The organism is Eudoraea algarum (assembly GCF_050589645.1).
Lineage (GTDB): Bacteria > Bacteroidota > Bacteroidia > Flavobacteriales > Flavobacteriaceae > JBNGOQ01.
In genome coordinates, this window is record NZ_JBNGOQ010000002.1 from 910,842 (window position 1) to 968,512 (window position 57,671).

Annotated in this window: 55 protein-coding genes and 1 tRNA gene (1 of these 56 only partly in view); 39 read left to right on the forward strand and 17 right to left on the reverse strand. The window is 40.7% G+C overall.

What is annotated here, in order from left to right; genetic code table 11:
- Positions 1-72: 72 nt before the first annotated feature.
- The gene (locus tag ACRD67_RS10455; protein ID WP_430967086.1) at positions 73-633 is read left to right on the forward strand and encodes a YqgE/AlgH family protein; all 561 of its coding nucleotides are present in this window, start codon (positions 73-75) and stop codon (positions 631-633) included.
- On the opposite strand, the gene ACRD67_RS10460 is transcribed toward ACRD67_RS10455, so the two are convergent.
- Both ACRD67_RS10460 and ACRD67_RS10465 read right to left on the reverse strand, forming a co-directional pair.
- Positions 630-1,475 carry an aminotransferase class IV gene (locus tag ACRD67_RS10460; protein WP_430967087.1) on the reverse strand — a complete coding sequence of 282 codons (846 nt, stop codon included), beginning with the start codon at positions 1,473-1,475 and terminating at the stop codon, positions 630-632. The two genes, ACRD67_RS10455 and ACRD67_RS10460, sit on opposite strands and share 4 nt — an antisense overlap.
- A 54-nt stretch (positions 1,476-1,529) precedes the next feature.
- Entirely contained in the window at positions 1,530-1,913 is a 384-nt protein-coding gene (locus ACRD67_RS10465; protein ID WP_430967088.1) for an START-like domain-containing protein, read from the reverse strand.
- A gap of 137 nt (positions 1,914-2,050) precedes the next feature.
- On the opposite strand from ACRD67_RS10465, the gene ACRD67_RS10470 reads away from it, so the two are divergent.
- From ACRD67_RS10470 to ACRD67_RS10510, 9 genes are all read left to right on the forward strand, one after another.
- A tRNA-Met gene (locus tag ACRD67_RS10470) sits at positions 2,051-2,127 on the forward strand.
- A gap of 549 nt (positions 2,128-2,676) precedes the next feature.
- Positions 2,677-3,237 (forward strand): helix-turn-helix domain-containing protein, encoded by a 561-nt coding sequence (locus ACRD67_RS10475; protein ID WP_411028796.1) that lies wholly within the window; start codon positions 2,677-2,679, stop codon positions 3,235-3,237.
- A 107-nt stretch (positions 3,238-3,344) separates the two neighbouring features.
- Positions 3,345-3,500, forward strand: a complete 156-nt coding sequence (locus ACRD67_RS10480) for a hypothetical protein (protein ID WP_430967089.1) — start codon at positions 3,345-3,347, stop codon at positions 3,498-3,500.
- Positions 3,501-3,725: 225 nt separating this feature from the next.
- Positions 3,726-3,923: a hypothetical protein gene (locus ACRD67_RS10485; protein WP_430967090.1), complete on the forward strand. Its 198-nt coding sequence runs from the start codon at positions 3,726-3,728 to the stop codon at positions 3,921-3,923.
- Positions 3,924-4,096: 173 nt separating this feature from the next.
- Entirely contained in the window at positions 4,097-4,288 is a 192-nt protein-coding gene (locus ACRD67_RS10490; protein WP_430967162.1) for a cupin domain-containing protein, read from the forward strand.
- A 234-nt stretch (positions 4,289-4,522) separates the two neighbouring features.
- Positions 4,523-5,602, forward strand: a complete 1,080-nt coding sequence (locus tag ACRD67_RS10495) for an N-acetyltransferase DgcN family protein (RefSeq protein WP_430967091.1) — start codon at positions 4,523-4,525, stop codon at positions 5,600-5,602.
- The gene (locus ACRD67_RS10500) at positions 5,599-6,684 is read left to right on the forward strand and encodes an alanine/ornithine racemase family PLP-dependent enzyme (RefSeq protein ID WP_430967092.1); all 1,086 of its coding nucleotides are present in this window, start codon (positions 5,599-5,601) and stop codon (positions 6,682-6,684) included. The genes ACRD67_RS10495 and ACRD67_RS10500 overlap by 4 nt, the downstream gene beginning before the upstream one ends.
- Positions 6,662-7,336: a M15 family metallopeptidase gene (locus ACRD67_RS10505; protein WP_430967093.1), complete on the forward strand. Its 675-nt coding sequence runs from the start codon at positions 6,662-6,664 to the stop codon at positions 7,334-7,336. The genes ACRD67_RS10500 and ACRD67_RS10505 overlap by 23 nt, the downstream gene beginning before the upstream one ends.
- Before the next feature lie 771 nt (positions 7,337-8,107).
- Positions 8,108-8,959: a prohibitin family protein gene (locus ACRD67_RS10510; RefSeq protein ID WP_411028790.1), complete on the forward strand. Its 852-nt coding sequence runs from the start codon at positions 8,108-8,110 to the stop codon at positions 8,957-8,959.
- A 484-nt stretch (positions 8,960-9,443) separates the two neighbouring features.
- On the opposite strand, the gene ACRD67_RS10515 is transcribed toward ACRD67_RS10510, so the two are convergent.
- Positions 9,444-9,779 carry a hypothetical protein gene (locus ACRD67_RS10515; protein WP_430967094.1) on the reverse strand — a complete coding sequence of 112 codons (336 nt, stop codon included), beginning with the start codon at positions 9,777-9,779 and terminating at the stop codon, positions 9,444-9,446.
- Positions 9,780-9,877: 98 nt separating this feature from the next.
- Positions 9,878-10,783: a class I SAM-dependent methyltransferase gene (locus ACRD67_RS10520; protein WP_430967095.1), complete on the reverse strand. Its 906-nt coding sequence runs from the start codon at positions 10,781-10,783 to the stop codon at positions 9,878-9,880.
- An 848-nt stretch (positions 10,784-11,631) separates the two neighbouring features.
- Here ACRD67_RS10520 and ACRD67_RS10525 point away from each other — a divergent pair.
- Complete coding sequence (locus tag ACRD67_RS10525) at positions 11,632-12,591, forward strand: fatty acid desaturase family protein (RefSeq protein ID WP_430967096.1); 960 nt, start codon at positions 11,632-11,634, stop codon at positions 12,589-12,591.
- A 413-nt stretch (positions 12,592-13,004) separates the two neighbouring features.
- On the opposite strand, the gene ACRD67_RS10530 is transcribed toward ACRD67_RS10525, so the two are convergent.
- Together ACRD67_RS10530 and ACRD67_RS10535 are read right to left on the reverse strand one after the other, a co-directional pair.
- On the reverse strand, positions 13,005-13,202 hold the full coding sequence (locus ACRD67_RS10530; RefSeq protein ID WP_430967097.1) for a cold-shock protein: 198 nt from the start codon (positions 13,200-13,202) through the stop codon (positions 13,005-13,007).
- 660 nt (positions 13,203-13,862) lie between these two features.
- The gene (locus ACRD67_RS10535) at positions 13,863-13,985 is read right to left on the reverse strand and encodes a helix-turn-helix domain-containing protein (protein ID WP_430967098.1); all 123 of its coding nucleotides are present in this window, start codon (positions 13,983-13,985) and stop codon (positions 13,863-13,865) included.
- A gap of 133 nt (positions 13,986-14,118) precedes the next feature.
- Here ACRD67_RS10535 and ACRD67_RS10540 point away from each other — a divergent pair, with 133 nt between their 5' ends.
- Complete coding sequence (locus ACRD67_RS10540; RefSeq protein WP_430967099.1) at positions 14,119-15,213, forward strand: heparan-alpha-glucosaminide N-acetyltransferase domain-containing protein; 1,095 nt, start codon at positions 14,119-14,121, stop codon at positions 15,211-15,213.
- A gap of 278 nt (positions 15,214-15,491) precedes the next feature.
- Here ACRD67_RS10540 and ACRD67_RS10545 read toward each other — a convergent pair whose 3' ends face one another.
- The 3 genes from ACRD67_RS10545 to ACRD67_RS10555 form a co-directional block, all read right to left on the reverse strand.
- A complete protein-coding gene (locus tag ACRD67_RS10545) occupies positions 15,492-15,923 on the reverse strand; it encodes a hypothetical protein (RefSeq protein WP_430967100.1) in 432 nt (143 codons plus the stop codon).
- Between the two features lie 51 nt (positions 15,924-15,974).
- Entirely contained in the window at positions 15,975-16,508 is a 534-nt protein-coding gene (locus ACRD67_RS10550) for a hypothetical protein (protein ID WP_430967101.1), read from the reverse strand.
- 173 nt (positions 16,509-16,681) lie between these two features.
- A complete protein-coding gene (locus tag ACRD67_RS10555) occupies positions 16,682-17,152 on the reverse strand; it encodes a YybH family protein (RefSeq protein ID WP_430967102.1) in 471 nt (156 codons plus the stop codon).
- A gap of 404 nt (positions 17,153-17,556) precedes the next feature.
- Here ACRD67_RS10555 and ACRD67_RS10560 point away from each other — a divergent pair, with 404 nt between their 5' ends.
- Together ACRD67_RS10560 and ACRD67_RS10565 are read left to right on the forward strand one after the other, a co-directional pair.
- The gene (locus tag ACRD67_RS10560) at positions 17,557-19,479 is read left to right on the forward strand and encodes a DUF294 nucleotidyltransferase-like domain-containing protein (RefSeq protein WP_430967103.1); all 1,923 of its coding nucleotides are present in this window, start codon (positions 17,557-17,559) and stop codon (positions 19,477-19,479) included.
- Positions 19,479-20,138: a 3'-5' exonuclease gene (locus ACRD67_RS10565; protein WP_430967104.1), complete on the forward strand. Its 660-nt coding sequence runs from the start codon at positions 19,479-19,481 to the stop codon at positions 20,136-20,138. The genes ACRD67_RS10560 and ACRD67_RS10565 overlap by 1 nt, the downstream gene beginning before the upstream one ends.
- Positions 20,139-20,143: 5 nt before the next feature.
- On the opposite strand, the gene ACRD67_RS10570 is transcribed toward ACRD67_RS10565, so the two are convergent.
- Both ACRD67_RS10570 and ACRD67_RS10575 read right to left on the reverse strand, forming a co-directional pair.
- The gene (locus ACRD67_RS10570; protein WP_430967105.1) at positions 20,144-21,103 is read right to left on the reverse strand and encodes a phosphoribosylaminoimidazolesuccinocarboxamide synthase; all 960 of its coding nucleotides are present in this window, start codon (positions 21,101-21,103) and stop codon (positions 20,144-20,146) included.
- Between the two features lie 9 nt (positions 21,104-21,112).
- Complete coding sequence (locus tag ACRD67_RS10575; protein WP_430967106.1) at positions 21,113-22,066, reverse strand: PhoH family protein; 954 nt, start codon at positions 22,064-22,066, stop codon at positions 21,113-21,115.
- A 126-nt stretch (positions 22,067-22,192) separates the two neighbouring features.
- Between ACRD67_RS10575 and ACRD67_RS10580 the strand changes: the two genes are divergently transcribed.
- The 5 genes from ACRD67_RS10580 (at position 22,193) to dnaN (ending at position 26,991) form a co-directional block, all read left to right on the forward strand.
- Complete coding sequence (locus ACRD67_RS10580; protein ID WP_430967107.1) at positions 22,193-23,023, forward strand: SAM hydrolase/SAM-dependent halogenase family protein; 831 nt, start codon at positions 22,193-22,195, stop codon at positions 23,021-23,023.
- A complete protein-coding gene (locus tag ACRD67_RS10585) occupies positions 23,024-23,320 on the forward strand; it encodes a putative quinol monooxygenase (RefSeq protein ID WP_430967108.1) in 297 nt (98 codons plus the stop codon).
- Positions 23,321-23,326: 6 nt separating this feature from the next.
- Positions 23,327-24,058 carry a gliding motility-associated ABC transporter permease subunit GldF gene (gene gldF / locus ACRD67_RS10590; RefSeq protein WP_430967109.1) on the forward strand — a complete coding sequence of 244 codons (732 nt, stop codon included), beginning with the start codon at positions 23,327-23,329 and terminating at the stop codon, positions 24,056-24,058.
- Positions 24,058-25,722 carry a gliding motility-associated ABC transporter substrate-binding protein GldG gene (gldG, locus tag ACRD67_RS10595; RefSeq protein ID WP_430967110.1) on the forward strand — a complete coding sequence of 555 codons (1,665 nt, stop codon included), beginning with the start codon at positions 24,058-24,060 and terminating at the stop codon, positions 25,720-25,722. The genes gldF and gldG overlap by 1 nt, the downstream gene beginning before the upstream one ends.
- A gap of 150 nt (positions 25,723-25,872) precedes the next feature.
- On the forward strand, positions 25,873-26,991 hold the full coding sequence (dnaN, locus tag ACRD67_RS10600; RefSeq protein ID WP_430967111.1) for a DNA polymerase III subunit beta: 1,119 nt from the start codon (positions 25,873-25,875) through the stop codon (positions 26,989-26,991).
- Between the two features lie 36 nt (positions 26,992-27,027).
- Here dnaN and ACRD67_RS10605 read toward each other — a convergent pair whose 3' ends face one another.
- Complete coding sequence (locus ACRD67_RS10605; RefSeq protein WP_430967112.1) at positions 27,028-27,384, reverse strand: DUF4870 domain-containing protein; 357 nt, start codon at positions 27,382-27,384, stop codon at positions 27,028-27,030.
- Positions 27,385-27,472: 88 nt separating this feature from the next.
- On the opposite strand from ACRD67_RS10605, the gene mnmE reads away from it, so the two are divergent.
- From mnmE to ACRD67_RS10620, 3 genes are all read left to right on the forward strand, one after another.
- Positions 27,473-28,903, forward strand: a complete 1,431-nt coding sequence (gene mnmE / locus ACRD67_RS10610; RefSeq protein WP_430967113.1) for a tRNA uridine-5-carboxymethylaminomethyl(34) synthesis GTPase MnmE — start codon at positions 27,473-27,475, stop codon at positions 28,901-28,903.
- A 248-nt stretch (positions 28,904-29,151) separates the two neighbouring features.
- On the forward strand, positions 29,152-30,744 hold the full coding sequence (locus ACRD67_RS10615; RefSeq protein WP_430967114.1) for a cysteine peptidase family C39 domain-containing protein: 1,593 nt from the start codon (positions 29,152-29,154) through the stop codon (positions 30,742-30,744).
- A 115-nt stretch (positions 30,745-30,859) separates the two neighbouring features.
- A complete protein-coding gene (locus ACRD67_RS10620; RefSeq protein ID WP_430967115.1) occupies positions 30,860-31,063 on the forward strand; it encodes a hypothetical protein in 204 nt (67 codons plus the stop codon).
- 248 nt (positions 31,064-31,311) lie between these two features.
- On the opposite strand, the gene ACRD67_RS10625 is transcribed toward ACRD67_RS10620, so the two are convergent.
- A complete protein-coding gene (locus ACRD67_RS10625) occupies positions 31,312-32,334 on the reverse strand; it encodes a glycosyltransferase family 2 protein (RefSeq protein ID WP_430967116.1) in 1,023 nt (340 codons plus the stop codon).
- 258 nt (positions 32,335-32,592) lie between these two features.
- Here ACRD67_RS10625 and ACRD67_RS10630 point away from each other — a divergent pair, with 258 nt between their 5' ends.
- Positions 32,593-33,333 carry a tyrosine-protein phosphatase gene (locus tag ACRD67_RS10630; RefSeq protein ID WP_430967117.1) on the forward strand — a complete coding sequence of 247 codons (741 nt, stop codon included), beginning with the start codon at positions 32,593-32,595 and terminating at the stop codon, positions 33,331-33,333.
- A gap of 2 nt (positions 33,334-33,335) precedes the next feature.
- Here the strand turns inward: ACRD67_RS10630 and ACRD67_RS10635 are convergent, their stop codons facing one another.
- From ACRD67_RS10635 to ACRD67_RS10650, 4 genes are read right to left on the reverse strand one after another with little or no spacing between them, the layout of a single operon-like run.
- On the reverse strand, positions 33,336-35,732 hold the full coding sequence (locus ACRD67_RS10635; RefSeq protein WP_430967118.1) for a GumC family protein: 2,397 nt from the start codon (positions 35,730-35,732) through the stop codon (positions 33,336-33,338).
- 15 nt (positions 35,733-35,747) lie between these two features.
- Positions 35,748-36,542 (reverse strand): polysaccharide biosynthesis/export family protein, encoded by a 795-nt coding sequence (locus ACRD67_RS10640; RefSeq protein WP_430967119.1) that lies wholly within the window; start codon positions 36,540-36,542, stop codon positions 35,748-35,750.
- A 33-nt stretch (positions 36,543-36,575) separates the two neighbouring features.
- On the reverse strand, positions 36,576-38,510 hold the full coding sequence (locus tag ACRD67_RS10645) for a polysaccharide biosynthesis protein (RefSeq protein WP_430967120.1): 1,935 nt from the start codon (positions 38,508-38,510) through the stop codon (positions 36,576-36,578).
- Positions 38,507-39,595 (reverse strand): DegT/DnrJ/EryC1/StrS family aminotransferase, encoded by a 1,089-nt coding sequence (locus ACRD67_RS10650; RefSeq protein WP_430967163.1) that lies wholly within the window; start codon positions 39,593-39,595, stop codon positions 38,507-38,509. The genes ACRD67_RS10645 and ACRD67_RS10650 overlap by 4 nt, the downstream gene beginning before the upstream one ends.
- Positions 39,596-40,119: 524 nt before the next feature.
- Here ACRD67_RS10650 and ACRD67_RS10655 point away from each other — a divergent pair.
- From ACRD67_RS10655 to ACRD67_RS10730, 16 genes are all read left to right on the forward strand, one after another.
- Positions 40,120-41,157, forward strand: a complete 1,038-nt coding sequence (locus ACRD67_RS10655; RefSeq protein WP_430967121.1) for an NAD-dependent epimerase — start codon at positions 40,120-40,122, stop codon at positions 41,155-41,157.
- 25 nt (positions 41,158-41,182) lie between these two features.
- The gene (locus ACRD67_RS10660) at positions 41,183-42,583 is read left to right on the forward strand and encodes a nucleotide sugar dehydrogenase (RefSeq protein WP_430967122.1); all 1,401 of its coding nucleotides are present in this window, start codon (positions 41,183-41,185) and stop codon (positions 42,581-42,583) included.
- 363 nt (positions 42,584-42,946) lie between these two features.
- Positions 42,947-43,924, forward strand: a complete 978-nt coding sequence (locus tag ACRD67_RS10665; RefSeq protein WP_430967123.1) for an SDR family oxidoreductase — start codon at positions 42,947-42,949, stop codon at positions 43,922-43,924.
- Between the two features lie 15 nt (positions 43,925-43,939).
- Positions 43,940-45,220, forward strand: a complete 1,281-nt coding sequence (locus ACRD67_RS10670; RefSeq protein WP_430967124.1) for a nucleotide sugar dehydrogenase — start codon at positions 43,940-43,942, stop codon at positions 45,218-45,220.
- A gap of 46 nt (positions 45,221-45,266) precedes the next feature.
- Positions 45,267-46,787, forward strand: coding sequence for a lipopolysaccharide biosynthesis protein (locus tag ACRD67_RS10675; RefSeq protein ID WP_430967125.1), 1,521 nt, complete (start codon positions 45,267-45,269; stop codon positions 46,785-46,787).
- Positions 46,784-48,061, forward strand: a complete 1,278-nt coding sequence (locus ACRD67_RS10680; protein WP_430967126.1) for a hypothetical protein — start codon at positions 46,784-46,786, stop codon at positions 48,059-48,061. The genes ACRD67_RS10675 and ACRD67_RS10680 overlap by 4 nt, the downstream gene beginning before the upstream one ends.
- A 10-nt stretch (positions 48,062-48,071) precedes the next feature.
- On the forward strand, positions 48,072-49,040 hold the full coding sequence (locus ACRD67_RS10685; protein ID WP_430967127.1) for a polysaccharide pyruvyl transferase family protein: 969 nt from the start codon (positions 48,072-48,074) through the stop codon (positions 49,038-49,040).
- 11 nt (positions 49,041-49,051) lie between these two features.
- A complete protein-coding gene (locus ACRD67_RS10690) occupies positions 49,052-49,840 on the forward strand; it encodes a glycosyltransferase family 32 protein (RefSeq protein WP_430967128.1) in 789 nt (262 codons plus the stop codon).
- An 11-nt stretch (positions 49,841-49,851) separates the two neighbouring features.
- On the forward strand, positions 49,852-51,282 hold the full coding sequence (locus ACRD67_RS10695) for an MBOAT family O-acyltransferase (protein ID WP_430967129.1): 1,431 nt from the start codon (positions 49,852-49,854) through the stop codon (positions 51,280-51,282).
- 1 nt (position 51,283) lies between these two features.
- Positions 51,284-52,258 (forward strand): hypothetical protein, encoded by a 975-nt coding sequence (locus ACRD67_RS10700; RefSeq protein ID WP_430967130.1) that lies wholly within the window; start codon positions 51,284-51,286, stop codon positions 52,256-52,258.
- Positions 52,251-53,465, forward strand: coding sequence for a glycosyltransferase (locus tag ACRD67_RS10705; protein WP_430967131.1), 1,215 nt, complete (start codon positions 52,251-52,253; stop codon positions 53,463-53,465). The genes ACRD67_RS10700 and ACRD67_RS10705 overlap by 8 nt, the downstream gene beginning before the upstream one ends.
- 44 nt (positions 53,466-53,509) lie before the next feature.
- On the forward strand, positions 53,510-54,586 hold the full coding sequence (locus ACRD67_RS10710) for an EpsG family protein (RefSeq protein ID WP_430967132.1): 1,077 nt from the start codon (positions 53,510-53,512) through the stop codon (positions 54,584-54,586).
- Positions 54,587-54,604: 18 nt separating this feature from the next.
- Positions 54,605-55,516 (forward strand): glycosyltransferase family 2 protein, encoded by a 912-nt coding sequence (locus ACRD67_RS10715; RefSeq protein WP_430967133.1) that lies wholly within the window; start codon positions 54,605-54,607, stop codon positions 55,514-55,516.
- Positions 55,517-56,626, forward strand: coding sequence for a glycosyltransferase (locus ACRD67_RS10720; protein ID WP_430967134.1), 1,110 nt, complete (start codon positions 55,517-55,519; stop codon positions 56,624-56,626).
- A gap of 7 nt (positions 56,627-56,633) precedes the next feature.
- Positions 56,634-57,608, forward strand: a complete 975-nt coding sequence (locus tag ACRD67_RS10725) for an acyltransferase family protein (RefSeq protein ID WP_430967135.1) — start codon at positions 56,634-56,636, stop codon at positions 57,606-57,608.
- Positions 57,609-57,626: 18 nt separating this feature from the next.
- A protein-coding gene (locus tag ACRD67_RS10730; protein WP_430967136.1) for a thiol-disulfide oxidoreductase DCC family protein crosses the window boundary here: on the forward strand, positions 57,627-57,671 show its 5' end (the start). The gene runs 393 nt beyond the window's last position; the window shows 45 of its 438 coding nt (coding positions 1-45); its start codon is at positions 57,627-57,629; the stop codon falls past the right edge of the window.

The following is a 57,671-nucleotide window of genomic DNA, read 5'->3' on the forward strand; positions in this document are numbered from 1 at the left end:
GGTTTTTTGTTTTTGTTCTTTTTTTGGTTTTCATAAGAATTATCTTATTTTTAAGAATACGTATATCATATCATGGTCGGTCTAAAGCCAAAAAAAGGTAAATTATTAATTGCAGAACCTACCCTCACCGGGGACGTTTCCTTCAACAGGTCGGTCGTGCTATTGGCCGAACACAATCAGGAAGGTTCCGTAGGCTTCATTTTGAACAAACCCTTGGAATATGACATTAGCGACCTTATCACGGAGATAAACATTCCCTTCCAAGTATACAATGGCGGCCCCGTGGAGCAAGACAACCTCTACTTCATACATAAGGTGCCGCATTTGATAGACAATAGTATAGAGATATCCGATGGTATCTATTGGGGGGGCGACTTTGAGAGTACCATTGACCTGATCAATAATAAAATTATCACCAACGACGATATTCGATTCTTTTTGGGCTATTCCGGATGGGATTCCCTGCAATTGGACCAAGAACTGTCCTCCAAATCCTGGATCGTGGTGCGGAACAAGTACGAAAGCGATATCATCCAAAAATCCACAAGTGCGTTCTGGAAGGAAAAAATGATGGAACTGGGAGGAAATTATCTGCTGTGGTCCAATTCGCCCGAAAATCCCAGCCTCAACTAATCCAATCGCGCCATAGCGTTCAATTTACCCACTAGATCTCTAGCCACCCTTGTATCAAATTCCTTTTTGCGATACTTGCTAACGGGTTGAATACCTACAATCGCATTGGTGATGAATAGTTCATCGGCCTGTTGAAGTTCAAAGGGTGAAATGGAGGCTTCCTCCAAGGAATACGCATCCAATTTGCCGATTAGCTGGATCATTCTCTTTCTTAGAACCCCATTTAAGCAACCGTCCTTGGTAGGCGGGGTCTTTATTCTGCTTCCCTTTACGAGAAAAATGTTCCCGTTGAGCGCTTCCACCACCTGTTTGGCATGGTTCAATAACAGGCAGTTTTGATATCCATTTTCTTCGGCAAAAACACTTCCCACTACGTTAATGATCTTGTTGTTCGTTTTAAGGGTGGAGAGCATATCGGGGTTTACGTAAAAATCCTTGAAGAGCTCTACCTCATAGGGAGCGTCCTGCAGCACATAGAAGGGAGTTTCCAATGGAGTTGCCTCGGAGACAAAGGAAATCTCGTTGGTAAGGGGTAGGTACAGTCCTCCTTCGTTCCTAAAGACGGTAAGGCGTACACGTGCCGGTGCTTTCGCCAGATTATTGGCCCGAACCACGTGTAAAATTTGCTCCTCCAAAAATTCCATGGTGAAACTCATGGGGATTTCCATACGAAGTATGCGCATAGAGGCCATTAATCTAAGATAATGGTCCTCCCAAAAAAAGATTTTTTCGTTGACCACGCGCAGCGTCTCAAAAAGTGAATCGCCATAACGAAATCCCCTGTTCCCAAAGGCCAGGGAAAAAGTGTCCTTTGGACCGAGATTACCATTGAAATTGACCATAAAAAAAGCCTTGAAATTTTCAAGGCCAAATATACGTTATATTCCCCAAGCACCTTAGGAAGATCCCAAAACCTGTTTGAGGTCCGAGACCTGGTTTTCCCAGAGCATCTTAGCTTCATCCATTTCGTCCTCTTCGGCAAAATCGGTAATGAAGAGGGAGACATCCTTGGTAATCTCATCTACGATAATCTTCATTTCGAAAAAGCTTTCATCTTCCTGATCTGTCCAGGAGAACTTGACAAACTCGTCGCTTTTCCTTTTGAGCAATTTGGCTTCCTCCTCCGAGCCGTCCCAAATAAAACTGAACATTTCTCCCCGGGAATTTACGTTGTCCGCGAACCACTCGGAAAGTCCGGATGGGGTAGACAAGTATTGATACAACAACTGAGGTGAAGATTGTATAACAAATTCTAATTCGAATCTAATTTTATCGCTCATTCCAATTCTTAAATTTTCTTCGGACAATATAGATATTTCTAAATGATAAAAAAATAAAACTAGTAGAATAATTTGGCGGGCTAATTTTGACGGACAGGAAATTAAACTTTATATTTGCAGCCGTTTAAAAAACCTATGGCGAGGTAGCTCAGCTGGTTAGAGCGTCGGATTCATAACCCGGAGGCCGAGGGTTCAAGTCCCTCTCTCGCTACCATAAAACAAAGCAAAACCCAAGAAATTATTCTTGGGTTTTTTGTTTCTGTACAACATATGTACAACATTATATGTAGCTTTATGGCCTAATATACGATGTCTCAAAAAACGTTCGTTTTTTGAAGCTTTCTTAGAAACAGAGTTATTATTAGGATAACTTTTGTACTCTTAAAGATTTCTGAAGTGCGATTGTTAAGGTTATTATTTGCATTTAGATAGTGCTTTAAACCAAATATATTCCCACTTGGATTCAACAGGATTAAATCTAAACAGCGAAGTTTCTGCAAATAAGATGCTAAAACATTAAAAATAAACACTTTAACATCTAAAAGATTTTTATGTTCATACATCAAAACACCATTTATTAACTACCTTTAAAATAAACAATTTCAACTGCGAATTACTGGTTTCAAAAGACAGCAGAATAATCTACTCAAAGTAGAAAAGCTTTTTTAACGATCTAGGAGTTAAGATGTAAAAGTTCATTGCTTTTTGTGCGCACTAGCTAGATGATCACCTTTACTTTTTACTTGACCATTAAACTAAAAACATGAAATTATATATTAAATATATGGTTAGTCAACGTTGCAAAATGTTGGTAAGGGAAGAATTGAAAAAGTTAGACTTGGACCACGCAACATTGGATCTCGGAATGGTCGAAATCCTGGAAGACATTCCGAAAGATAAACAAATTCTTTTTGGGCAAAACCTTCTTAAATCGGGACTTGAATTGCTTGATGATACTAGGAGTATCCTAATTGAGCGAATAAAGACTGCGATTATAGAAATGATTCATTATACGGATGAAATTCCAAAAACCAATTATTCTGGTTATTTAAGCGAAAAATTAGGATACGACTACACATATTTGTCGAACATGTTTTCTGAAGTGAAAGGAATCACCATACAGCATTATATCATCAAACATAAAATTGAAAAGGTAAAGGAATTACTGTTATATGATGAGCTCAACCTCACAGAGATTGCCCATAAACTTCACTATAGTAGCCCATCCCATCTGTCGAATCAATTTAAAAAAGTAACCGGTCTCACACCATCTTTTTATAAAAAGCTAAAGGAAAAAAGACAGCAAAATCTCGAAAACCTGTGATATATGCAAGGTTTACAAACATTTATATAGTATACTTCCCATGATTCTGTCGCACCTTTGACTTTTGCAATGATTTTAATGAACCGTATTCAAAATACACAACATTTATGGGAATATTTGAAAAGAACATTTTAGTTTACGGTAATCTCAAAAAATTAAGAGATGTCTTTAAATCGATATTTGACAGTGGAAACCCAAAAGCCGCAATGGAAAATGAATTGCAGGGTAATTTAAAACCCACTTTGATCAGAATTAAAAAATGACTTAGGGCAAATATATGGCCTGCACCATACTAAGGGAGAGAGAATTTAATTTTGTTTATTGATAAGTACTTTTAAATTTTAGAAGTCCAAAAAAGAGCAGGAACTAAAAAACACTGCTCTTTTTTCGTGAAAAAATCGAATAGATTAGGCTTCTTATTACCGAAGATTTTGCCAAACAAATTTATATAGGTAGATAGTAAATGTAAAGACATATGCCATGAGGAAATGTGCTTACTGTTTTATTCTATTGTTAATGATGTTGATGCTCGCCGTTTCGCTTCCATAAATCAATTAAAAATTAAAATTATGTCGAGAGAAAAAGAAGGTAGACAAAAATCTGGGAAAACAGCGCCATCAAGCACTCCTAAAGAGAAAAAGGCCGCCAAAAGGGCAAAACGGAATGCCAAGAATAGAGCGGAATAAAAGGAAAACATCATAAACCTTATTGCTTAACCGTGGAAAATGGTGAATTTGAAGAATCCAAGAAGTTTAACTTGGCAGATGCACTAGAGTATATTTCTAATACGATAGTGGTAAAAAACATAATAGTCGAAAACAACTGTGTCATACAGGTATTTGTATTCGATTATGGCAAAGTGCAATCTTATGAGACATCTCCTTTTCCCCGATTTATTTACATCATCGAGGGTAAAGCGGAAGTTGTTATCAATGATAACTCCACCTTCATGCAAAAGGGAGACTCGATTCTTGTACCAGGGCATTCCACCAGCTCAATTGAAGCAAATCATAAGTTCAAGATGACCTGTACTACCATTAAGGGCGAATAGGAATTAACTATGAAGCATAAATGCGTAATCAGGAATTGGTACAATGGCAAAACGGTTTGAAATGGGAGATATTGTCTGCGCCAAGGTAAGGCCCTAGACGAAACTCTGAATACGATTATACGTATTTCTGTACCGTTCCAAATAATCTTTCCGCCAATGAACCTGTCCATTTCGACAGTAAGTTAGAACCTTATAAAGGTAGCCTATCGATTATTAAAACTTAAAACAAACACTATGAGAGCAAACGCATTGGTTTATTGCGAAAATGAATTTGGGAGTATAGACGGTAAAGTGGCCAATGGACTTATTCGGCAATCGGAGACCTACAATATCGTTGGGGTCATTGATAGCTCGACGGCTGGTCAGGATGCAGGCGAATATCTTGATGGTGTAAAAAATGCCATTCCCATTTTCGAAAGTATAGCACTTGCCTTAGAAGAATTAAGCACTATCCCGGAATACTTTATCTATGGTATCGCCCCACTCGCTTCCTTTTTAAACGATGAACAAAAGGAAATTATTTTTACCGCTATGAAGAGTGGGATGAACATCGTTAACGGTCTTCCTGAATTTTTTAACGAGAATACTCAATTTACCCGTATGGCCCGTAATTATGGAGTAACTATACAGGATGTTAGAAAACCACCAAAACGTGAAAACCTCCATAATTTTTCAGGACGTATTCAAGAGGTAAAGGTTCCGATAATTACGGTAATGGGAACCGACTGTGCTGTAGGCAAAAGAACTACTGCATTAGTATTAGTGGAAGCATTACGGGATGAAGGTCTGAACGCTGTCTTTGTGACCACCGGTCAGACAGGCCTGCTCCAAGGCTCCAAATACGGAGTGGCCATAGATGTTTTAACATCAGGGTTCGCCACCGGTGAAGTTGAAAACGCCATCCTAAATGCCTATGAGCAAGAACAACCGGATATCATTGTTGTTGAAGGCCAGGGAGCTTTAAGCCATCCTGCATTTACTTCTTCAAGTGCTATTATTCGAGGGGCAATGCCAGATGCGATCATTATACAGCATCCTCCAAAACGAAAAAGTTATTGTGACTATCCCGAAATTCCGATGTTGGACTTGGTAGACGAGATTGAAATGATAGAGATATTCTCCAAATCAACGGTCATAGCAATTACCATTAACCATGAAAACATGACCCATGCTGAAGTGAACCATGTAATAGGTCAGTATGAATCAGAATATAATCTACCTGTTACAGATGTCCTAATGCATGGATGCGATAAACTGGTAAAGGAGTTGATCAAAACATTTCCAGAGTTAAAAAGAGAGTCGGTGTTGGTTTGAATCTTCCTAGGATAGATATAGATTTAGGGAAGATTGCCCATAATATACAACAGTTGAAAACACTGTATGGCTCCAAAGGCATAAATATAATAGGGGTTACCAAAGTGATTGGGGGCAATCCAATAATTGCTGATGTCTTGGTAAAAAATGGTATTGAAATTCTGGCAGACTCTAGAATTTCGAATATTATAAAAATGCGCAAAGCGGGTATACGAGCACAATACCTGTTACTCAGAACACCTGCGCTCAGCCAAGCGGAAGAAGTGGTTATTCATGCTCACATAAGCCTAAATTCCGAATTAATAGTTCTAAAAAAACTTTCGGAATGCGCCTTAAGAAACCATATTACACATAAGGTTGTTCTTATGGTGGAACTTGGAGACTTGCGAGAAGGAATCATGCCATCGGAAATGAATGCCCTTGTAAAGGAGGTGCTAAACTTGGAAGGTCTGGTCTTGGTAGGTATAGGAACAAATCTCGCATGCTTTGGCGGAATAAGTCCTGATGCAGACAAAATGAACGAGTTGTCTTCAATAGCAATCCGTTTGGAAGAAAAATTCAAAATCACCCTAACAATGGTGTCCGGCGGAAACTCTGCAAATCACAACTGGTTTACGTCTTCAAAGGATATAGGCAGAATAAATAGCTTACGATTGGGCGAATCTATTTTTTTAGGCAGGGAAGCACTTTGTAGAAAACCTATACCAGGACTTTTTACCGATATTTTTACCTTAAGAGCAGAGGTTATCGAAGCAAAACGAAAACCATCACAACCCTATGGGGAAGTATATCAAAATACGAACGGTGATATCCCTAGGTTTAAGAATAAGAGCTTAATGGATAGGGCCGTTCTCGCGATTGGAATGCAGGACGTCATTGTTTCAGGAATCACTCCAAAACAAAAAATAACCGTGTTAGGTGCTAGCAGTGATCACATGTTGATAGACAATACCAAAACAAGTTTAAGAGTGGGAGATACGGTAGCGTTCGACCTGAATTATAGCGCATTGTTAAGAGTATTCAGCACCCCCTACATTACAAAAAACACAATCGATTTATATGAATGTGCAAACATACTGTGAAGCGGTCGAGACAAAAGACCTTCAGCATAAACTTTTGGCCCCCTCCATTTGGGTTCGGGAAAATCATTCACCACTAGTGAGTTTGTTAGATACTAGTTTTAATTTGATTTTTGAACCTTCAATATCAAAAGACTATCAGTACCTCGTCAGAGAAGATATATTCATAAAAATAGGCCGAATCAGCAAACAATTGGATAGGCAAAATAAAATTTTGATTGTTCGTTCTGCTTGGAGATCTTCTGAACATCAACAACTTTTATGGGATTCCAAATTTGCCTACTACCGGAAAGAACATCCCGAAAAATCGAATACTGAAATCAGAGAAATCATAAGCTATTTTATCGCTTCCCCAACAATGTCCATGCACGGTACAGGCGGAGCAGTAGATGCTTTGATTTATGACAAACTTGAAGATCGTGTGATGGATTTTGGCACCAACAACGGATTGGAGATTAATCTTTCAAAAAAATGCTATCCCTACTATCCAGATATTAGTCCTGAGGCGAAAAAAAATAGGGCACTTCTAATCGGTCTATTTGAAGACGAAGATTTTGTATGTGATTTGAAGGAATATTGGCATTTTGATTACGGCAATGTTGTTTGGGCCATTGAAAAAGAAAAGGAATATGCCATTTATGGACCCATAACTTAGCTATGTCAACCCACTGAATGAAAAGTAAGGGTTTTATTACTATCTTCGAAACCCTTGAATTGACTTCCCTGTTAAAACAAAAAAACGTTTGCAAGATAATTATTATCGTTTACTATAAAGAAAAAAAGAGGGCTTTTGCCCTCTTTAAATAGTACTGGTCCTTAAGAAAAACGTATTAGTTTTAAGGCATTATGCCTCCGGTGATTTTTCCAGCTCTCATGGCGGGTCAATGGCCTGTCAATACTATTATTGTTGTCTTTAGGTTCTTTCTTCGTATGCTTCATAATTCCTTCTCTATTTGCTTACTTGTGATAGGCGTAATACACACCTTTATCTACACATCTTACAAGATGCAAAGATAGTTGAAACATAACACTATTAGATCAGGTTTAACACGACACTAAGACAGATAAAATGCGGGATACAAGCTATTTGAACACCTAGAATTTTGACTCAGTCCGCCTGCCGATAGCACCCTTCCAAAGCCAATTAACCCCATACAACTGTTATCCACTCTTAAAACGCCTTACTAATAGCTTAAAATGTCCTTTTGGCTAAAAATAGTCTTTCGCCAGCGGCTAAAGTTCCCATAGTTTCTTTTCTGTCAGAATCACTTCGTTTTTCATGACCACAGACTTTCAGATTAAAAGAACCTGGGCAAATAGTATCTTATCCGTAATATACAATGTGTGATTTATGTAAGATTGGCTTGAATTAGTATAAGAAGCTCGGGTACGGGAAATCCTATCTTTATAATTAAACCTAATTACTATGGATAATGACCCTATGGGTGAGATAAAAAGCGTATTGAAAAAAGGTCAGTGGAGAAATCTGATCATTATTACTGCATTAATGGTATTACTATTTGCATTTAAACCATGGGTTCAGATTGGTGCCGGTGAGCGAGGCGTTGTCCAGAATTTTGGTGCAGTTCAGGACAAAGTATTGAATGAAGGCATCCACTTCAAAATTCCAATAGTGCAAACCGTCATTTTAATGGACGTAAAAATTCAAAAAGCGATGACAGATGCTGCCTCTTCATCCTCTGACTTGCAGGATGTGGATTTATCCGTAGCCCTTAATTATCACATTATACCCGATAAAGCCAATTTGGTATATCAAACTATTGGCGTGCAATTTAAGGAGCGGATCATTGACCCTGCCATTCAGGAAGTAATGAAAGCGGTGTCGGCCAGATATACTGCCGAGGAATTGATTACCAAAAGACCGGCGGTCAGTACCGAAATGCAGCAAGCGCTTACATCAAGATTACTCGCATCGAACATATCGGTCGACGCTTTTTCGATTATCTCATTTAGCTTTTCCCAAACCTTTACCGATGCCATTGAGGCAAAACAAACCGCGGAGCAAAATGCATTGAAGGCAAAAAGGGACCTGGACAGGATTAGGGTCGAAGCAGAACAGACCATTGCTGCAGCAACAGCCGAAGCAGAGGCGCTACGGTTACAAAAAATGAATATTTCACCCGACCTTATTGAACTCAGGAAGATAGAAGCAAACCTTAAGGCCATAGAAAAATGGAACGGGATTTTACCTGAGGTAACGGGTGCAGGGGCAATTCCATTCATTGGAGTAGGTGATGCAATTAAAAACAAAAGATGAGAATATCTTTGGATTTGAATACAGAATCCATAATTATTGGGTTAGTGTTCATCCACCTTATAGTGGGCAGCATTCGAGGGCTGTATAGATATCGAATGATTGAAAAATACCAATACAACTACTATGGCGACCATCCCATGAATCTTTTGGGCAAACTAGCACACAATTGGTTAACTGGCACTTTCAGTTCGACTACTTTTTTACTTTCAGCTTCCTTGACTATTATGCTGTTTTTATTCTTCAATGCATGAATTGATTAACAAGGCAAGGAATCATCCGTGGGGTTGAATCTTTATTAGACCCGAAATGTTATCGGTAATCACGCAGCAATTCTTATCGTTTAAAACCAAGTGATTTTATGAATCCGACTTTTGGCAAGGCTTAAAAATCTGTGAACTTCAGAATCTATGGCAAAAGAGTTGATGCCTAAACCCTAGTAAGAACTGAAAATCGTGGTTGATGCATCAATTTTGAAATATCACTCTTAAAGGTGTTGCCCTGGCATAAGCTTTTGTAAGCGTATTATCGTCGATATCTCTTTACTACCATCGTGCCAAACCATTACATCCTTGGTAAACGAGATTATGAAATTTTCCCCAATGTGTTTGTCAAAATGTAATGGGTGCTTTTTGAGTATTACGGACAGGACTTCGTTGAAGACCAATATTCCTTCGACTTCCGGACCAGTTTTGCAACAAAAAGAATAACCGCCCTCAACACGCCCTAGGTAAACCCCCTCTATCTGTCCTATCTGGTTTGTCTCCTGGGAAGGGGAAATGACAAATGAAGACAGTATGATTAAGAATAGTGTTATCTGCATAATTAGCTTTTTGTCTTTTCCGAGGCGTTTTTGAAGGTGCTGTTTTATCAGATTTTGACTTTCCCGCTTGATCTACTGTTTACCGTGTTTACCCTAAGCTATATTTTCTCGAATACGAATCTATAATGATCCATTATTTCTTTTTCAAAGCATATTTTGTTAGGGCTAATTTTAAAAACAGCTACCTGGTGCCTAAATTCCTTATCCATAATGTATTTCGGAATTAAGGACAAATAAAGTCCGTACTTTTTCAGATTAAACTTCCTGAACCTCTTTCGCCATTGGCGTATCGTCTCAATATAATCCAACCTTCCACTGCTTTGGGAAATGAGTTTAAAGTTCGGTTCGGCGTTTCTTATTACCATTTCCGGGCCGTAGGGAAGCCATGAACCCGGAAACTCCTTGACCATTAGGGCCATAACATGGGCGGCCGAACCTTTTTTGGCCTTGACATCCAAATCTTCATAGTCGATCATATTTTTGCTAAAGGTCATCGTTTGCATATAAACCATTCCTCCGCGGGGCATTAAGTTGGCAAGTGTCTCAAAAAAATCTCGATATACTTTTTCTTGTTTACCTTCTTTCCATTCGTCAATGGAACAGAAATGTTCCAATCCTCCTATACAAGCTATGGCGTCAAACGTTCCAAAATCTTGAGGTTTTACATAACGACAATCCTTGACCAATACCTTCAGTCCGTTCTTTTGGCAGGCTTCTGCCTGCCCGTTCGACAGCGTTAGTCCAATACTGGTCGCCCCCCTTTCCCGGGTAATGTAGTGAGAGAAAGGCCCCCAGCCACAGGCCATATCCAGTACCCTGCTTTCTTGATTTATCTTCAGACTATCGGCTATGAATTTGTTCTTTGCCAGTTGTGCTTCCTCCAAGGACATTGAAAAATCGCCATCGTACTTAGCTCCGCTATAATCCCCTGTTTCGCCCATACTTAAACGGAATATTTTGTCTATGGTGGTATATGTAAAATCCAAATCCTTTTTATCTGCCATTTTTCTACTTTTAAATTTAACTGCCCAGTTTATCGTGGGACATCTTTGAAGAACTGTTTTCCTTGATCAAAATTTTCCTTCTTCTCCTCTGGATGGTAGTTTATGTTAAAAATACCAAGGTTTAAATGGAGACCAACAAGGTATTTGATGCCAGTGTCGCAATAAATTGTGAAGTGTTTGTAAATAAGCGCTAAAAATGCCCTTTCCTCTTTTGGTTATAAAGTCTTGGTATATGGTTTAAGAAAGGGTTTTACAAAAATTAAGTTCCTATAAAGATAGTCATTAAATCGTTCGCTTCAACTGCATATTTGATATTCTTTAGAGTATGTAAAATACTTATTTTTAAGACTTTAACATATTATTTGAAAGCACTGCTCTAATTAAACCTACCTTTGCTATTATCTAATAGTTTAGATAGGTTCCCTGCAATCAAGCTCGTTTTGCCGTAATTTGGTTTTTTGCTTGTGCAGTATAGTAATAGCAATAGTGCTTTAAACCGTTTTTAAACTGAGTTTAAGGAACAACGACCAGATTATATAGGTTGTCCTTGGTGCAAGTATTAATTTTCATTATAGATATCCTATTAATTTCTTCACAGTTCCATATTTTCAGCCTCCTACATAGCCCCATTGGGGTAAAAGCTGTTCCATCAGGGACAGGTTCCCCTTTTAATAGTGTGCTGGTGGGTGTTTTAAAAAGTAAGTAATAATCGTATCAAAAATCCGAAATTCTCGAAAAGAACAGGATCTGACTTTTCAAAAACGTTAAAAATCAAGGTCAATCAGTATTTTAAGACCAAGGGCATAAGTAAACATGCCAATAACAGCATGATTGCCAAGTCGGTCTTGATGCTTGCATTGTTTATTGTGCCATTGACCATCATTAACTTGGGACTTATTACAGGTCCATGGTTACTTTTTCTTCTCTATTTCATCGGTGGACTTGGAATGGCCGGAATTGGGATGGGCATTATGCACGATGCCATCCATGGTTCGTATTCGCGGAACAAGACTGTTAACAGGTTTATGGGATACACAATGAACCTTATAGGTGCCAGTGCGACTGTATGGAGGATACAACATAATGTATTGCATCATACCTATCCTAACATCACAGGGGCGGATGATGACATCAATGCTCCCTTTTTTCTTCGTTTCTCCCCTAATGCCAAAAGATATTGGTTACATCGGTTTCAGTTCGTGTACGCGTGGTTTTTTTATTGTTTATCAACAATCTCCTGGGTCACCACCAAGGATTTTGTCCGGATCAATCGTTACAGAAAGATGGGCTTTTTAAACAAAAAAAACGAGTTCCGCAAAGAGATCTCCATAGTGATCCTATGGAAACTCATCTACTATAGTTTTGCCCTGGTCCTACCGTTGATTATTGTACCTATTGAACCTTGGATTATTATACTCGCTTTTATCAGCATGCATCTGGTAACGGGATTTTTGATCAGTACAGTATTCCAGATTGCGCATATTATGCCCGGGGTAGCGTTTCCCATGCCAGACGAAAATGGTCTGATCGCCGGTGACTGGTCTATGCACCAAATGGCTACAACCACTAATTTTGCGCCTCGAAGCGGACTTTTCTCATGGTTGATCGGAGGGTTAAATTACCAGGTGGAGCATCATTTATTGCCTAACATCTGTCACATACATTATAAGAACCTATCGGGCATTGTAGCCGAGACGGCCAAAGAGTTTGGGATGCCCTATCATACCCAAAAAACCCTTGGTGGTGCCATTTGGAATCATATTAAAATGCTACATCTGTTAGGGAAAAGGACGGCAATTGCCACATAACAAACATCCAATTCGTAATGCGTGCAACGAATACAATACTACCGAAAATGGTACTGTTTTCCTCAATGTGCAAAGGGAGGGAAAGGTGAGCGTGGCAACCGCAATATTGACCAACTAATCTTGTTTTATTCCTGTGTTCAAAAGGCTATACTTAAAAGATTTCTTATGTCTATTCACAGTATCTATGGCCCTGGATCAAAACGTTTTGAGTTTAAACTGGACTGCAAACAATGCATCGATCAAGTTCATTTAAAATAAAAGATCAATCCTGTAGATTATTTGGCACCCATTTTTAAAATGCGGACTATGCATTGATTAGGAAAAAATCTATAGCCTCGTCCATATTGGTCCATTTATGTAATTAAATAAAAAAACCATCCCTGGGGATGGTTTTTTTATTCCTTGCAGAATCTTTAATCCAGTGCTAATTTTACCTGGACCGCATTCATGCCTTTTTCTCCTCTTTCCAAGACAAATTCAACTTCGTCGTTGTCGCGAATCTTATCAATCAGACCCGTTTGATGCACAAATACATCCTCATCTGAATCCTGGGGCTTAATAAAACCAAATCCTTTGGTGTTATTGAAAAATTTTACCGTTCCTTTTTGCATTATTTGATGTTTAGTATTAATTATTCTTTTGATTATCTGTTTTAAAATACTCATACGTTCTTTTACATTTTAAATTGATTCATTAATTCCAAGGAATACCCACATTTCCTTAATAGGATTTCTGTGTTGAACCTTGGCTATTTCGGTCAAACCGGTTCCTTTTGCGTATTAAATTGCTTGAGAGCAGGGATAAATTAGATCTGTGAAGATAAAAATAATGGCAGGCTATCGAACTTTTAACGCGGTGAAAGTACAACTTGTTCAGTCATTAGTTGACAATTATTTGTTAAAAAGCCCTCCATACAGTGTCTCCTGCCCGTACTGCCCTCTTACGCTATTATAAATCATAAAACGGCCCGGTCATATAGATATAAAATTGGGTATTGGCCAAGATGTGGATTTTAGGGACAGTTCTTTGGAGCACTTCTATGACCATGCACCAACTTTGAATATCCTTTGCTATGTACCGTTCTTTTTGAAACCCGTTTGCTCGGCCTCTCCACTTTGTGTTTTTTCAAAATCCGATAGACACTGGATTCAGATGTTATCATCCCACGATATCTTTCCAGATACCATTTGATTTGCCCTGGGCCTAGTTCGTTTTCCTTTCTGGGCTGCAATGCCTTTTCGACGACCTCCGGTTTTATTGTCTTGCGATGGTTATAGGCCATGGTATTTTCCCAATAATCCCTTTGGGCCATCTTTGTCGAAGGCTTTCTTCCATTTATAGAAAGTTGATTTCGTTACCTCTAATTTCCTAATAGCTTTCCTATTTGAACCCATCTCTTTAGTATAGGAATATGGTCAACTTCTTTTTAAAATCGACATATTCCTTGATTTCTGGAGTGATAATGGACATAATGGATGTACCTTGGTCCTCGACCTCATTAGCCCACTAGGGTCAGGGGTACCTACAATGATTAAAAAAGCAAAAACCGATAGACTTTATTTCATAGATGCCATGAGAGCTTGGGCAATTTTGATGATGTTACAAGGTCATTTTGTGGCGGCCCTATTGTCAGACGTTTACCGGGACAAGGATGATCTGTTTTTTTCTATTTGGAGTTACTTTCGAGGGGTTACGGCCCCCCTATTCTTCACAGTTTCAGGCTTCATCTTTACCTTCTTGCTAGTGCGGGAACATAGCCAGGGCATTTCCAACCCCCGAGTTGGAAAAGGGATTAAAAGAGGTGTTCAACTCATGGCCATCGGTTATCTATTGCAAATACGTTTTTCCAAGGTATTTAAAGGAGCTATCAACGACTCTTATGATATAGTACATGTACTCCAATGCCTGGGCTTGTCCATAATATTGATCGTTTTGGTATATCTGGTTTCCTATAAATCCAAAAGAAAGGTCTTTCCAGTGCTTTTGTGTTCAATAACCATTTTGCTATTTATTTTCAAAGCCAGTTATGAGCAATGGGATTATTCTTTTATGCCCGAATTTTTATCCAACTATTTTACAAAGGCGAATGGTTCGGTCTTTACGATAGCACCTTGGTTCGGGTTTACTTCCTTTGGGGGTTTTTTAGCAGTAGTTTTCGCAAATCAGCATACCAAAACCAATTTTTATAGGAACGCAATCATAACTGCACTTTTGGGGGGATATATTTTGGTGGCCAACTCCTATGAAATCATCAGAGATCTCAAGGAAATAACCGGGTTGCAATTTTTTCAGGACGCCTTACAGCATACCTATCTTTTTGCTCGTTTAGGTGTTGTGCTATTTGTTTTTGCATTTTTTGTGCTCTTTCGTCAATATTTCAAAAGCAAGGTACTCCTAAGAATCGGGCAAAAGACCTTACCCATTTATATCTTACATTCCGTTATGCTTTATGGAAGTATTACAGGATTTGGGCTAAGTAGGTTCTTTTATCATTCACTATCCCCGACATCAGTTGTTTTGGGAGTAACATGTTTTGTCGTTCTTGTCAGTGTAACCGTGATGATTTTGGATAGAAAAATGAAAATAATCAATAAAAAGTTAATCAAAATATGGTTCCGCTAAACCTTCTAATTACGGGACAATTAACAAATTAGGCAAAACGGTCCAAGCCATGCCCGGTTATGGCGAGTAGTTTTGCCGCGACTCTCTGTCAATTCAACCTGGAGTAAGGACAGAGTGAACGGTTGGAGAATCGGGCTGGTTAGTTACATTGTAAATGTGTTATCAGCTAAGCAGTAAAAGTACCTGTTGATAGCGATTACCCTATTTATATTTTAAAATTAAGGAAAATTGTCGGGCTAGCAGGTCAATCCTTGCCATTGTCGGCAAACGTTTTTTATTCAGTCCGCTTTATTAATCAAATTACTCATGTATACAATTTGCCATTTTTTATCAGAATTTTTCCAAATTCTAGAGGTAGTCTCTCTCAAAGTATCACCTTTAGTATTTATATATAGTATGCTGACAAAATCATAACCTAAATCTCTTTCCAACAGTTTTTGCTCATCGTAGTTTTCAATAACTGTTTTCTTAGGTAAATGTGGACCAAACTTGACCATGTCATCATATGTCCAAATTTTTCCATTTTCCCACATTTGAATGCTTTTATCGATTCCGGCTAAAATCTCGTCTAAATTTTCACCTCCCTCCATATAAATACTCTGATAGGCTTGTGCCATTTTTTCAAATTCCTTTTGTTCAGTTTCAGTAAAAGCCTTGTCAGGTTTACAAGAAAAGAAAGTAATTACAAGAATTAAATAAACGTACTTCATATTAGATTTTAATGTTTGCCAACCCCCTTGTATATGAGCCGTAGCCGTTGATTATTTTGACAGGCTATTTTTTAATTGACTTTTATCCCTATGTCCACCGATACACTGCCATTTTCCATTTACCTTTACCAGAACATCACTCCATCTTAACGTACCGGTATAAATACTATCTTTTTCCATATATTCCCCATAAATTGACGGTTCACTTGGACCGATCCATTTAAAAGTCTCTTTAGACACAAAATGGACAATCGCGGTTTCACCATTTCCCATGATAGTGAATTCAATAGGTTCAAGTTCCATTTCGATTACTTCCTCGTTTTTTTTGACGTAGTCCCATAAATTGATGAACCCCTCTTTTTTTAATAGTTTTTTGGAAGTCAGAGACCATCTTCGCCAATGGGGATGGTATGTTTCCATGTGCGCATCATAGTTGTTGTCCCTCCAAGAATAAAATCTAGCCTCGATTGCCTTCCACAATTCTTTTTCAATTTCGGCCTTATTAAGTTTAGGAGACTCTTCTTTTTTATTATTGCATGAGAGAAAAACGATTGCGACAAATCCAAGTATAAAAAGCTTTCTCATAGTATTATTCGGATTTTGTTATTCCCAATTGCTGCCAACGGTTCGGCTATGATAGGTTGCAGAAAACGTCCGAAGGACTTTTCCGCGGTAGCTCCAAGTTAGCAAATGGGCGAGGATTTCCTGCAAGGAAATCCGTAAGCAATGGATCATAGGTATTGTTAGCGATTCGTTTTTCATTCCAAAGAAGTAACGGATGGATCGGGATTAAAGGTGTCGACTACATTTTTCCAAGTTCCGTCCTGTTGTTTTTTCCAAATTGTAACCGCTTTGTTGAAAGTTTTTATCTTATTTCCAAGAGAATCATTAACTCCGAAATATATATTCTCTATTAAATATGCCAGATCACCACTTTCAGAAACAAAGACCTCTTTAGGCTCCCAATTAACTTCAAAACCGGGAATTTGAGCGTTGGCCTCCAACATTTTTGATATTTGTTCTTTTCCTCTTAATGTTGGTTGTCCAGGTGCTATTAGAATTGCATCATCAGTCCAATAACTTAAATATTCCTCATTGGTTTTTGATTGTGCCCATTTTCGGCTTGTTTCCATGACTTTCTCGCCTTCGGCTTTTAAATCAATACTTTCCTTTTTCCCACAACTAGTAAAAAAGATTAGAAAAGATGAAATGTAAATCAGTTTTCTCATAATGCTTGGATTTTATTATTTCTATTGGTTTTAATTATCGCTAACAACGGGATATAGTTATTAACTAATATCGGAAAATATAGTTAATGCTCATATCCAACCTATATGATTTATTGATAACGATTTTTAAGGTCTCATTAAATGGCCGTTTTATGTGGCCGATTTCAAAATTTGTTTATTTCTTTTTGTGAGCGTCCTTTTTGCGGTCTCTTTTAAAAGTGCCATTAATTTTCCTTTTATAGGACGCTTTTTACATGACTAGCTGTTGTCACTGACTATATCAATTTCACAACCCGGAGGCCGAGGGTTCAAGTCCCTCTCGCTACAACAAAAGACCGCAATTTGTGGTCTTTTTTCTTTTCCTTGCCAGTGGTATCAAGTAACTTTAACTACAAACTGGAAGCATGAAGAATACCATCTCCGAACGCGTAGCCGATTTTCTCAAAAACTTTCCTCCTTTCAACGAGTTAAAACGAAATGAACTACAGACACTTTCAGAGCAGATACATATCGTTTATCGGGAGCGGGGCAGTACAATCTTTGCGGAGGGAGAAGCGCCCCATGACCATTTCTATCTGATTCATAAGGGGGCCGTATCCCTGACCAAAAAACCGAAAAACGAAATCGTGGATATTTGCGATGAAGGGGATATTTTTGGCCTTAGGCCGTTGATGGCCAATGAGAAGTACAAATTGGACGCCAAGGCCCATGAAGAGAGCATCCTTTATGCCGTTCCCATCGATATTTTTAAACCTTATGCCCAAGAAAACAAGGAAGTCGGGAATTTTTTGATCGAAAGTTTTGCTTCCAATACCCGCAACCCGTATTCAGAAAGCCACAGGGGCAAGCTTTATGGGGAAAAGGAAAATGTGGAAAGCCCAGATCCCAGCACCAGACTGCTGGATTTGCAGCCTGTGAAATATTCCAAAAACCTCGTAAGTTGTTCCCCTGGGATGACCGCAAAAATGCTTGCCGAGACCATGACAAAGAGGAAGGTGGGATCCATACTGGTCGTTCAGGGTGACCTGCCCGTGGGCATGGTAACGGATAAAGATCTCCGCAACAAAATCGTTACCGGAGCTTACCCCATTGACACCCCGGCTTCCAAAATTATGACCGCCCCGGTGATCACCTACCCAAAAAAACTGACCATCACCCAGGCGCAGATGGCCATGATGAAGAGCAACATCAGCCATCTATGTCTCACCAAGGACGGGACACCCAATACCAAAGCCGTCGGAATCCTTTCCAAACACGATGTCATGGTAGCCCTTGGAAACAATCCCGCCGTGTTGATAAAGGCCATTAAGCGTAGTACAAAGTACAAACAGATAAAACCCATCAGAAATAATATCATGGATTTGCTAAGGGGGTATCTGGAACAAAACATTCCGATAACGCTGACTTCAAAAATCATTTCCGAACTCAACGATGCCTGCATTAAACAATGTATTAAAATCTCTTTGGGGAAAATGGAAAAAGCACCTCCGGCAAAATTTGCATGGCTTGCCATTGGAAGTCAGGGCAGAAGTGAACAACTGTTGCACACCGATCAGGACAACGCCCTGGTGTTTGAGGATGTACCCGAGAGTAAACTCCCTGAAACCACGGCCTACTTTCTGGAGTTGTCCAGAAGGGTGAACAAAGGACTTTTCACCATCGGATACGACTACTGTCCTGCCGAAATGATGGCCTCTAACCCCAAATGGTGCCTAAGCCTAACCGAATGGAAAAACAAGATTTCCCACTGGATCATTAATCCAGGGGCGGATGAAGTGCTGCTCTCCTCCATCTTTTTTGATTACAATCTCTCCTATGGTACCAAGGAATTGGTTGAAGAAATTTCCGCACATATTTTTGAAACTGTAGGGAAATACCCTGTTTTTTATCTGCACTTGGCCAGCGGGGCGTTGCAAAACCCCTCCCCTACTGGTTTTTTTAGGCAATTCCTGGTAGAACAGGATGGTGCCCACAAAGACTTTTTTGATATCAAAAGAAGGGCATTAATGCCCCTAACCGACGCCGCCAGGGTATTGATACTTTCGCATTCCATTAAAGGCATCAACAATACCGCCGAACGATTTGAGAAACTGGCCGAACTGGAACCCAACAATGCCGAGTTCTACCTATCCTGTTCCTACGCCACTAAAGCGCTATTGAAATTCAGAACCATACAGGGCCTATTGCACAATGATTCCGGTCGTTTTATCGCTTTGGACAAACTAACGAAGGAAGAAAAAATAAAGCTCAAAAGGACGTTTAAGACCATTAAGGAACTGCAGGAAGTAATTTCGGTCCGGTTTAAGGTATCAAACATTTTGAGGTAATGGGTCTGTTTAAAAAAAATACGAGACCAGAGCTGCCCAATTTCTGGAAAACCTATGAAGCCTCGTTTCAGGAAAAACCTAAGTACATTTGGGATCGGCAACAGTTTGTGGTCTTGGATACGGAAACCACCGGTTTTGATTTTGAAGAAGACCGTATTTTGTGCATTGGCGCGTTGTTGGTACAAGGCCAGACCATCCTGGTAAAGGAGAGTTTTGAGGTTTACCTGCTGCAGGAACGGTACAATTCGGAAACCGCTGAAATCCATGGGATTTTAAAGCGGGGTAAGCTGCAGAAAATCCCTGAATTAGAGGCATTAAAGCGACTCCTTATTTATTTGGGCAACCGGATCATTGTGGCACACCATACACAGTTCGACATTACGATGATCAACAGGGCCTTAAGGCGGCATAACTTGCCCCAGTTGAAAAACAAAACCTTGGATACGGCCATCCTGTACCAACGCAGCCTGATAAAATCCAAGCTTTTGGAGCGCAAGGCACATTATTCCCTTGACGAGCTGGCCGATAAGTTCAACATTTCCAAAAAGGACCGACATACGGCCATAGGGGATGCCTATATCACGGCCATTGCCTTTCTGAAAATCGTATCCAAGCTCAAAAAGAAAAAAGATTTTGCCCTAAAACCCCTGTTGGAGTAGGCTGTTTACTGGTCAATACCGTTCAAATAGGCCTTTACATTTTCATTGATCCGTTCTTGGATATTGGTAATGTTGGCTTTATTGAAGGTCTCTCCAGTGATGTTCTCATAGAGTTCAATATACCTGGCCGATACGGTCTCGATATACGCGTCGGTCATCTCCGGGACCGTCTGTCCCTCCAATCCCTGGAAACCGTTGGAGATAAGCCATTGCCTCACAAACTCCTTTGAAAGCTGCTTCTGTGGTAGTCCTTTGGTCTGACGATCTGCATAACCTTCCTGATAAAAATAACGGGAAGAGTCTGGGGTATGTATCTCGTCTATCAACACAATTTTGCCTGCTTTGGTCTTCCCGAATTCATATTTGGTATCCACCAAAATAAGTCCTCTTTCGGCGGCTATTTCAGTACCGCGCCGGAACAGTGCCCTGGTATATTTTTCCAATTGGGCATAATCCGCTTCGGAAACAATGCCACGGCCCAAGATATCTTCCTTGGAGATATCCTCATCGTGGTCTCCCTTTTCGGCCTTGGTGGCCGGGGTGATAATCGGTTCCGGGAAGGGATCGTTTTCCTGCATACCATCCGGCATAGCAACTCCGCAAAGCATCCTTTTGCCCGCCTTGTATTCTCTTGCCGCATGACCCGAAAGATAGCCTCTTATGACCATCTCTACCTTAAAGGGCTCACAGGCATGTCCTATGGCCACATTGGGGTCTGGAGTAGCCAATAACCAATTGGGCACGATATCTTTGGTGGCTTCCATCATTTTTGTTGCAATCTGGTTCAAAATCTGGCCCTTATAGGGAATTCCCTTGGGCATGACCACGTCAAAGGCCGAAAGACGATCGGTAGCGACCATGACCAGAATGTCATTGTGCAAGCGGTACACTTCCCTCACCTTTCCCCTATAAACACTTTGCTGGCCCGGGAAATTAAAGTCCGTGGCTATAATGGTATTGCCCATAAACAACTATTAATTATGATGCTCGATAGTCTTGTAGGCATCGATCACTTTTTTGACCAACTTATGTCGGATAACGTCCTTGTCGTCCAAATAGATCATTTCTATGCCCTGCACGTCCTTGAGAATCAGCAAGGCCTCCTTAAGTCCCGAGATGACCCTACGCGGCAAATCAATCTGCCCCGGATCGCCGGTAACCAAAAACTTGGCGTTCTTCCCCATTCGGGTAAGGAACATCTTCATTTGTGCATGTGTGGTATTTTGCGCCTCATCAAGAATGACGAAGGCATGGTCCAGGGTCCTTCCGCGCATAAAGGCCATGGGAGCGATCTGTATGGTTCCATTTTCGATCAAATGAGCCAACTTTTCCGCCGCGATCATATCCCGCAAGGCATCGTAGAGCGGCTGCATATAGGGGTCCAATTTTTCCTTTAGGTCGCCGGGCAAAAACCCTAGGTTCTCTCCCGCCTCCACTGCGGGACGCGTAAGGATGATACGTTTTACCTGTTTTTCCTTTAATGCCCTTACGGCCAGGGCGACCCCGGTATAGGTCTTTCCGGTTCCTGCGGGACCAATGGCAAAGACCATATCGTTCTTTTGGGCGGCATCTACCAGTTTCCGTTGATTGGCGGTCTGTGCCCTTATCAATCTGCCGTTTACGCCGTGGACCAGCACGTCCCCACTCTTCGCCGAAGCTTCGTAGTCTGCCTCCCCATTACTCGTCAACACCCGTTCTATGGCATTTTCATCCAATTTGTTGTACTTGGCAAAATGAGCGGTAAGCATGTCGAAACGTCTATCAAATTCGTCCAAAAGCTGCTCATCCCCATATACCTTTATTTTACTTCCACGGGCAACGATCTTTAGTTTGGGAAAGTATTTTTTTAGGATATCTATATTGGCGTTTTGCTGTCCAAAAAACTCTCTTGGACTTATTTCGGTAAGTTCTATAATGAGTTCGTTCAAAGAATGTGGGTTTTAAAAGTCGTTCCTTTCATATAAATTTCCGTACGCTATTTTTTTATGTAATTTTGTCCAACAAACTTAAGTAAAAATCAGTTTGCCTAAATAAAAACATATCAACAGTCCTGCATGGCAATCATTACCCTAACTACTGATTTTGGACATAAGGATCATTTTGTAGGCGCTATAAAAGGGACCATCTACAGGGAGTTGCCCGATGCAAAAATTGTTGATATTTCACATAACATAAGCCCGTTCAACATTCAGGAATGTGCTTACCTCCTAAAAAATTCCTATAAAGCCTTTCCAGAGGGTACCATACATATTGTGGGCGTTGACTCGGAGCCCAGTCCAGAGAACCAACATATTGCCGTTTTTGTTGACGGGCACTATTTTCTAAGTGCAAACAATGGGGTGATCTGTTTGATCACGTCGGAGATAAAACCGGAAAAAATTGTTGAGATCAATATTCCGAATCCCATGCAAGGTTCCTTTCCGGTGCTGGACGTTTTTGTACAGGTAGCCTGTCACATTGCCCGGGGCGGTACCTTGGAGGTGGTGGGCAAACCCTTTGACCAGTTGAAGGAATTAAAGGAATTTTCACCCAGGATAACGGACAATGGAAAGACCATCATTGGAAGTGTCATTTATATTGACAATTACGGCAATGTGGTAACCAATATCCAAAAAAGCCTTTTTGACGCTTACAGAAATGGTAGAAAATTTGAACTGAACGCCCGTAACAAAAGGATTACCGAAATTCACCATACCTATAGTGATATTCTGAACTTTGATCTTCCAAAGACGCAGCGCAAAGGACCTGGTGACCTTCTGGCCCTCTTTAATTCATCGGATTACATAGAATTGGCCATTTATAAAAGTGACCTCAATACAGTGGGCGGGGCCTCTACCCTATTGGGACTCGATTACAGGGATACCATTATCATAAATTTTATCTAAATGTTGGTACGTATCGTAAAATTGACCTTTAAAAAAGAAAATATCGTTAGTTTTGAGCAGATTTTTAAGGAAACCAAAAACACCATCCGGAATTTTTCTGGATGTTCTTTCTTGGAACTGTATCAGGACATGAACGATCCCAATGTATTCTTTACCTATAGCTATTGGGATTCGGAAAAGGACTTGGAAGCCTATAGAAATTCCGATTTTTTTAAACAGGTCTGGAGCAGAACCAAACCTTTGTTCGCCGAAAAACCGGAAGCCTGGAGCGTTATCAAGAGGGAAAGCTTAAACTAAAGGAAGATGTTGGCCATATTTAAGCGGGAAATACAAGCGTTCTTTGCCTCACCCATTGGGTACTTGGTCATAGGACTGTTTTTGGTGCTCAACGGACTTTTCCTTTGGGTCTTTAAAGGACAGTACAACATCTTTGACTACGGTTTCGCCGACCTTGGGAACTTTTTTCTATTGGTCCCTTGGGTCTTTCTCTTCTTAATCCCGGCCATCACCATGAAGAGTTTTTCTGAAGAAAAAAAGCTGGGAACGTTGGAATTACTATTTATCAAACCCATTTCCATTTGGCAAACCGTACTTGGGAAGTTTGCAGGAACCATGGTTTTGGCCGGTATTGCCATTGTCCCCACCTTGCTATATGTATACTGTATAGCGCAGTTGGGAACTTCCGTGGGCAATTTGGATACCGGAGTGGTCATAGGTTCCTATTTTGGCCTCCTTTTCCTTATCTGTAGTTATACCGCTGTTGGGTTATTTGCTTCCACCCTGTCCGAAAATCAGATCGTTGCGTTCATCACGGGTATGGTCCTCTGCTTTTTGCTCTACTACGGTTTTGAAGCTCTGGCCACGCTTTTTTCCGACGGAAATAGCTTTCTTTTTATCCAACAATTGGGAATGAAGGCGCATTTCACGAATATATCCCGAGGGGTACTGGACACCCGTGACCTCATCTATTTCGTGGGACTGGGCCTGTTCTTTCTTTTTCTTACCGTTGAACAACTTAAAAAACAGCATAGCTAATGCCCAAGACCGTGTTATCTTTTGTGAAGGCTTTGGTGGTTTTGGTCCTGATCAATCTCCTGGGCACTTTTTTTTATACCCGTTTAGACCTGACGGAAGATAAAAGATACACCTTGTCGGAAGCGGCCCTTGCATCGGTTGAGGATTTTGGTACACCGGTCATTGTAGATGTTCTGTTGAACGGCTCACTACCCCCTGAATTTGAAAGACTCAAGCAAGAGACCAAGCAATTATTGGAGGAATTCGGTGCTGAAAACAACAACATAAAGTTCAGCTTTATCGATCCACTGGAAGATGAAGGACAAACGGAGGCCACGGTTGCTGAACTACAGGCCATTGGCCTTAAACCGGCCAGCATTACCGTGGAGGACAACGGAAAGGTGTCCCAGGAAATCCTGTTCCCCTGGGCCATGGTAAACCACAACGATCGAACGGTACGTGTGTCCCTGCTTAAAAATAAACTGGGCGCCACCGCCGAAGAACGGGTAAACAATTCCGTACAACATTTGGAATACGCCTTTGCAGATGCCTTTACCAAACTTAAAATTAGGGAAAAGAAGCAAATTGCAATCATTAAGGGAAACGGGGAATTGGATGATATCCATTTGGCCGATTATCTTACTAGCCTACGTGATTATTACAATATTGGGGCCATCACCCTGGATTCAGTGGCCACAAATCCCCAAGGCGTTTTGGATCAATTGAAAAACTATGATCTGGCAGTGATAGCCAAACCTACGGAAGCGTTTACCGATGAAGAAAAGTATGTGTTGGACCAATACATCGTCAGCGGCGGAAAATCCATTTGGTTGATCGATCAGGTCGCTATTGAACTCGACAGCCTTTTTAACGAAACCGGTACGGGTGTTGCCGTTCCCAGAGATCTAAACCTCAACGACTTCTTTTTTAAGTACGGTGTCCGTATCAATCCCGTTTTGGTCAATGACCTATATTTTACGCAAATTGTGCTGGCCTCGGGTGAAGGCAACAGTTCCCAATACAATCCTGTGCCCTGGTACTACCATCCCATGGTGTTTTCTAGGAACGACCACCCCATCAATAACAATTTGGAGGCACTTCGGCTACAATTTGCCAACAGCCTGGATACCCTAAAAAATGCCAACAAAAAGACGGTGCTGTATTGGAGTTCGCCCTTATCCAAAACAGAATCGGCCCCAAAACAAATAAGTTTGAACACTATTGGCATCCCACCGCAAAAAGAGAGTTATACCGACGGTAATAAGCCCTTGGCGGTATTGATCGAAGGCGCCTTTAATTCGGCATTTGCGAACCGGGTGAAGCCCTTAAAATTGAAAGGTGCCCAGGAGAAAGGTCCCGCGAACAAAATGTTGGTCGTAGCCGACGGGGATGTTATAAAAAACCAAATCAGAAATGGCAGGCCATTGGAACTTGGGTATGACAAATGGACCAATAATTTCTATGGAAACAAGGAATTTCTGGTGAACAGTATGAATTATCTTCTGGACGATACCGGACTTATAAACATCAGGACCAAAAAAGTGGCCATCCCCTTGTTGGACGAGAAAAAAATAGCAGCGCAAAAAACCAAGTGGCAATTAATAAATATTGGCCTTCCCGTGGCATTGACCTTGGTTTTCGGCTTTCTTTTTAATTATTTCAGGAGACGAAAATACAGTAGCTGAGTGTTAATAAGTTTGTTTCCTTAAAAAGGACTTTTAAAATATCTTTGTTTTCATGAGCTTGTCCCTATTTTAAAGCATTTTAGGCCACGGACATGGATTGGATTTCCTTTAGATCAACCGGGGAACATATGAATAAAAATTACACAACCAATGAAATTTATAGTTTCTAGCAACTATTTACTTAAACAGCTTCAAGTTTTGGGCGGGGTCATTAATAACAGCAATACCTTGCCTATTCTTGATAATTTTCTTTTTGATCTCAAGAAGGCGAAGCTTACGGTTTCCGCTTCTGATCTGGAGACCACCATGAGCACGGTCCTTGAAGTAGATTCGGATAATGAAGGTACGATTGCAGTGCCGGCCAGACTGTTGCTGGATACCCTAAAGACCTTTCCTGAGCAACCCCTCACCTTTGTGGTTGCCGATAACAATACCGTGGAGATAAGCTCCAATCACGGGAAGTATGCGCTGGCCTATGCCGATGGAGCAGAGTTTCCCAAGGCCGTGGAACTGTCCGATCCCAGCTCAACCACACTCATGGGCGATATCTTGGCATCTGCCATAAACAAGACCATATTTGCAGCCGGTAACGATGATCTGCGGCCGGTAATGAGCGGGGTTTTCTTTCAGTTTTCACCCGAGAACCTGACCTTTGTGGCCACGGATGCCCATAAACTGGTAAAATACCAAAGGGCAGATGTAAAGGCCTCGGAAGTGGCAGAGTTTATTATGCCCAAAAAACCCTTGAATTTATTAAAGGGCATTTTGGCCGGAAGTGAAACGGATGTCACTATAGAATACAACGAGAGTAACGCCAAGTTTGTTTTTGAGGACACGGAACTGATCTGTAGGCTCATTGATGGGAAATACCCCAATTACGAAGCAGTAATCCCCAAGGAAAACCCCAACAAACTGACCATTTCAAGAAACCAGCTTCTTAGCTCGGTAAGGCGGGTGTCCATATTTTCCAATAAAACCACGCATCAGATCCGTTTAAAAATAGCCGGGGCCGAATTGAATATTTCCGCCGAGGATATTGATTACAGCAACAAGGCGGAAGAACGCTTAACCTGTTCCTACCAGGGCGATGATATGCAAATAGGGTTCAATTCCCGCTTTTTGGTGGAAATGCTCGGCAACCTGAATTCCGATGAGGTATCCTTGGAAATGAGCTTACCCAATCGCGCCGGTATCCTTACTCCCACCGATGGACTGGACGAAGGGGAAAACGTCACCATGTTGGTGATGCCCGTAATGCTCAACAATTAGATCCGTTTCCCATATATCCGAAAATTCTCCTCAGCCTTAAGAAATAAAGCGCAGGGTCAGGAAATAGCTGGGAGGTTCCCCATTACTGGCCTTTACGGCATTGACAATGGGCAGCGCAAAACCGAGGAGCCCTGCACCGATCAAAGTTAGAATACCAAGACCTAATAACAGAATGGCCGGTATGCTAAGTATGATATACAGCAGTAGGCTCAATTGAAAATTAATGATAGCCTTTCCGTGTTCATCCATATCCGCTACCGAGTTTCTGGTGGACAACCAGAGAATCAGGGGTATTATAAATCCGCCGAATCCAGTGATATAGTGCAAGAGTTGACTTAAATGGGTAACGACCAGCAAGGGTCTGTTTGTTTGGGTTTGATTGATGACTTCCATTTTTTGATTGTTTATGAGGTTCCTATAATATCAGTAGCAAATCCTGTTAAAACGTTACAGCCCAAAAGGAATTTGTATTTTTGCCCCCATGACACACGAGGATACCATAATCGCTTTGGCAACGCCGTCAGGCACGGGAGCCATAGGGGTAATACGCGTTTCGGGCAAGGAGGCGATCCGGCTCGTTTCCCCAAGGTTCAAATCGATCCACGGAAAGAATTTGGGCCAGCAACGAAGTCATACGATCCATTTGGGCCATATTTTGGATGGGGAACGTATCTTGGACCAGGTATTGGTATCTGTATTTAAAGGCCCCCATTCCTACACGGGTGAGGATGTTGTGGAAATTTCCTGTCATGGATCCCCCTATATTCAACAAGAGATCATTCAGCTTTTTCTCCGTCTGGGATGTAGAACCGCAAATGCGGGAGAGTTTACGCTTAGGGCCTTTTTGAACGGAAAGTTAGATCTGAGTCAGGCCGAAGCGGTCGCCGATCTCATTGCCAGTGATAATGAAGCCGCCCACCAAATAGCCATGCAGCAAATGCGCGGGGGGTTCAGCAACGAAATCAAAAGATTGCGCGATGAATTGGTCAATTTTGCCTCGCTTATTGAGCTGGAGCTCGATTTTTCCGAAGAGGATGTGGAATTCGCCGACCGGGGCGAGTTTAAGGTCCTTCTTGTACGTATCCAGGAGGTGCTTAAGCGACTTATAGATTCCTTTGCCGTGGGCAACGTCATCAAAAATGGGATTCCCATAGCCATCGTGGGCGAACCCAATGTCGGGAAGTCTACCCTACTCAACGCCTTGCTCAATGAGGAAAGGGCCATTGTATCCGAGATTGCAGGGACGACCAGGGATACCGTTGAGGACGAAATCACCATAGGGGGTATCGGCTTCAGATTTATCGATACCGCAGGGATAAGGGATACCCAGGACGTTGTGGAAAGTATAGGCATCCAAAAAACCTATGAAAAAATAGCCCAGGCCCAAGTGGTCATTTACTTGATGGATGCCACTTCGCTCATCAGCGACATGGCAATCCCAGGCATAGATGGCGCTTTTTCCGAAAAGTTGTCCGAGATCAAAGCGGTTCAGAACAAGTATCCTCAAAAGTCGCTGCTCATCGTCGTTAATAAGATCGACCTACTCAATAAAGCACAGCAAACTGATTTAAAATCAGGGCTCAAAGCTATAGAAGATTCCTTTTTTCTTCCTTTGTCGGCCAAAACGGGCAAAGGGGTCGAAAGTCTTAAAAACAAACTCCTAGAATTTGTGAATACAGGGGCTTTGAGGAACAATGAGGCCATCGTCACCAACACCAGACACTACGATGCTCTTTTAAAGGCGCTGGCGGAAGTGGAAAAGGTTTCGTTTGGGTTGGACGAGGGCGTTCCAGGTGATCTTTTGGCCATCGATATTCGTCAGGCGCTACATCATTTCGGGGAAATCACAGGCGAGATCAATACGGATGACCTACTGGGAAATATTTTTGCCAATTTCTGTATTGGGAAATAAGTGTCGCTTAACATGGTTTGCCCTAATGGTGCGTAGCCCTGCGTTTGTGTTTCGATGATTCACTTTTTCCTTGTTCGCCTGTATACCTGTCCCGCCTTTTTTGTTTGGATAGAAAATCACTTCGTTGTTGTTCAGGTATGTTAAATAACATCTTATTTTCAAGAGCGCTTCCTTAATTCAGTATCTTTAGTAGGAACTTACCTTCTAACCTTGTAATCTTTATTTTATAATAATCTATGTGAACAACAATGGATCATACGGTTTTTGTTACAAGAAAAATTTTAAACCTACTAAACGTAAGGCATACAAAGTCCTATCTGGAGGATACCATACTTTCCCATGCGGATCAATCGAGTTTGCTAGCCATTTCCGATGTTCTAAACACCTATAATATTGATAACTTGGCGGTTAAGGTAACTTACGAGAAGTTAAGGGAACTGCCCCTGCCCCTTGTTGCCCAGGTTCAATTAAAAAAAACTTCGGCCTTTTACGTGGTACAGGATTGTTCGGATAACACGATTTCCTATTTCGACAATTCGAATAGCCCAAAACGCGAATCCAAAGAGCGTTTTCTGGAAAAATGGACAGGGGTCTGCTTGCTTTTGGATAAATCGGAAGAGGCCGGAGAACCCGGTATTGAGGAAAAAAAGGCATCGAGCAGACTCGTGTATTTTTTAACCGTACTACTGTTTGCATTTTTTGCCATATGGGCTACAATCACTTTTATCGCGTCGGAAAAAGCGGCAGAATTTAGCGCTTCCCTTTTCATACTGATTTATCTTTTGCTTAAAATTGGCGGGATTGCCTTGGGCACCGCTTTATTATGGTTTGAGGTAGATCAATACAACCCCGTATTGCAAAACTTCTGTTCCGGCGGTAAAAAAGTGAATTGCAATTCGGTTCTAAACTCTAAGCACGCCAAGCTTTTAAAGGGAGGGCTAAGTTTAAGCATACTAGGGTTTTCTTATTTTTTTGGTACGTTTTTGTTTGTCCTGTTGCAGCAATTTTCCGGTGCCTCCCTAAGTGCTTTGACCCTGCTCAGCTTTGCCACCTTGCCCATAATCTTACTATCTGCCTACTATCAGGGTGCTGTAATCAAGCAATGGTGCAAATTTTGCCTGGGCGTACAGGTCATCCTAATTGCGGAAATTATCGTTGGCTATGTTAGTGGTCTTTATGAAAACCCTGTTCCACTGCAAACCTTACCTCCATTAGTTGTCCTAATGGTGCTACCCATTTTGGCCTGGAAGCTTATAAAGCCAGTATTGGACAAGGCCCGGGGGGCCACGCAGTATAAAAGGGGATTTAAAAAAATCAAGAATAACGTAGAAGTGCTATCGCATTTGCTTGCTGCTTCAAGAAAAATAGAAACAAGTACGGAAGGACTGGGAATTTTGGTGACAAATAATTCAGCGGAGTACAACGTCATCAAAGTGTGTAATCCCTATTGCGGACCTTGCGCAGCTACACATCCCATTCTGGAAGAACTGGTAAAGAAGGGCAAAATTAACCTGCAAATTCTATTTACCGCTACAACGAACGGCGATGATCATACGGCAAAGCCCGTAAGGCATTTGTTGGCAATAGCCGATCAAGGCGATGAAAATAAAACGCAGGAGGCCTTGGATAGTTGGTACATGGCTCCAAAAAAAGACTATAAGGCTTTCGCAAATAAATATCCGCTAAATGGGGAGTTGGCACAGCAAGACTCAAAAATACGAGCCATGAGCGCCTGGTGCCGGAAGGAAAAAATAAGCTACACCCCTACCCTGTTTGTAAACGGATATGAACTGCCCATTGAATTTTATGGAGCTGCCGACCTAAAGGAAATCCTGGGATAAAAAGGCCCAAAATAAAAACTTTGGGCCCCGAACAATATTCTTTCGCGAAGAATGGACATAAACCTTGAGTGTCCTAAATTGTTCAAGGCAAATATAATTTTAAAGTTTCTATATCATGAAAAAGTTAAGTTTTAAAAATTTGGAATTGAAGGTTGATGAGTTGCTTCAACGCAACGAATTGAAGACCATCGTAGGAGCGGGAGGACCTGCCGGTAGCTGCTCTATCTCCAGTACCTGCTCTACCGGATGTGCCCAGGAAGTTTATCTCGGTTCCTGGCCCAACGTGTTCTGTAGTACCTGTTGCCAACCTCCTTATTAATGTCTAAGTGATTTGCTGTATGGGAATAGCGTATTTTAAATAATTCCCATGCAGCTTTTTAGTAGATAAAATGGTCCTTCTACATTAAATGACGCCGTGTATATCTTTGCTATTTCTTATTAAAACCTGGAATACCTATAATCCGGTATGTTCAGCTGATGTTCGTTTTTATGGTAATATCGATACTATCAAAGCGAGCGCATTGATGTATTGTATGCGATAATCAAAGTCCGCGATACCGGTCTTGATTAAGAATGTACCCAATTTGATTTTGAATGATACAGAACATCGAGTTTTAACCTGTGATATTGTTTTGCTACCCTGTCTTTATCATCAATTGTCTCGATCAGACCCAAGATATGAACAATATTCCGCGCAGACAGTATATCCGAAACCAAATAGGATTGTAACAGTTGCCTGAGCTCATCATCTTTTTTATCTTCTTCATTTAGGTACTGATAAATCTGAAAGCAGGTTCCAAGACCGTGCAAAATAAAACGCATTAAAAACTGGTCATTATACTTTTCAATGAGGTTATGATGCTCTAAAAATTCATACAATTTATCATATACGGATATCATGTTTACTATCTTTTCTTTGGAATACATTTGCGTAATGGAGTCATGCTTCTCGCAATTATAATAATATAGCGATTTAGGGAAGGCTTTAATATTTTTCGCATAGTGAACTGCTTTGGCCACAAAAAGAATATCTTCATAATATACGTTTTCGGGAAATAGAATATCATGCTTCAAAAGGAGTTCTCTTGAATACAGGTAGAGAAAAGGATAGGTGAAAAATCCCTTTGTCAGATTCAGAAAATTAGCGAGGGCACTTTCGCCTATGTCCAAATTCTGGGGAAGTCGCATGCGTTTACTTAACTCGTTATTGTCCCTTCCATAATGTTCTGTATGTCCAAAAACAAGCAAATCTACCTTTTCGGAAGATTTCTTCAAACAACCGACCAAATCGGAAATCGCCTCCAACGGCACCCAATCGTCGGCATCAATGAACCATACATATTCTCCTGAAGCTGCGTTAAGGCCCTTATTGCGCGTGTACCCAACCCGATAGTTCCGGCTATTTTGAAATGATCTGACTCGACTATCCTTTTGCTCATATTCTTGAATTATACGGAACGAATCGTCCGTGGAAAAATCATCTATAATGATGACCTCAATATGGGCATACGTCTGATGAATAACGGAATCCAAGCACCTTCTTAGATAAGAAGCTGCATTGTGAACGGGAATAACAATACTCAACAACATCACAGAAAGGTATATCGATTATTTTAACTATTGTAATGAATAACACTAAATATAATAAGAAAAAGACTACTTTTTAAATGTATGTTCTTTAAATTAGCTCCCCTGGGCTATTTTCGTCTTTACCATTAGTAATCTTTAAGAACCTAGAATAAGGCATAAAAAACGGTGATAGAATCAAATGGAACGATCTTTGCACTGCTTAAAGCAATAAAAAGACTAAATTCGATACTAATATTTTACGTTTGAAATTAGCAATGCATGTTCCATATTTTTACTAAGAAAAGGTTCCTCGCCGATTATCTGGAAAACTTTGTGGATATTCACAACCATATACTGCCCGGTATTGATGATGGGGCCAAGACGGTGGCCGATTCCCTTTCCCTTATCCAGGGATTTTCAGAATTGGGAATCCACAGATTCGTGGCAACGCCCCATATCATGCACAATTTCTATGACAACACCCCAACAACCATAGTCAATTCACTCCACGAATTAAAGAACGAACTTTTAAAAAACGATCTTACGGATGTTTCAATTGAGGCTTCTGCGGAACATATGATCGACGCGAATTTTGAAAATATCCTTGAAAATGACGAGGTAATGCCCCTGCGAAGAAATTACCTATTGATAGAGATGTCGTATTTGCAACCTTCGCTTAACTTTAACGACGCCGTACAGCAAATAGCCGCGAAGCGCTATTTTCCCATCTTTGCCCATCCCGAACGCTATATGTATTTGCACAACCATATGAAAAGCTACAGGGAATATAAGAAACAAGGGATTCAGTTCCAACTCAACTTGTTGTCCCTAAGCGAATTCTATGGAAGGGATGTCAGAAAAACGGCCTTGAAACTCGTAAATGAGGGTTTAATTGACTTTGTAGCCTCGGATGTGCATAATCTGAATCAGTTGAAGCATCTAAAAGAGGTCGCTATTTCCGACGGACTATTAAAATCTGTACTTCCCCTTATAGAACGAACAATCTATGAATTTTACTGAGGTCAATAAAATTTCCACCATTTCTTCAGGGTCTTACCGTAGCCATAGCCATATTTTCCCCCGTACCCTAAATCTAGCGACTTAACATTGTTAACAATGAATGACAAGCCTTTTAATTTGCCCTCCTTGGCGAGTTTTAGAGGGAACTCGACTACTTTGCGCTCTGTAAAACCGGCTTTGGTAACATACAAAATATGACTTGCGAATTCACTGATCAAAAGCGTATCGGTAACTACCATAAGTGGAGCGGTGTCCACTACCACATAGTCATATTTTTCCGAAACCTCAAACAGCAACTCCTTCATTCTTCCACTCATCAACAATTCTGCAGGGTTGGGAGGTACCTTTCCTGAGTATATAATATCAATAGTATTGGTATGGACCAACATAGGATTAATAACATCCTTGGAAGTAAGTGATTCATCAAAAAGATATTCGGTCAGGCCTAGATCTCTCACCCTCCTGGGTTTTCCTAATTTATCGGACTCCTTGCCCGAGAAAAAAGTATACAGTTTGGGGTTCCGGATATCAGCCCCGATCAAAAGTACTTTTTTATTGGTACTTGCAAATACCATGGCCAGGTTGGAGGACAAAAAGGTTTTTCCCTCCCCCGAAATACTGGAAGTAATGAAAATTAGGTTTCTTCGACCATAACCCTTGCCCGACTTTATCATGTAGTCCAGGTTTGTCCTTAAAATACGCAGGGATTCGGCCAACACCGATCGATCCTCGTTATAAACCAATTTGTTTTCCTTCTTGGAAAGCCGTGGCAGTTCTGCTAAAATGGGAACGTCTTTTACGATTTTCTCGAGCCCAACTTTGTTATGTATTTTATTATCCAATAAGTCCCTCACATATATTAGACATAGCGGCAACATAAGCCCCAAAAACAAGGCCGCTGCATAAATCGTGTTTTTCTGGGGAGATACGGGGCCAGAATTAGAGCTATACGCATTATCAATTACTTTGGATTTCGGCGAGGAAGAGGCAAATGCTATTTGGGACTCCTCCCTTTTTTGCAACAAATACAGGTACAGAGATTCAGTCGTTTGCTGTTGCCTTGTTATATCACGTAAAGCCCTTTCATTTTTAGGTGCTGAATAGATTTTTGAATTTATTTGTGATAATTGACTACTCAAGCTATTTGCCCTAAGGTTGAGATTGTTGGTCATGCTGTTGAGACTAGACTGCATGTTGCGTTTAAGCCCAGCTAATTGTTGATCCAGATTTACGATGATCGGATTTTTCTCATTGGAACTTTTCAATAACCTTTTACGTTCGGCCACCAACTCATTGTAACGCGCAGTGGTGTTAGTGATGGAAGGATCGGATAGGCCAATGTTCGATGGAAGGACGTCATATCCAATCTGGCTATCGACCAGATCTTTCATGGACGAAGCTATATTCAACTGAACCGTAGTATTCTCCAGCTCTTGCCTATTCTCAACACCAACGTTAAGATTGATGTTAGCCTCAGAGGCAATATCAGTCAATCCTCTCCCCGTTTTAAAATCTTCAGCCGTTTTGTCTACCGAGGATAAGTTTGTGGAGATCTCTGCAATCCGATCATCTATAAATCTAGACGTCCTGTCCGCGATTATTTTTTTGTCCTCCACGGTGTTTTTATTGTAAACGGAAATAAGCCTATCAATTACCGTTTGAGCCCTTTTTTGTATTTGGTCCTCCAAATAAATGTCTAAAATATTGGACGACTTGTCCGTCGGGGTAATGGTAAGCGCTCTCCGATAGTATTCCGCTACCTTTTCCACCTTGCTGATTACTATTTTGAATTTCCTTCCTCGGTACTCCCCAAGATCTGCCTTTGTGGGAAGAATCACAACATCGCCCAAGGGAGTATCAATATTTTTACCATACGCGTATACCTGCATAGGAGCATCTTCACTTCTGGAAAAACCAAAGGTGGTATCGGTTGAGGGGTTTATAAAAAATTGAAGTTTTGAATTATGTACAATGGAATCTGGAGCAATAAAATTAATCTTAAAGGGTTGGGCATCCGTATCATAAATTTCAGAGTCCAGAATATTTCCCATAGAAATAATCCTCACATTTAAACCCAGATCCCTAACCACCTGGATTAAATTTGATCTTGATTTCAACACCTGTATCTCATCTTGAACCCTACTATTGTTGTTCTCAGAAAAAACGTTCAAATCCTGGAACACGCCCAACTCCGGAGCGGAGTTCCCTTCATCCAAAATTTGAATTTTTGCTTGGGCAGCAAATTTTGGTGGCGTATATCTAATATTAACATAGGCCAGTATCAGAGCTACTACAACAGATGCAATAATCCATACCCAACGCCTAGTAAAGGTTTTTATGAATCCGTTTAAATCAAAACTATCGGTACTGGGAGTAGTAGGTTCAGAACTTAGACTCACGTGCAAAATTTTTAATTAACGAGTTGATGTTACTACCAAGGTTGCCACGGAAAGTAAAACGCCCACAACGGACAGTGTTACTGTAAGTCCCTGAGTAGAAGCGGAGGTATTCACCGCTGCTTGGTTGGGTTCTACATATATAACGTCATTCTGGGTCAAATAATATACCGGGGATTTCATGGCCTCCTTACTGGTAAGGTCTATTCTATTGTATACTTTGGTTCCATCAAAATCCCTGATTACCAATATGTTGTTTCTAAGGCCTCGAATGTTTAAATCACCGGCCAATCCTAGTGCTTCCAAAATCGTGATTTGTTCTCCGATTACGGGATAGGTGCCAGGTTGCCTTACCTCACCCAAAATGGTAACGGTAAAATTCAATATCCTGATATTGATAATAGGGTCCTTTAAATACTCTGAAAGCTTATCTCGTAGCAGTACCCTAAGTTCTTCCTGAGAAAGCCCCTCTACCTTTACCTTGCCCAATACCGGAAAATCTATCTCCCCATCCTTATCCACCAAATAGCTCACCTGTTCAGCAACAATGCCCGCATTAGCACCGGAGTCCCCAGAAACCCCTACAAGTAGATTAAACGGAACACTTGCCTCTGGATCCAAGGTGGAGACATGTACGCTTATAAGATCATCTACCTTAAACTTTGGAGTAAAGGTATTATCGCTTATCAATGTCTCAAAGCTCTGCGTATCCTGAAAATAGACAACATCCTGCCTGGAAGCACAGGAGAACAAAAAAATGAAACTTAAAAGAATGATTGGGACAAAGCGGAAAAAGATATTTTTTCTGTGCATAAAGCTGTTTTTATACGATTGTGGTTCGGATGCCTAAGGCTGCAAAACCTGATCTCGAGTAGCGCTCGGTTTTTTTGCCTCCTTATTTTCGTCCAATTTACAAAGCTCCGAATTATTTGAGACATATTCCGGCACAATTTTTTTCATCAGCCTCACCGTATCTTCCTTAAAGAACATATTGGCAACACAAAGTTCGTCAACATTGGAGCGGACTTCTGAATAATTCAACTCCCTCACCTTACTGATCATGATTTTCTTATGGTAAGTAGGAAGGGTATTTTCACCGTTGGCCAAAAGCTCTTCATATAACTTTTCCCCAGGTCTGAGCCCGGTAATCTTGATGTCGATATCCTCGGGATACCTTAGCCCGGACAATTTGATCATGTTTTGGGCAAGATTAAAGATCTTGACCGACTCGCCCATATCAAAAAGGAAAATCTCACCTCCGTCACCCATGGCGCCCGCTTCTAAAACCAATTGCGAGGCTTCCGGGATGGTCATAAAGAATCGTGTAACATTCTTATCCGTAACCGTTAAAGGTCCGCCTTTTTCGATTTGTTTTTTAAACAGGGGGATAACGGAACCGTTGGATCCAAGCACGTTACCGAAACGGGTGGTGATAAACTTCGTTTTGCCTTCCTGTTGCATACAGCTGATATACATTTCAGCGATCCGCTTGGTAGCTCCCATAACATTTGACGGGTTGACCGCCTTATCCGTGGACACAAAAACAAATTTATCCACTTTGTGGTTTAGCGACAAATCTGCAATTACCTTGGTTCCCGCTATGTTGATCTTTATGGCCTCATAAGAGTTGTACTCCATTAAGGGAACGTGTTTATAGGCGGCAGCATGGAAGACCAGATTGGGCTTATACTCCTGGAAAATATGGTTCATCCTATTCTTGTCCCGAATATCCGCTACGATAGCCATAAAATTAAAATGACCGTTTTGCTTAAGTTCCTGTTGTAGATCGTACAAGGCAGATTCTGCCTGATCTACGATAATTAGTGATTTATATTGGAACTTGCAAATTTGGCGAACAAGCTCACTCCCAATGGAACCGGCCCCTCCGGTAACAATAACAACTCTGTCCCTGAGTTCCTGAGGTATTTTTGAGTTTGTTATGTTTATCGGTGCCCTATCCAACAGATCCTCTATCTGGACCTGCTTGATTTGGGAAAGCCTGAGTTCTCCGTTTATCCAATCCTCCACGGGGGGAACAATCTTGACCAATACAGGAAATTCCACTAAGCTTTCAACCAACTCCCGTAATTTAGTGGGATCTACGTTTTGAACAGAAAAAATAACCTCTGAAATGTCCTTTTTAAGAATAAAACTTTCCGTTAGCACCTCATTGCCATAGACTTTTACCCCGTTTATGAACTTCCCGTTCTTTTTCTTGTCATCATCCACATAGCCAACCACCTTGGCATTTGTTGAAGAACGGTTCGTAATGGCATTATGCGTTAAAATACCAGATTCCCCAGCTCCATATATGAGCACATTCTTAGTGGCCTTGAACTTGTTGATCAGATTGTAGTAAATGCTCTTGAACACATATCTGGAGGCCGTAAGCAATACAAAACCCACCAGACTGTGAATAATGATGATGGACAATGGAATGGTAAAATTGTCTATAAATCCGAACTGCCTGTTCACGATAACCATAAAAATGGATAAAATACTGGACAGGCAAATGGCATTGAACAGGTTATAAACGTCCCTAACCCCTGTATGTCGTATGATGCCCTTGTAGGATCCCGTTATCAAAAAGGCCACCAAGGTAATACACATAACAAAGGGCAATTGGACAAATAACATGTCCACGTCAAAATTAAGCGTCAGGTTAAACCTTATGAAGTAAGAAAGTATAAAAGCAACTCCGAAGATAACAAGGTCTATCGCTAGCACGAGCCACTTGGAGGAATATCTAAAAACGGTATCGGTCAAGTAGTTTTGTATCATGTTAGGGATGTTTTAGTAATATGGGCTATCAGATGTAAGTCTTCCTCGCTGAGATTGGAGCCACTCGGCAAACATAGGCCACGCTCAAATAAATCTTCCGAGGTTCCATCAGAAAAATGTGGGAAATTCTGAAAAATCGGCTGCAAATGCATAGGCTTCCACAAGGGCCTCGATTCTATGTCCAATTCCGACAGTGCAAGTCTTATCTTTTCCCTAACCGCAAACGTAGGGGTAAGGATACAGCTAAGCCATCGATTGGAGAAAAATCCATCAGGCTCTTGCAAGAATTCTAGACCATCAATGTTGCCTAGGGCATTCAAGTAAAAATCAAAATTATTTCTTCTGGCCAAAATGCGCTCCTCTAAAACCTCCATCTGTCCGCGTCCAATACCTGCAAGAACATTACTCATCCTGTAATTATATCCTATGGAAGAATGTTGATAATGGGGTGCATTGTCCCTGGCCTGGGTAGACAAGAACACGGCCTTTTTCCTAACCTCTAAATCTTTGGTAAGCAAAGCACCGCCTCCAGATGTAGTAATAATCTTGTTTCCATTAAACGACAAAATACCTATATCGCCGAAGGTGCCACATTTGACACCCTTATATGAGCTTCCCAAGGCCTCCGCACTGTCTTCAATAATGGGAATGTCATACCTATCGGCCAATTGCCTTATTTCATCTACCTTATAGGGCATACCGTATAGGTGAACCGCAATAATTGCCTTAGGGGTCTTCCCGGACTTTATCCTGTTCAAAATAGCTTCCTCCAACAAGTTGGGCGACATATTCCATGTAAGGGGTTCACTGTCCACAAAGATGGGATTTGCTCCTAAGTACCGAATGGGATTTGCCGAGGCGGAAAACGTAAAACTTTGGCAGATGACCTCATCACCATGTGATACACCCAGTAGTTCCAAGGCCAAATGAATAGCTGCCGTACCCGAACTTAGCGCGGCAACGTGAGAAGAATTTCCAACATAGTCCTGAATAGCCGTTTCGAACCCATCCACGTTAGGTCCCAAGGGCGCAATCCAGTTGGTTTCAAAAGCATTGTTGACATACTCTTGCTCCTTGCCTCCCATGTGAGGAGAAGACAACCAAATCTTATTTCGGGAAATAGTTTTCAATATGTTGATTATCTAATGGTTTTTCCAGTGCTTTACAAGCTATAAAAGTAGGCCTATAATCTATAAATGGAATAAGCAAGGAAGATAATTCGGCAAACGATTTAAAAAATCCGTCAACCGCCCCATAATTTTCCCCTTGAACGGATAAAAGTGACCTTTTCCTCACATATAACAACTGCCCATACTCTTAATAGCTCATCCCCAAAAATCCCCTATGTACGGCTCTTTGGGAATCGTTAGGCACCTTTCAATTTATAAAAAATATTCTCCCAAACCTAATCCTTCGGGTCAAACCCTGGGGACACAGCCTTTTTTTTGAACAATTGTGGGATTGGCCCGTGGGTTTTGAATTCCGAACGAGGTGAAAAGGGACTTGGCAACCAACTCTTTTTTTTATTTTGGATTTAATGCACCATCAAAGTTCGTTATTGTATACTTTTGTCAAATATTTGTTCCAAAATTAACGCCTAGCTATTGAGATGAAAGTATTGGTTACCGGTGCTGCAGGGTTTATAGGGTTTCATGTCGCCAAAAGACTTTTAGAGAATGGGCACCACGTCATCGGTTTGGATAATATCAACGATTACTACGGCCCCAATCTCAAGTATGCAAGATTAAGGGAACTGGGCATAGCACGTGACCAAGCGGAAAGCTTTGGCCAAATGTCTGCTAGCGAGACTTATGGTAACAGTTTCAAATTTGTTCGTTTATCTTTGGAAGACAGGGAAGCGCTGCCCAAGCTTTTTACCTCCGAAGGCTTTGAGGTCGTCTGTAATTTAGCGGCCCAGGCAGGCGTGCGTTACAGCCTTGAAAACCCCGAAGCCTATGTGGACAGCAATATTAATGGGTTTTTGAACGTCTTGGAATGTTGTAGGCATTATGAAATCAAACATTTGGTATATGCCAGTAGTTCAAGTGTGTATGGCCTCAATACGGATATTCCGTTTAGGACTACGGATGCTGTAGACCACCCCATAAGCTTGTACGCGGCTACGAAGAAAAGTAATGAATTAATGGCCCATACCTATAGCCACCTATACAAATTTCCGACGACCGGTCTTCGATTTTTTACGGTCTACGGACCGTGGGGGAGGCCAGATATGGCCATGTTTCTCTTTACGGATGCCATACTAAAGGAGAAGCCCATAAATGTGTTTAACCATGGAGAGATGGAGCGGGATTTTACCTTTATAGATGATATTGCGGAAGGTGTTACCCGGGTGATTGAAAAAAACACCCATGAACGGGTCGCTGCCAAGGAATTTTATAAGCTTTATAATATTGGTAACAATAAGAGCGTTAAATTAACCGAATTTATTGAGGAAATCGAGTCCAATCTGGGGAAAAAATCAAAAAAAAATATGCTCCCCATTCAACCGGGAGATGTGGAACGTACATGGGCCAATGTGGATGGTTTGATCCAGGATTATGGCTATTCTCCCAAGACTTCTATAAAAAAAGGGATTAAATGTTATATAGACTGGTTCCTTAGTTATTACAATACACCAATAGATTAAATTGAGAATAAACATTTAGTTAAGAATGAAGGAAATAACCAAAATTTGCTGTATCGGCGCAGGTTACGTAGGTGGTCCTACCATGTCTGTAATTGCAAAAAAATGTCCAGGGATTACGGTTACCGTGGTCGATATCAATGCGGATAGAATCAGTGCTTGGAACGATGAAAATCTGGACAATTTGCCCATTTACGAGCCGGGTTTAAAAGAAATCATTGCCGAGACCAGGAACAAAAATCTTTTCTTTTCCACAGAGATAGACAAGGCCATTGACGAGGCGGAGATGATCTTTATTTCCGTAAACACGCCCACCAAGACCTATGGGAAAGGTAAGGGCCAAGCATCTGACCTAAAATATATTGAGCTTTGCGCAAGAAACATTGCCCAGGTCGCCAAGGAAGACAAAATTGTAGTTGAAAAATCCACCTTGCCCGTTAGAACCGCCAAGACCATAAAGGAAATACTGGATAATACGGGAAAAGGGGTCAACTTTGAGATTTTATCAAATCCCGAATTTTTGGCGGAAGGAACTGCAATAGACGATCTTTTGAATGCTGACAGAATTCTTATTGGAGGGGAGAATACCCCTTCCGGGCAAAAGGCTAAGGAAATACTTGGTAATGTCTATGCCCAATGGCTTCCAGCCGAGCGCATACTGCAGACCAACGTATGGTCGTCCGAGCTTTCCAAATTGGTTGCAAATGCTTTTTTGGCGCAACGAATATCTTCGATCAATTCAATCTCTGCCCTGTGCGAAAAAACAGATGCCAATGTTGCCGAAGTAGCCAAAGCAATCGGGTTGGACTCCCGAATAGGGCCAAAATTTTTGAACGCCTCTGTAGGGTTTGGAGGTTCCTGTTTTCAAAAGGATATCCTCAATTTGGTGTATATCGCTAAGTCGTATAATCTAACTGAGGTGGCCGAATACTGGGAGCAAGTTATCACCTTAAACGATTATCAAAAGCGACGCTTTGCAAATAATATTGTAAACACCCTCTACAATACCGTGTCCGGTAAAAAAATCGTTTTCTACGGCTGGGCATTCAAAAAAGATACAAATGATACGCGAGAATCTGCCGCGATATATGTGGCCGATGCCTTACTTGACGAGCAAGCAGAGATTCTGGTGTATGACCCTAAGGTAAGTGCGGAAAGGGTATATGCAGACCTGGACTACCTGAATACCAGAAGTGAGAAACAGAACCGGAAACTGGTCACCGTGGTCAGCGACCCTGTAGAAGCTACCAAAGACGCCCATGCCGTAGCCATTCTTACGGAATGGGATGTATTTAACGAATTGCCTTGGACGACTATCTACGATCAAATGTTAAAGCCGGCATTTATATTCGACGGAAGAAGGATTTTGGACAAAAATCGTTTTGAAGAAATTGGATTTAAGTTTTATCAGATCGGGGAAGGGAAATAGGTATTCGGAACAGCGTATTGTCTTCCAATCATCTTTAACGCCACCCGATACCAATAGATGTGTCCGTTAAAAAATAAGTTCCCTCTTTATGGATAGGTGTATGGCACCTCACAAAATTAGGTAAGACAACCACGAAACATTTTTGAGGTTTCCATGATGTTTCCTAGGATTGTGATTAGCTCCCATCATTTTTATTCGGCAGGGGGCATTTCCCTGATGGGCTTAGGTTTTAAGTGCCTGCCTTTTAAGGGGTTCAACTTTTATTGAATTTCATCGTTGATAACATACGCTTGACATATAAAGGGGTGTCAAGTTGGTTTTTTTTTATAATATTTGCCGCCTAGTAATTAAAAATAGTGCTCGATGCCAAAAAAGACTAAAGTATTGGTCACCGGAGGTGCCGGTTTCATAGGATCTAACCTTTGTGAAAAACTGGTTGCAATGGATTTTGGGGTTAGTTGTCTCGATAATTTTGCAACGGGAAAAAGAGAAAATCTGGATGCTATAATCGATCATCCAAACTTCAGCCTGATCGAAGGGGATATCCGCGACCTTGCCACCTGCCATAAAGCCTGTGTTGGCCAGGATTTTATTCTTCATCAAGCGGCATTGGGATCAGTGCCACGTTCCTTAAACGATCCCATAACCAGTAATGAGGTAAATGTTACGGGTTTCCTAAATATGTTGGTCGCAGCAAGGGACGCTGGTGCCAAACGTTTTATTTACGCAGCAAGCTCCTCTACCTATGGAGATTCTGAAAGCCTACCAAAGGAAGAAGATATCATCGGAAGGCCTTTGTCTCCCTATGCCATCACCAAATACGTAAATGAGCTTTATGCCGATATCTTTTATCAATCGTACGGTTTTGAAACAATAGGTCTTCGCTATTTTAATGTTTTCGGTAGAAAACAAGACCCCAACGGGGCTTATGCGGCGGTGATTCCCAAATTCGTGATGCAGTTCATGCAACACGAGTCGCCCGTAATAAATGGCGACGGTACGTATTCCAGGGATTTCACCTATATAGACAATGTGGTTCAGATGAATTTGAAAGCCATGTTGACTACTAATCCGGATGCTGTAAATCAAGTATATAATGTGGCCTATGGGGAAAGGACCTCGTTAAACGAATTGGCCGAACTGCTAAAGAAATACCTATCTGAATTTGATAGTGTCATTGCAGACATTCCTGTTACATATGGCCCTAACAGAAAGGGCGATGTGCCACACTCCCTGGCTTCCATCGCCAAGGCCGAAGAACTCCTTGAATATCATCCCGAATTTGACATTAACACAGGATTAAAAGAAGCTACCAAATGGTATTGGGATAATTTAAGATAACTTAACACCTGAGATTTGAAAGACGTAAAAATAGCAATTATAGGTTTGGGGTATGTGGGTCTACCCTTAGCAAGACTCTTCGCAACCAAGTACCCTGTTATCGGGTTTGACATTAATGGAGAGCGAATCGCCGAGCTGCGCTCGGGCAAAGATCTCACACTCGAAGTTTCAGATGAGGCCCTTCAAATGGTATTACAGGACAATCCTGTCATGACCAAAGGCCTATATTGTACCGGAAATATGGAGGATATAGAGGATTGTAACGTTTATATCGTCACGGTTCCCACTCCTGTAGACAAAAATAACCGACCGGACCTCACGCCCTTGTACAAATCTAGCGAGGCGGTTGGAAAAGTACTCAAAAAAGGAGATATCGTTGTGTACGAGTCCACAGTGTATCCCGGAGTTACTGAGGAAGAATGTGTGCCCGTATTAGAAAAGGTGAGCCAGCTGAAGTTCAATGTGGATTTTTATGCCGGCTATTCCCCTGAACGTATTAATCCCGGGGACAAAGAACATACGGTAGAAAAGATATTAAAGGTAACGGCAGGGTCCACTCCGGAAATCGGAAAAAAGGTGGATGCGCTGTACGCTTCGGTCATTACCGCCGGTACCCACCTTGCCCCTACCATTAAAATAGCGGAGGCGGCCAAGGTCATTGAAAACTCCCAGCGCGACATCAACATTGCCTTTGTAAACGAGCTGGCCAAGATTTTTAACCTTATGCAGATAGATACGAACGAGGTGTTGAAAGCTGCCGGGACCAAATGGAACTTTCTGCCATTCAAACCGGGACTCGTTGGAGGCCATTGCATTGGGGTAGACCCCTATTATTTAGCGCAACGCGCCCAGGAATTCGGATACCATCCGGAGATTATCCTGGCCGGTAGAAGATTGAACGATGGTATGGGCCAATATGTGGCTTCAGAAGTTATCAAATTGATGGTACAGGCAGATGTTCGCATCAAAAACGCCAAGGTTCTGGTGCTTGGCATCACCTTTAAGGAAAATTGTCCTGATGTGAGAAATACGGGAGCCTATGATGTAATCAAACATCTTATTGGCTTTGGAACGAACGTTACGGTCTATGACCCCTGGGCAGAACCTGAAGATGTTAAACACTCATATGGACTGGAAACCACCAAAAAACTACCTAATACTATTTTTGATGCCGTAGTGCTAACCGTAGCCCATAAGGAATTTTTGAATCTTGATCTCAAAGCGTTGACAGGACCAAAGGGGGTTATTTACGATGTTAAAGGCGTTATTAAAGAAGAAGTAAACGGTAGGTTATAAAACAACAGTATACCCCTCACTCGTAGGGTGCTAAAAACCAGATGCTTTGAGTCAACTTAAAAAAGGAGCCTTTTTAAACTACACCACCATCATTCTTACCAATTTGGTGGGATTGCTTCTAACGCCATTTATTATCCGGCAACTGGGCAACGAGGAGTTCGGTCTTTATACCTTGATCGGTGCGTTTGTAGGGTATATTTCGATACTCGATTTTGGCCTTACCAATACCGTTGTGAGGTTTGTGGCCAAGTACAGGGCGGAAAAGGACAGGAAAGGGGAGGAAAACTTTCTGGCGACCACCATGGTCATTTATTCCATCATTTCGTTTTTAGTACTTATTATTGGAACCATCTGTTATCTAAATATTGAAAACATCTTTGCCGATTCCTTGACTCCGGATCAAATTGAGAAAGCGAAAATTATGTTCGCTATTCTTGTTTTCACCCTGTCCATAGGCCTTCCGGCCGGAGCTTTTGAAGGCATCTGTTTTGGCTATGAGCAGTTTGTGTTTCCAAAATCGGCCAAAATAATTCGCTACCTGGTACGATCCGCCTTGGTGGTAGCCCTATTGTTAATGGGGGGAAAAGCGGTGTCTATGGTAATTCTGGATGCTTCGCTCAACCTGATATTGATCATAGTCACCATTACCTTTGTTTTTAAAAAGCTTAAGGTCCGCTTCAAATTACACGAGTACAGTCTGGCGCTTCCCAAGCGAATTTTCAGCTATTCCGTTTGGATTTTTGTTTTTGTATTGGTAGGACAGTTCCAATGGAGGGTTGGGCAGATGGTTTTGGGAGTGGTAGCAAATACTACTATGGTTGCTATTTTTGCTGTAGGTGTGATGCTGGGCACTTATTATGGAGCGTTCTCCACAGCCATTTCGGGTGTCTTCCTCCCCCGCGCCACGCAGATGACGGTTGCCAATGCAAGCTCAGAAGAACTGACCAATATGATGATTAAGATCGGCAGATTGTCCTTTATTGTATTAATGTATATTTTAGGTGCCTTTATTCTCTATGGAAAGCAATTTGTATTGTTATGGGTCGGGGAATCCTATAACGATTCTTGGATTATTGCGTTGACCATCATGTTCGCTTATACCCTACCCTTAGTCCAAGGGTTCGGAAATTCCATTTTGGAAGCAAGAAACAAATTGTCCTTCAAAGCTATAATCTATCTTGTATTTTTAATTCTTGGAACCGGATTCGGAGCCTTTCTCGCCAAGAGTTACGGAGCTATAGGCATGATTTCCGGTTCCGTAACAGGTTGGTTGATTGTTCAAAACGTTATGAATTTCTACTATCATAAAGTAATCCGACTCAATATATTACGTTTTTTTAAAGAGCTTTTGCATAAAACCCTTTTGTCTTTTTTATTGGTCGTGTTCCTTGGTTATTTTATTAACTACATTCCTGGTGAAAATTGGTTTAATTTTGTGTTTAAAGCAGTAATTTATACGATAGTGTACGGTTTTATTATGTATAACTTAGGAACGATAGCTTTTGAGAAAAAACTCTTTAAGGATGCCCTATTGTCTGCAGTAAATAAAGTAAAAAGAGCTAAATGAATCATTTTACTCTAAATAACATCACAATCACCCAAAATGGTTCCAGAGTGCAGTATGAGTATACTGTAAGCAAGGGTATTAAAAAGTACTTTAACTTAGATAAGCCATACTATGCGGCTTATGACCAATATATTGGGGATACACCGCCCAGCTTGCTGGTTATACCCCTCTTGGCCAACATTATGCCCATCTCCTGGTTTGTAGGGTTCGACGTGCATGTCAATGAGTTGGATGCCACCTTTCATGAATCCTTAAAAAAACTCAAGGAACAGTTCTTGATTTTCCATCCTGGCAAAGAACTTAGGGGCGAACTTCATGTAGGATCCTTAAAGGAAAACACTATTGGGGAAAACAACACCTCACTGCTTTATAGTGGAGGATTGGATTCCTATGATTCGTTGATAAGGAACATAGACAAAAACCCCTTTCTAATTTCCATACATGGTGCAGACGTCAAAATAGCTGATACAAAGCGCTGGAATCAGTTTAAGAAGTTCAATTCAGAGGAAACCATAGTGAATCACGAACGCCTCTTTTACATCGAATCCAATCTAAGGGAATTCTATACATATAAAGTAGAATTATTGGCCGGGTTAGGTTGGTGGGGAAGCGTTCAGCACGGTATGGCACTGCTGGGGGTATTGGCCCCCCTCAGCCATACTTTTGGCCTGCGGGATGTTCGAATTGCCGCCTCGGCGACCCATGAAGTGACCTATAGCTGGGGATCCTCGCCCAAAATAGACGAAAACATGAAGTGGGCCAATACTACGGTTACCCATGATGGTTACGACCAACGGCGTACGGACAAAATTGACAATGTGGTGGCTTATGTAAAGGAAAGTAGAGTAGGCATAAAACTACGAGTATGTTATGCAGAAGCTCGATCCAGCTATAACTGTAGCACATGCCACAAATGTCAGCGTACCATGCTTAGCCTAATCCTTTCCAATGCGGATCCTGCCGACTACGGATTTATTGTGCCCGAAAATTTGTATGAAATTTTGTTCAAAAATTTTAACGAAAATACAATAATGACCGTTGGTATTCTATACCAGTGGACGTGCCTGCAAGATAAGGCAAAGGAAGGTGTACCCTTTTTTGTGATTAAGGACAAGGAAAAAGAAAGAAAAGCTATTGATGAATTTGCAAACCTGAATCTAGGTGCAATTGTTAATAAAAATGAAATAAGAGTGAAAAAAGAGAAGAAGCTGCGATTTATTCTAAAACAGAACTTCCCACGGCTTTTTAAAATATATGCAAAACTAAGACACTAAACATCTAACCATGAAATACGGAATACTTACCTATCTAGAAGGTAAAGAAAAATATAATGTTGGCGATTACGTGCAAAGCTTGGCGGCCCGACAGTTCCTGCCTAGGGTAGATACCTTTATGAACCGGGAAAAATTGGCGGATTATTCCGGGGACGGGATTAGATTGATCATGAACGGATGGTTTACTCATAACCACAGCAATTGGGTACCTGCCAATCAAATAGATCCCCTGTTCGTTTCGTTTCACGTCAATTCTACCGCAGCACCCTTTATGCTCGATGATAAGGGAATCTCCTACCTAAAGGCACATGAACCCATAGGTTGTAGGGACAGGTATACGGCCCAAATTTTGCAAGAAAAGGGTATTGATGCATACTTTACAGGATGTTTGACCCTTACGCTGGACAATTATAAGGTAGACGACTCCGAAAGGGGCGACGCCATTTATATTGTTGACCCCTTTTACAACTACCCTACCCGGGAAAAAGTTTTCCTTACCCCCAAACACTTTGTGAAATCGGTGTTGAACGGTAATCTCTTTAAGTTGAACCAAATAGAGAAGCAACTTGCCAAAGTGGTCGACAAGGAACTTTTGGAATCTGCCCAATACATTACTCAAATCAAACCCGTTGGGCAGGAGACGGATGAGGAAAAGTTTGCCTATGCCGAGGAATGTCTAAACAAATATGCGAAGGCCAAATTGGTAATTACGTCACGTATACACTGTGCCTTACCTTGCCTAGCCATGGGCACCCCGGTTATCTTTCTCAATGCCTTCAATACCTTTGTTGACACCTGTCGGTTCGACGGTATTGCGGAGCTTTTCAATAGAATAGACGTCGCTGATGATGGCAGTTTTACTTCAAACTTCGGTTTGGAGGGCAAAATAAATGCGAACACTATGGTCACCAACCTAGGACTGCACCATCAACTGGCTGAGCCTCTTAAAGAGCGGTGTCGAAGTTTCATTAATCAGTAAGCGAGCATCATATGATACCCAAAAAAATACATTATTGTTGGCTTAGTGGAGATCCATTTCCAGAATTGATTGCGAGATGCATTGAAAGCTGGGAAAAGTATTTACCGGACTACGAGTTCATTCTATGGGATACGAATCGCTTCAATATGGACGATAGTGTTTGGGTGTCAGAGGCGTTCGAGACCAAGAAGTATGCCTTTGCGGCAGACTATATTAGGTTGTATGCAGTATATCATCATGGAGGAATCTATTTGGATACAGACATTGAGGTGCTCAAAAGTTTTAATGATCTGTTACATCTTCCCTACTTTCTCGGTTCCGAAGGTCAGGGTATTATTGAGGCCGGTGTGTTCGGTGCAGAAAAAAACACCCCATGGATTGCGGAGTGTTTGAAGCATTATGACAATAGGGCCTTCATTAAAATAGATGGGAGTTTGGACCAAGCAACACTGCCCAGAATTATGATGCAGCAAGTGAAACAGTCGTATATTCTCGAGGAATTGACATCCCCAGAAATTAAAACCCTGGACTATTCGGCTAAAGAAGAGAAAAAGGTATACATGTTTCCGCAAGATTACTTTTGTGCAAAAAATCATGGAACGGGAATGATTGAAAAAACCGAAAACACCTATAGCATCCATCATTTTGCGATGTCTTGGGTTTCCAAAAAAAGAACGGTTCTTCCTAATATAAAGAGAAAGTTAATGGGCGTCATCGGAGTAAAAGCGGTGAATAACCTGATTTTGCTTTTTGGGTTCAGAAAACTTAAGAGAAAATTCAAACGGCCAAAAAATAACTAATCTAAAGACCAATGCTGTTCAATTCATTCGAGTATTTGCTTTTTTTACCTATCGTCTTTATCATCTATTGGTTTTTTGTCAATAAGAATTTGAAGGTGCAAAATTTTACTTTGCTACTGGCTAGTTATATTTTTTATGGATGGTGGGATTGGCGATTCCTCTCCTTGATCATATTCAGTTCCTTTGTGGACTATTTTTGCGGATTGGCCCTAGAAAAAGCAACGAAAAGAAAGCGGAAACGTCTTTGGCTTACCACAAGTATGTTGGTCAATTTAGGCTTTTTAGGTATTTTTAAATACTTTAATTTCTTTTCTCAGTCCTTGGCAGAAGCCTTTGCCAAGGTAGGATATACAATGGATGCTCTTACATTGGATATCATCCTTCCTGTAGGAATCAGTTTTTACACCTTTCAGACAATGAGCTATACCATTGATATCTATCGGGAAAAGCTAAAGCCCACTAGAAACATCATTGCCTTTTTTGCCTTTGTAAGTTTTTTTCCCCAGTTAGTGGCTGGGCCTATCGAAAGAGCTACAAATCTGCTTCCGCAGTTTTATAAAAAGAGAAAATTCAACTATGAAAACGCAACTGACGGACTTCGGCAAATTCTTTGGGGCTTGTTCAAAAAAATTGTGGTGGCAGATAACTGTGCTATCATAGTAAATGAAGTATTTGCCAATCAATCAGAATATAATTCCAGTTCTTTGGTGATTGCAGCTGTCTTTTTTGCCTTTCAAATTTATGGGGATTTTTCCGGATATTCGGACATTGCCATTGGCACCGCAAGGCTTTTCGGCTTTAACCTAATGCAAAACTTCGCCTTTCCGTATTTTTCAAGGGATATTGCCGAATTCTGGAGACGTTGGCATATTTCACTGTCCACATGGTTCAGGGACTATGTATATATTCCTTTAGGCGGTAGCCGGGGTGGCAACGCAATGAAAATAAGGAATACGTTCATCATTTTTGTAGTAAGCGGTTTTTGGCATGGTGCCAACTGGACCTTTATTATATGGGGATTTTTGAATGCACTGTACTTTTTACCTTTATTACTGCTTAAAAGAAACAGAATAAATACCAATATGGTTGCAGAGGGAAACTTCTTTATCGGTGTTAGAGAAATCATTCAAGTTGGTACTACCTTTCTATTGACCATTTTGGCCTGGATCTTTTTCAGGGCCGATAGTCTTACAAGTGCCCTTATGTACATCAAATCAATTTTTAGCAAAACCTTGCTAAGCTTTCCAACGGTTGATCTGAAGCCTTTTCTCTTTATCACAGTGTTGATTTTTGTAGAATGGCTCCAACGTGATAAAAAACACGGATTGCAAATGAACAACTTAAAGCTAACTCCTATAAGGTGGAGCATCTACGTTTTCGTTTTTTGCCTGATTTTGTTTTTCGGGGCCCAATCTCAATCTTTTATTTATTTTCAGTTTTAATATGAAACAGTTTCTTATAAAATCATTGGTTTTTTTTAGTATCGTAGTCGCCATACTATCACTGGTACTGGTTAAATATGGCGGTTATGTGGATTACTTTTATGAAAAATTCACCTCTCCTAGAGCATCTTCCCTAATCCTGGGCGATTCTAGGAGTTTACAAGGTATTCAACCTGAAGTGATTAAGCAGTACTTCAATAATACCGAGGTTGAACGCCCTATCCTTAACTACAGTTTTACGCTAAAACAAATTGCTTATGGACGCCCTTATACGGAAAGTATAAAGCGAAAACTGGATTCTACCACCAAAAATGGCCTTTTCATAATTTCGGTACACCCCTTTACTCTTTCTAATAGAACCGGGCAGCATGAAGAAGAAGAGGGCGTATTTTTCGAGGCAGACATGCCTCCCCATAATATGAAATATGTAAATAGAAGTCCCAACTATGAGTACCTTTATAAGAATTGGGATTACTTCCACTTTAGGGGTATCATCCGAAAATCATCAAAGACCCATAAAGATGGTTGGTTGGAGGAAACTAACCTTCCGGATGACAAAAAATTGCTTCAGCAGTGGAAACAGAACCAGGTAAGTCTTTATGGTGGATTTTCCGAAAAATGGAAAAAATCTCCGGTTAGAATGGCCCATTTGGAGGAGTTGTGCAATTATTTAAACAAGCATGGGGAAGTGTTTATGCTTAGGATGCCGATTGACAACGACTTATTGCAGATCGAAAACGCCTACTGGGAAAATTTTGATAAGGACATGGACAAACTGTCCAAAAAACTCCATGTGGGCTATATCAACTTTAACACCTCGGAAAACCGCTTTCAAACCTATGACGGCATTCATATAGATAAGTTCGCCGGCGTGCCATTTACCGAAAACCTCTGTGACTCAATTTCCAGTATGCTAAAGGCTAGGAAATATGTGTTGGAAGATTCTAAGAAAGACCTTGATTTGGATTATGAGTAGTACTGTTAAAAATATTTTGCTTATCGTACCCTATGGTGGCGTGGGCGGGATGGAACGCCTGGTCCATAATTTTTATAAGCACTATAAAACGCAGGGAAATAATCTTAAAGTACTCAAATTCATAAAGTTGAACAATGATTTAATCAATTTTGAGGAGGATGAGCTTTTTTTGAAACCTTATGACTTTGGGTCCATGTCACGGTTAGAACGAATTATGTTCTATTTTAAATCACCTTTGAGGCTTCGAAAGATTATAAAAAAACACAATGTCACACATTCCATAGCGTTCGGTGATATGGCCAATCTTTTTAGTTCCCTAACGTTTACAAAAGAATTTAAGGTCGGTAGCATACATGCCTTGAAAAGTGTTGAACTTAAAAACAAAACACTCTTCAATAAAATTGTCGGAATAGGGTACCGGACCTCCTACCGCCATTTGGACAAACTGGTTTGTATAAGCAAGGCCATAAAAGAAGACCTTAGAAAAAACTGTGGTTATAGGTTCAACAATATGGAAATAATATACAATCCGCATAATATTGAAGATATTATTACACAGAGCAATGAACCGATAACAGATAAAAGTGAACTTGAGATTTTTGAAAAGGAAGTCGTCCTATTTCTAGGAAGATTGTCCCTTCAAAAATCTCCTTGGCACCTAGTAAAAGCGTTTTCCATTCTGAGAAAATCGCATAAAGACGTCAATTTAGTATTGATGGGAGATGGAGATAGTCGGGTTTTGGAACATCTAAAGTTGCTCATTGCGAAACTTGATTTGGACAAAAAGGTCTTCCTAATAGGAAGACGGAGCAATCCGTATAAATATATTAAGAGTTCCAAATTACTTGCACTTTCCTCACATTATGAAGGAACACCCAATGTAATTGTAGAGGCAATCGCTGTAGGTACACCTATAGTTTCCTCCAATTGCACAGATGGCATTTTGGAATTAATGAGCCTGACGCACCACAATGAAAGTCAAGAAAATATAGTTACCGAATCTGGCGTTGTTACCCCGAATCTTTTTGACGGGCAATTGGGGATACCGGAAACCGATGAAATTCTCCAAAGGGAAAGGGATTTTGCTGATGCCATGTATTCCATTTTGCGAAGTAATATCTTTAAGGTAAAACTCGAACAAAACAGGGCAGAACTCCTAAGTAAATTCAACTTGGTAAAAGTTGCCTCAAAATACATGCGACAATAACATAAAAAATAGATGTTTGCACCGATGGTAAATAATGCGATAAGATGATCGACTTTGTTCCTTTAGAGTACTACTACCCCATATTTATGAATGGAACGTTGATCATTGTTCTTTTTACATTACTGCATACCGCTGTATTGAAGATTAATGATCCACGGAATATTTCGTTCATCAACGTTATAGGTTTTCTTATGCTCGTCTTTCTAATTTTTTATATTGGACTTAGGCCGGTAAGCGGAAGATACTTTGTTGATATGCGTACTTACGCAACTCATTTTGAACATTACCGGACCGGCGGAGAAGTCATCTCAAAAAAAGATGTATTCTTCCATTATTTTATGAAATTTTCCTCCCAAATTATGAGCGTTCACAGCTTTTTTCTTATCTGTGCCACGGTTTATCTATATCCCATGTACAGGGTTTCAAAGGCATTTTTCCACAAGTATTGGTTCTATTCATTTTTGTTATTGGTAGTTTCCCTTTCCTTCTGGACCTATGGTGTTAATGGTATCCGAAATGGAATGGCCACTTCCCTTTTTCTAATGGCAATTTCATTTAAAGATCGGAAACTTTGGACCTTTGCGTTTTTCATCCTGGCAAGTCTGTTCCACAGAACGCTCCTGCTTCCGATTGGAGCCTATTTGTTAACTCTTTTTTATAATGACCCAAAAAGCTATCTTAAGTTTTGGCTTGTGGCGATACCACTTTCCATAGTGCTTGGAGGTTTCTGGACCTCCTTATTCACTGCTTTGGGCTTTGCGGACGATAGATTAGGGGCCTATTTATCTTCCCAGGAGAATTCCGGTTTTAGGTTCGATTTTCTAATTTACAGCGCGTCAGCTGTTGTTACCGGATGGTATTTTATTTATAAAAAAGGGTTTAAGGATTTAACATACTACCATCTATACAACACCTATTTAATTACAAACGCCTTTTGGATTTTAGTCATTAGGGCCAATTTTTCCAATCGTTTTGCGTACCTGTCCTGGTTTATGATGGCAGTGGTCATTATTTACCCGTTTTTGATGTCTTCGATACAAAGGCAAAATTTGAAAATAGGTAGGGTAATTTTTTGCTATGCTGCGTTTACCTATTTTATGACCTACGTATATTATGGTTAGCCAACCCTAATTCCAACAATGATGAAAACACTTACCGTTTTTACTCCAACATACAATCGTGCCTATTGTTTGGGGCAATGTTATGAAAGTTTGGTAAAACAAACCAATCAAGATTTTATTTGGTTAATAATAGATGATGGGTCTGTAGATAATACCGCCGAGGTTGTGAAAAATTGGATAGACGAGGATAAAATTGCCATTAAATATCACTATCAGGCTAATCAGGGAATGCATGGAGCCCACAATACCGCCTATGATTTAATACACACAGAGTTGAACGTATGTATTGATTCGGATGATTTTATGCCACCGGATGCTGTTGACAACATTTTACTTTTTTGGACAACTTCTGAAAAGAATGCCAAAATAGCAGGCTTAATAGGGTTGGATGCGTATAAGGATGGAAAGATAATCGGCAGGGAATTTCCCAATCACCTTCTTAGCGCCACCCTAGAGGATCTCTATCACATTCATAAAATACACGGAGACAAAAAAATTGTATATCGTACCGAGGTGGTCAAGCAACACAGTAGGTATCCGATTTTCGAAGATGAGCGCTTTGTACCATTGGGAACCCTATATTTGCTTATAGACAAGGATTATTCGCTGCTTTGCCTCAATAAGGTTCTTTGCATAGTAGAATACATGGCTGATGGGTCATCCAGAAATATTATCAAACAATACAAAAGACATCCCAAAGGATTTCGCTATGCGCGTATTGTAAACATGAAGAAAAGTCGTTTTTTTAAAGTCCGATTGAAGAATGCGATCCACTATGTTTCACACAGTCTTTTTTTAAAAGATTGGAGAATGCTATCAAAATCACCAAAACCGCTAATGACCCTATTGGTATTTCCTTTGGGTTTACTACTTTATTTATATGTTAATTATAAAGCCAGGGAAACGTCCCCAATTGCTAAGAAAGAGTAGATGAAAATTTTGCATATCATTAATTCGCTCGAGTTCGGTGGTGCTGAAAAGCTGCTGGTAGATACCCTTCCTGTTTATGTATCCAAAGGTCTTAACGCCGATGTGCTGGTACTAAAAGAAAAAGAAACACCTTTTATGCTGCAACTTTCAAAAGTGCAGGGAGTTAACATTTTGTCCATAAAGAAGATAAACGGTTTATATAACCCGCTCTACATTATTAAATTGCTTAAATACATTCAGAACTATGACATTGTGCATGTACACTTGTTTCCTGCAATTTATTGGGCCTCACTTTCTAGTTTCCTGTTTCGAAAAAGGACATGTCTTGTTTTAACCGAACATAATACGGAGAATAGAAGAAGGAAATTATTGATTTTTAAGTATTTGGATCGGTTCATATATCGTAGGTATTCGAAAATAATAGCAATTTCGGAGGCCGTACGTATAAATTTAGAAAATCACCTAGGTTCAAAATTCAAAAACATCGTTCAAATCAACAATGGTATTGATTTGAACATCTTTAAGAAGGCCATACCCTACGAAAAAAAAGATTTGGGGTTGGAAAAAGACACTAAAACGATTATTCAAGTTTCAAGTTTTACCGCTCAGAAGGATCAGACAACCCTGATCAGGGCAATGGTTCAACTCCCAAAAAGGGTACATTTACAACTGGTGGGCGATGGCCCCCTGCGGGAAGATGCCATAAAATTGGTCCTTTCATTGGGGCTAGAAGACAGAGTTCATTTTTTAGGTCATAGAACAGACGTACCAAGACTATTAAAAACTTCGGATATTAGCGTGCTTTCCTCTCATTATGAAGGTTTTGGTTTGGCCATGGTTGAGGGGATGGCAGCGGGCAATGCCTGCCTTGGTTCCAATGTGCCCGGTTTATCAGAAATAATAGGGGAAGATGGGATTTTGTTCCCTCCTGGCGATGAAATTGTACTTAGACAGAAACTATTTCGTTTAATTCATGATAAGGATTACTTTAGAAATACGGTAAAAAAATGTAAGCAAAAAGCTGAGTCATATGACTGCAAATTAATGGTTCAAAGGCACATTGATCTCTATCGATCCCTTTATGACCGTCATGACATCTCCTTAAAATAGTAATCGGATGAAAAGAAATATTACCCTAGACTTTACCAAATTGATACTTAGTTTTTTGGTGGTAATCATTCACAATCCCATATTCACTGATTTTCGTTTTTTTTCCAACCTCATAACAAATGGACTGGCACGAATTGCTGTTCCTTGTTTTTTTGTTTTAAACGGCCTATATATTGGAAAAGTCCTTAGCAATAGGGCTTCGTTTAGAAAGTATTTGAAAAAAGTTTTTACTTTTTATGTAGTTTGGATGCTCATTTATGCCCCTTTTTATCTGTTTCATTACACAGAAGACCTTACCAAATCAATTCTTACTAATGTTTCTTCAATTTTATTTGGTTTCTGGCATTTATGGTATATCGTAGGTTTGATTGGAGGCGCAAGTTGCCTTTATTATTTGAAAACAAAAGGGGTTGGTGATAAAAAACTACTTCGGATCGCAATTTTTCTGTTTGGTATAGGATGGGGCATTCAACAACTGGAGTTGTTCTACCCAAATGAGGAAGGGCTTCTAGGCTCCATTATCAGATCTAGCTACCCATCCAGAAATTTTCTTTTCATGGGGCTTCCCTTTATAGCTATTGGTTATCTAATTTCCAAAGAGTCCTTTGTAGCCCGTATTAAACAAAAACTTATAAGTATCCCCTTTTTGCTTTTCCTGTTTACCTTGCTATTTTCAGAGACCATACTACACTATTTTTTAATAGGAAGACGCGGATTTGATTTTTATATATCATTGATTTTGTTATGTCCAATTTTGATTATGTTTTTAGAGAAGAAATCAAAAACGGTTGAGGTGAAAGATGATTTTATCTCAAAATTATCTGCCGCGATATATTTTATACACCCCTTGACCTTATTTTTGATCAAAAACACATTTCCCGATTTTGAAAGTACCGGAAGTTATATACTTATCCTGTTTTTTTCAATGATTTTGGGAACAGCCCTGGTATATGCCAACAAAAGACTTAAAATATTTTTTTAATCTAACATCCATTCCAAGATGAATTCTAATCCGCAGACCGATTTATTGGAACATACCAAAAAG

Bases quoted from the DNA above. Each gene is read 5' to 3' on its own strand.
- ACRD67_RS10455 (WP_430967086.1), top strand. From the start codon at position 73: ATGGTCGGTCTAAAGCCAAAAAAAGGTAAATTATTAATTGCAGAACCT.
- ACRD67_RS10460 (WP_430967087.1), bottom strand. From the start codon at position 1,475: ATGGTCAATTTCAATGGTAATCTCGGTCCAAAGGACACTTTTTCCCTG.
- ACRD67_RS10465 (WP_430967088.1), bottom strand. From the start codon at position 1,913: ATGAGCGATAAAATTAGATTCGAATTAGAATTTGTTATACAATCTTCA.
- ACRD67_RS10475 (WP_411028796.1), top strand. From the start codon at position 2,677: ATGAAATTATATATTAAATATATGGTTAGTCAACGTTGCAAAATGTTG.
- ACRD67_RS10480 (WP_430967089.1), top strand. From the start codon at position 3,345: ATGGGAATATTTGAAAAGAACATTTTAGTTTACGGTAATCTCAAAAAA.
- ACRD67_RS10485 (WP_430967090.1), top strand. From the start codon at position 3,726: ATGTGCTTACTGTTTTATTCTATTGTTAATGATGTTGATGCTCGCCGT.
- ACRD67_RS10495 (WP_430967091.1), top strand. From the start codon at position 4,523: ATGAGAGCAAACGCATTGGTTTATTGCGAAAATGAATTTGGGAGTATA.
- ACRD67_RS10505 (WP_430967093.1), top strand. From the start codon at position 6,662: ATGAATGTGCAAACATACTGTGAAGCGGTCGAGACAAAAGACCTTCAG.
- ACRD67_RS10510 (WP_411028790.1), top strand. From the start codon at position 8,108: ATGGATAATGACCCTATGGGTGAGATAAAAAGCGTATTGAAAAAAGGT.
- ACRD67_RS10515 (WP_430967094.1), bottom strand. From the start codon at position 9,779: ATGCAGATAACACTATTCTTAATCATACTGTCTTCATTTGTCATTTCC.
- ACRD67_RS10520 (WP_430967095.1), bottom strand. From the start codon at position 10,783: ATGGCAGATAAAAAGGATTTGGATTTTACATATACCACCATAGACAAA.
- ACRD67_RS10525 (WP_430967096.1), top strand. From the start codon at position 11,632: ATGCTTGCATTGTTTATTGTGCCATTGACCATCATTAACTTGGGACTT.
- ACRD67_RS10530 (WP_430967097.1), bottom strand. From the start codon at position 13,202: ATGCAAAAAGGAACGGTAAAATTTTTCAATAACACCAAAGGATTTGGT.
- ACRD67_RS10535 (WP_430967098.1), bottom strand. From the start codon at position 13,985: ATGGGTTCAAATAGGAAAGCTATTAGGAAATTAGAGGTAACGAAATCA.
- ACRD67_RS10540 (WP_430967099.1), top strand. From the start codon at position 14,119: ATGATTAAAAAAGCAAAAACCGATAGACTTTATTTCATAGATGCCATG.
- ACRD67_RS10545 (WP_430967100.1), bottom strand. From the start codon at position 15,923: ATGAAGTACGTTTATTTAATTCTTGTAATTACTTTCTTTTCTTGTAAA.
- ACRD67_RS10550 (WP_430967101.1), bottom strand. From the start codon at position 16,508: ATGAGAAAGCTTTTTATACTTGGATTTGTCGCAATCGTTTTTCTCTCA.
- ACRD67_RS10555 (WP_430967102.1), bottom strand. From the start codon at position 17,152: ATGAGAAAACTGATTTACATTTCATCTTTTCTAATCTTTTTTACTAGT.
- ACRD67_RS10560 (WP_430967103.1), top strand. From the start codon at position 17,557: ATGAAGAATACCATCTCCGAACGCGTAGCCGATTTTCTCAAAAACTTT.
- ACRD67_RS10565 (WP_430967104.1), top strand. From the start codon at position 19,479: ATGGGTCTGTTTAAAAAAAATACGAGACCAGAGCTGCCCAATTTCTGG.
- ACRD67_RS10570 (WP_430967105.1), bottom strand. From the start codon at position 21,103: ATGGGCAATACCATTATAGCCACGGACTTTAATTTCCCGGGCCAGCAA.
- ACRD67_RS10580 (WP_430967107.1), top strand. From the start codon at position 22,193: ATGGCAATCATTACCCTAACTACTGATTTTGGACATAAGGATCATTTT.
- ACRD67_RS10585 (WP_430967108.1), top strand. From the start codon at position 23,024: ATGTTGGTACGTATCGTAAAATTGACCTTTAAAAAAGAAAATATCGTT.
- gldF (WP_430967109.1), top strand. From the start codon at position 23,327: ATGTTGGCCATATTTAAGCGGGAAATACAAGCGTTCTTTGCCTCACCC.
- gldG (WP_430967110.1), top strand. From the start codon at position 24,058: ATGCCCAAGACCGTGTTATCTTTTGTGAAGGCTTTGGTGGTTTTGGTC.
- dnaN (WP_430967111.1), top strand. From the start codon at position 25,873: ATGAAATTTATAGTTTCTAGCAACTATTTACTTAAACAGCTTCAAGTT.
- ACRD67_RS10605 (WP_430967112.1), bottom strand. From the start codon at position 27,384: ATGGAAGTCATCAATCAAACCCAAACAAACAGACCCTTGCTGGTCGTT.
- mnmE (WP_430967113.1), top strand. From the start codon at position 27,473: ATGACACACGAGGATACCATAATCGCTTTGGCAACGCCGTCAGGCACG.
- ACRD67_RS10615 (WP_430967114.1), top strand. From the start codon at position 29,152: ATGGATCATACGGTTTTTGTTACAAGAAAAATTTTAAACCTACTAAAC.
- ACRD67_RS10620 (WP_430967115.1), top strand. From the start codon at position 30,860: ATGAAAAAGTTAAGTTTTAAAAATTTGGAATTGAAGGTTGATGAGTTG.
- ACRD67_RS10625 (WP_430967116.1), bottom strand. From the start codon at position 32,334: ATGTTGTTGAGTATTGTTATTCCCGTTCACAATGCAGCTTCTTATCTA.
- ACRD67_RS10630 (WP_430967117.1), top strand. From the start codon at position 32,593: ATGTTCCATATTTTTACTAAGAAAAGGTTCCTCGCCGATTATCTGGAA.
- ACRD67_RS10640 (WP_430967119.1), bottom strand. From the start codon at position 36,542: ATGCACAGAAAAAATATCTTTTTCCGCTTTGTCCCAATCATTCTTTTA.
- ACRD67_RS10645 (WP_430967120.1), bottom strand. From the start codon at position 38,510: ATGATACAAAACTACTTGACCGATACCGTTTTTAGATATTCCTCCAAG.
- ACRD67_RS10650 (WP_430967163.1), bottom strand. From the start codon at position 39,595: ATGGGAGGCAAGGAGCAAGAGTATGTCAACAATGCTTTTGAAACCAAC.
- ACRD67_RS10655 (WP_430967121.1), top strand. From the start codon at position 40,120: ATGAAAGTATTGGTTACCGGTGCTGCAGGGTTTATAGGGTTTCATGTC.
- ACRD67_RS10660 (WP_430967122.1), top strand. From the start codon at position 41,183: ATGAAGGAAATAACCAAAATTTGCTGTATCGGCGCAGGTTACGTAGGT.
- ACRD67_RS10665 (WP_430967123.1), top strand. From the start codon at position 42,947: ATGCCAAAAAAGACTAAAGTATTGGTCACCGGAGGTGCCGGTTTCATA.
- ACRD67_RS10680 (WP_430967126.1), top strand. From the start codon at position 46,784: ATGAATCATTTTACTCTAAATAACATCACAATCACCCAAAATGGTTCC.
- ACRD67_RS10685 (WP_430967127.1), top strand. From the start codon at position 48,072: ATGAAATACGGAATACTTACCTATCTAGAAGGTAAAGAAAAATATAAT.
- ACRD67_RS10690 (WP_430967128.1), top strand. From the start codon at position 49,052: ATGATACCCAAAAAAATACATTATTGTTGGCTTAGTGGAGATCCATTT.
- ACRD67_RS10695 (WP_430967129.1), top strand. From the start codon at position 49,852: ATGCTGTTCAATTCATTCGAGTATTTGCTTTTTTTACCTATCGTCTTT.
- ACRD67_RS10700 (WP_430967130.1), top strand. From the start codon at position 51,284: ATGAAACAGTTTCTTATAAAATCATTGGTTTTTTTTAGTATCGTAGTC.
- ACRD67_RS10705 (WP_430967131.1), top strand. From the start codon at position 52,251: ATGAGTAGTACTGTTAAAAATATTTTGCTTATCGTACCCTATGGTGGC.
- ACRD67_RS10710 (WP_430967132.1), top strand. From the start codon at position 53,510: ATGATCGACTTTGTTCCTTTAGAGTACTACTACCCCATATTTATGAAT.
- ACRD67_RS10715 (WP_430967133.1), top strand. From the start codon at position 54,605: ATGATGAAAACACTTACCGTTTTTACTCCAACATACAATCGTGCCTAT.
- ACRD67_RS10720 (WP_430967134.1), top strand. From the start codon at position 55,517: ATGAAAATTTTGCATATCATTAATTCGCTCGAGTTCGGTGGTGCTGAA.
- ACRD67_RS10725 (WP_430967135.1), top strand. From the start codon at position 56,634: ATGAAAAGAAATATTACCCTAGACTTTACCAAATTGATACTTAGTTTT.